The sequence below is a fragment of the Sporosarcina sp. BP05 genome (assembly GCF_014282005.1).
Taxonomy (GTDB): domain Bacteria; phylum Bacillota; class Bacilli; order Bacillales_A; family Planococcaceae; genus Sporosarcina.
Genome location: NZ_JACFTD010000015.1, coordinates 1 through 57,671 on the forward strand (window position 1 = coordinate 1; position 57,671 = coordinate 57,671).

Below are 57,671 nucleotides of genomic sequence, written 5' to 3' on the forward strand. Positions count from 1 at the left end.
TAAGATTCTTGTGTGTGTTTCTTTTCAACCAACCGAAGCTGACTTAGTTAGAAACGTTTTGCTCAAGTGCGTTAGCACTCTCGCTGTATTTCATTGATGTTTTGCTGTTCAGTTTTCAAGGTTCATTTGGTTGCTGTTGTTTCAGCAGCAACTCTTATATCATACCAAGTTACATTCTTCATGTCAACAACTAATTTCAATTTCTTTTTCGTCGTTTTAACAATGTTTGAAGTGCAACGTTATCTAATATAACACATCTTCCAGAACGAGTCAACATTTTATTTCAACTTCTTTTTGCTGTTGTTTCTCGCTCCCTGAGGACATGTATTAATATACTACAGAACGTTATAAGAAATCAAGCCTTTTTTGAAAAGAATTTCCCCCGCAACTTTTTAACGTCAATTACAAAGAGCAAAATCCCCGCTATCACAACCATTCCACCGACTATCTGGGATATGGTTAAGGTTTCATTAAAGACATAGAACGCCAAGATTGCTGCTCCGACCGGCTCAAATAGTATACCGATGGATATGACATTTGTACTTACCCACTTAATGGCCCAGTTGAAAAGTGTATGCCCTAACAGATTCGGAATCAGTGCGAGCATTATAAACCAGAACCAATCAGACCCTGGATAAGGGCCAAATGACTCCCCTTTGATGAGAACATAAAAGAACAATGTGATTGTGCTTATCGAATAAACAACAAACGTGTATGTAATTAGCGAAAGACGTTTACGCACATCTTGTCCAAATAGAAGATAGGTTGTGATAAGTGCGCAAGCGATCAACGCGAGCATATCTCCATAAAAAGCAGTACCACTCAGCTTGAAGTCTCCCCAGCTAATGATTACACTCCCCGTTACAGCAATCAAAGCGGATAAAATTGTTTTAAACGATAACTTCTCTTTAAAGAAGAAGTATGTTCCTACAAAAGCAAATATGGGTTGTAAGGTAACAAGCACCGTTGAACTGGCAACCGATGTGTAATTTAACGACTCAAACCATAGAATGAAGTGAAAGGCTAAAAATACTCCCGCAATGGCTGAAAAGATCCAGTCTTTTTTACTGAGCGTCAATACTTCCTTCCTATACTTCATCAGGAAGAGAGGTAACATAATTAGAACAGAGAAGAACATTCTATAAAATGCAATCACACCAGCATCTGCTGTGGCGAGTTTTACAAAAATCGCAGAAAGCGCTACTGATATAACTCCTATGATAATTGGTATATACGGATGAATTCGTGGTTTTTCCATTTCTAACACATCTCTTTCAAAAAGAATTAGGTTACATCTCTATCTATATAAGTAAAAGATAATTGTAAGTATAACATGGTTATTAAGAGAGAACATTACAAGGGGGACACAATAATGACTTGGATTGCAAATGAAGCTATGTATCCCGAAGTATTAATTAAAATCACGCTCGCTTTAGTTTTAAGTTTAGTTATTGGTGTAGAGAGGGAAATAAAGAAGAAACCGATTGGATTAAAGACGAGTGCAGTTATTGCCACTTTCAGTTGTCTCCTAACTGTCGTCTCTATAGAAGCAGCTTATCTCGTTCCCGCACGTAATGACATTAATGTTACGATGGATCCGCTTCGCCTTGCCGCGCAAATTGTCAGTGGCATCGGTTTCCTCGGAGCAGGGGCCATACTACGACGTGATAATAATAACATTTCTGGATTAACAACAGCAGCGATGATTTGGGGAGCTGCGAGTATTGGGATCGCCGTTGGAGCCGGCTTTTATATTGAGGCAACGTTTGCTGTATTACTCGTAATGTTTGTTATTGAAGTCATCGCGCCCACGCTCGGTAAATTTGGTCCCAAAAGATTGCGTACAAAGGAAGTTTCTTTCATTGCTGTTTTATCCAACAAATCAAAGATTGAGGATTTGCTTGCTTATCTAAAGGCAGAGAACATGGAAATCAAAAACTTGCGGATACGACAAATCGATTCATTTAATCATCAAGTGCTTCATCAGCTCAACTTTCGCCTTTCGACACTCCCCGATAAACCTTTGTCTAGTTTGTATATCGAGTTAACGACGCTACCCTATATCGTATCAGTTGAAATCGAAATATTTCTATAACGGAGGAATATTGTGAGAGACATACTAAAACTTTTAAAAGAAGGCAACAAGCCCTCGCTACTCGCAGCAATTGTTAACACAGTAATCGCTTGTTTAAAAGCCATAGCATTCTTCTTCACCGGAAATGTTGCCATGTTTGCGGAAATGATGCACTCATTTGGTGATGCAGCGAACCAGTTTTTTGTTTTCGTTGGTTCTGCTCTTTCGAAAAAAGCACCCACTCCGAAATATCCTAATGGATTCGGCCGTGTCGTTAACTTAGTTTGTCTGGGCGCTGTCATTATTGTTGGAATCATGTCTTATGAGGCTATCATAGGCGGGTGGCATCATATCCTGAATCCATCTGAGTCAGGTGGAATGAGAAATTTAATTATCAACCTCTCTGTTCTCGGTATAGGTATTATTCTTGAATGCATTGTACTTTATAAGGCGGGTAAAGAGATACTTCATGAAGCAGGTATTGATAAAGGCGGGATAGCCCCCATTACATTAGGTTTTCAAAACCTAAAACGCGCTAAACCGGCGACAAAACTCGTGTTCATGGAGGATTTCGTCGCAACTCTAGGCGGTCTCCTCGCATTTGTCGCTGTCCTGCTGGCTCATTTCCTTGGGTTACTTGTAGCGGAAGGCATTGCGTCCATTATGATTGGTATGATGATGTTCTATGTGGTTGGTAAAGTATTTCTCGAAAACGCACGTGGTGCAATCGGGGAAACCGATGAGGAAATGCTCAATCATATTTCCCATATCGTTGCAGCGGATTCCGACGTTATTGATATTCAACGGATTGAAGTTATTAAAGAAGGGGAATTCTTACACGTCGAGATTGTCGCAGAAGTCGATCCATCTCATACGCTTGCTTATTTAGATGACGTGCGGGACCGTCTCATGGACATTATTTTAAATCAAAAAGGAGTGCAAGACGTTCTTATTTCTTTCGATGAAGATGACGGCGTATCGACATGGAAGAGGTCCAATACCTTTGATGCTACTAAGCAATTTAATTCAAAGTTACCTGAATAACAAAAAACGTCACGCATGGAGAATGCCTCCCGCGTGACGTTTTTCAGTTCTCTTATAATGAAGCTTGTAAAATCGACAGTACGTCCTCTTTATTCAGATTACTGAAGTTCCCGAGTGGTCCGTTAACTGTTGCTTTTTCTGCCATCAATTCAAGTTTCGAATCGTCTATGTCATAATAGGCAAGCGTTTCGGGCGCTCCAATAGATGTCCAAAATGCTCTTAGAGAAGCAATTCCTTCCACCGCAATCTCATCTGGTGTCTTACCTTCTGGTGCAACACCAAATACGTTGACAGCGAGCTTGGCAAATCGTGCAGGATTGACGTTAACATTATGATTCATCCAGTGTGGGAAAAGAATCGCAAGTCCTCCCGCGTGCGGGATATCATAAACTGCAGACACTGCATGTTCAATATCATGTGATGCCCAGTCCCCTTGATAGCCCATTTGAAGGAAGCCATTCAACCCTATAGTACCTGCGAATAAAATCGTCTCACGTAAATCATAATTCCCCAAGTCTTCGACGAGTTTTGGTGCACTATCCATTATCGCACGTAGCACCCCTTCACACATCTCATCTTGGACAGGCGTATTCTTTGCATTATTAAAGTATTGTTCAAAAATATGGGACATCATATCAACAATCCCATAAATCGTCTGGTCTTTGGGAACAGATAATGTATAGGTTGGGTCGAGAATAGAGAATTTCGGATAATTGAATGGACCGCCCCATCCATACTTCTCTTCCGTTTCTTCATTAGTAATAACAGATCCAGCATTCATTTCTGAACCTGTTGCTGCAAGCGTCAAAACTGTACCGAATGGAAGTGCATCTTTTGCAAATGCTTTCCTTGTTACAAGATCCCACGCGTCGCCGTCATATTTCGCAGCCGATGCAATGAGTTTTACACAGTCGATAACTGATCCTCCGCCAACTGCTAAGATAACGTCGATGTCTTTTTCCTTACAGATCTCCGCACCTTTTCGCGCAGTTGATACACGAGGATTTGGCTCAACGCCTGAAAGTTCATGCACTTCCATATCATTCTCTTTTAATATTGTCATTACTTCATCGTATAGGCCATTTCTCTTGATACTGCCGCCCCCATAAACAACAAGCACTTTTTTACCGTAACTCGTCAGCTCTTGTGATAATTTCTGAAGTTGACCTTTTCCAAAAATAAGCTTTACTGGATTGTGGAATACAAATTCATTCATTCTATATTGCCTCCCTTTATTCTTTTCATTATCCGAAACAATAAGCCATTTTGCAAAAATAAAGGTGCAAGTATGAAAATTAACCTTCTGGGCATAGTAATTTAAGGAGGTGTTGCTAAATGGGTAAAGTGCATAAATTAGCTCTAGCACTCACAATTATCGGTGCTCTCAATTGGGGAGTGGCAGGAATATTCCGTTTCGATGTAGTGGCACAATTCGCCGGTGGCTCCGCGGAACCGCTCGCACGATTTATTTATCTAATCATAGGAGTTTCGGGTCTATTCAATCTTGGCTTGTTATTCGACCATATTAGAGACCGTGACCAGGTAATTGTTACTGTTCCTGAAAAAGTGTAAAAGGCATCTCCCGTTTAAACCGGGAGATGCCTTTTATTGTTTATATTATAGGAAGAATAAGTTTCCACTAAAAATAGTGTCCAAACTTCAGGTACCAGACGCTCGTGTCATAAGTCGCGTCTTAACGGCATCTTCCGCTCGTCTTATTATGCCCAACCACGGAAACGTGATGCTTCCGCCGTTTTACGTACACCAATCATATATGCTGCTAGACGCATGTCGATATTACGAGTTTCTGCAGTTGTATAGACGTTCTCAAATGCATCAACCATTTTTTTCGTCATTTTTTCACGTACTTCTTCTTCAGTCCAGTAGTAGCCCATATTGTTTTGGACCCACTCGAAGTAAGAAACCGTTACGCCGCCTGCACTTGCAAGAACATCGGGAACAAGAAGAATTCCACGTTCTTTAAGGATTCTAGTTCCTTCAGTTGTTGTCGGCCCATTAGCTGCTTCAACAACAATTGTTGCTTTGATATTATGTGCATTTTTTTCAGTAATCTGATTAGAGATTGCTGCTGGCACAAGAATATCGCAATCAAGTTCAAGTAATTCTTGGTTCGAAATCGTGTTATCGAAAAGTGTAGTTACTGTTCCGAAGCTATCTCGACGGTCTAGTAAGTAATCGATATCAAGGCCCTCTGGATCATGAAGCGCGCCGTAAGCGTCGGAAATTCCGATTACTTTCGCACCAGCATCATGAAGGAACTTAGATAAGAAGCTACCCGCGTTTCCGAAACCTTGAATTACAATACGTGCACCTTTCATATCAATTCCACGACGTTTAGCCGCTTCTTCGATGATGATTGTTACACCTTCAGCAGTTGCACGGTCACGACCTTGCGATCCACCAAGAACAATTGGTTTACCTGTAATGAAACCAGGTGAGTTGAATTCATCAATACGGCTATATTCATCCATCATCCATGCCATGATTTGCGCATTTGTGAAGACGTCTGGAGCTGGGATGTCTTTGTTAGGTCCCATTACTTGGCTTAAAGCACGGACATAACCGCGGCTTAGTCGTTCAAGTTCGCCCATAGACATTTCACGTGGATCACAAACGATTGCACCTTTACCGCCGCCATAAGGAAGGTCGACGATTCCAGCTTTTAATGTCATCCACATTGAAAGTGCTTTTACTTCTTCTAACGTTACTTGCGGGTGATATCGTACGCCACCTTTTGTCGGTCCAACGGCATCGTTATGCTGTCCACGGTAACCCGTGAAGACTTTAACTTTGCCATCGTCCATTTTTATAGGAATACGTACTTCTATCATACGAAGTGGTTCTTTTAGAAGTTCATACATTCCTTCATCGTAGCCTAGTTTATCAAGTGCATCTTTAAAAAGACCTTGTGTAGACGTAAACAGATTCAGGTTTTCAGTCATTTAATGATTCGCCTCTTTGATTCATAATGTTTTCTATGCATACATTGTAACATATCGGACAACTAGATTGTTAAGTATTTTAATTCACGAAAACTTTTTTAATTTTCTCAATTGCCCAGTCCAACTCTTCTTTTGTGATAATAAGTGGTGGAGCAAAGCGAATCACTGTGTCATGTGTTTCTTTACATAGCAATCCAAGCTCTTTCAACTCTTCACAATATGGACGAGCAGCTTCCGTTAACTCAACACCGATGAACAATCCGCGTCCGCGTACTTCTTTAATCGACGGATGGTCAATTTTCTTTAACTCTTCCATAAAGTAATTTCCGAGTTCAAGAGATTTTTTCGCTAATTCTTCTTCTTCCAGCACTTCTAAAGACGCGATTGATACTGCACACGCCATTGGATTTCCGCCAAAAGTTGAACCATGTGATCCTGGATTGAATACACCAAGAACAGATTTATCAGCAAGTACACAAGATATTGGGAATACGCCGCCACCTAGTGCTTTACCTAAGATATACATATCCGGATCCATGTCTTCCCATTCACATGCAAACATTTTTCCAGTACGGCAAAGGCCAGCTTGAATTTCATCTGCAATGAATAGTACGTTATTCTTTTTACAAAGTTCACGTGCTGCTTTCATATAACCTGCCGGCGGAATGATAATACCCGCTTCACCTTGAATCGGTTCGATAAGGAATGCAGCCGTATTTGGTGTAATTGCTGCTTCAAGCGCTTTAATGTCGCCGTAAGGAATAAGATCAATACCTGGAAGCATTGGACCGAATCCGCGTTTGTATTCAGCATCTGATGATAAAGATACAGCTGTCATTGTACGACCATGGAAGTTTCCTTCACACGCAATGATTTCTGCTTGATTTTCAGCTACCCCTTTAACGTCATAAGCCCAGCGGCGTGCTGCTTTAATAGCTGTTTCAACAGCTTCAGCTCCTGTGTTCATAGGAAGTGCCATTTCTTTGCCAGACAGTTCACAAATCTTTTCGTACCATGGACCAAGTTGGTCATTGTGGAAAGCACGGGAAGTAAGTGTTACTTTATCAGCTTGGTCTTTCAATGCCTGAATAATTTTCGGATGACGATGCCCCTGGTTTACTGCTGAATATGCGGAAAGCATATCCATGAATTTATTGCCTTCTGGATCTTTTACCCAAACCCCTTGTGCCTCAGAAATAACGATTGGCAGTGGATGATAGTTGTTTGCCCCAAATTTCTCTGTTTGTACAATTACTTTTTCTGATACCGTCATACATTTCCCTCCCCTTTTATATGTAGAGACAGACCCACCCTATAGATGGGTCTGGAAATCAATGTCTAACTCAAGCGCCAGACGCCCGGAGCTTTTCTTAAATTAAAAAGTTTCTGATGTTGTTTTACCTTGCATATGAAGTTGTAGGTAATCCGGTCCGCCAGCTTTTGAATCTGTACCTGACATGTTGAATCCACCAAATGGTTGGTAACCAACGATTGCGCCTGTGCAATTGCGGTTGAAATACAAGTTTCCAACATGGAAATCTTCACGTGCTTGTTCAATGTGGTCACGGTTAGTTGTAATAACCGCACCAGTTAGACCGTAGTCCGTGTTGTTTGCAAATTCGATTGCTTCAGTGAAGCTCTTCGCTTTCGACAAACCAACAACTGGGCCAAAGATTTCTTCTTGCATAACGCGTGCTTTTGGATCAAGATCCGCAATAACCGTTGGTGCAACGAAGAATCCTTTCGAACTGTCGCCTGTTCCTCCTGCGATTAAACGGCCTTCTGTTTTACCGATTTCGATGTAGCTCATAACTTTGTCGAATGACGCTTGATCGATTACCGGGCCAGTGAAGTTAGATAGTTCTGCTGGATCGCCGTATGTCAATTCTTTCGTCAATACGCCAACACGTGCTACAACTTCGTCGTAAACGTCTTCATGGATAATCGCACGTGAACATGCTGAACATTTCTGACCGCTGAATCCAAATGCAGATTTAACGATTGATTGTGCAGCAAGTTCTAGATCTGCCTCGTTATCAACAACGATTGTATCTTTACCGCCCATTTCAGCGATAACGCGTTTCAACCAAATTTGGCCTTCATTTACTTTAGCTGCACGTTCGAAAATGCGTGTTCCAATTTCGCGTGAACCAGTGAATGATACAAAACGTGTTCTTGGGTGATCAACTAGATAGTCGCCTACTTCAGCACCAGAACCTGGGATGTAGTTGACAACGCCTGCTGGCATTCCCGCTTCTTCAAGAACTTCGATGAATTTGTATGCAACAACTGGTGTTGTCGATGCTGGTTTAAGAAGTACTGTATTTCCTGTTACTAGAGCAGCAACTGTTGTTCCCGCCATGATTGCAAATGCAAAGTTCCAAGGAGAGATGATAACGCCTACTCCAAGAGGAATGTAGTCGAAGCGGTTGAATTCGCCCGGACGACTTTCAACAGGGATACCATTTTTAAGTTCAAGCATCTTGCGCGCATAGAACTCTAGGAAATCGATTGCTTCAGCTGTATCAGCATCTGCTTCATTCCAAGGCTTCCCTGCTTCTCTAGTCAGTAATGCTGAGAATTCGTGTTTACGACGACGAATAATTGCAGCAGCTTTGAATAGTACATCTGCACGGAATTCAGGTTTAACTTTTTTCCATGTGTTGAATGTTTCGTCAGCAACTGTCATCGCTTTTTCAGCAAGTTCTCTGCTCGCTTTAGATACAGCACCAATTACTTGTTCTTTGTTTGCAGGGTTTGTTGAAACAAGTTTTTCTTCAGTCATGATTCGTTCTCCACCGATGATAAGTGGATAATCTTGACCAAGGTAACCATCGACTAGTTTTAAAGCCTCAAGGAAAGCTTGTTTGTTCTCTTCTACTGTAAAATCTGTGAATGGTTCGTGTTTATATGGGATCATATTATTCCTCCTCTTCAATTGTGAAACGCAAAGATTATTTGCACTTAGTAATAGATTACATATATAATAATGCAAAAGATTGTTGCAGATATCAAGCATTATTCATTAATTTCGCAAAAATATTATTTGGAAGGTGATTTTTTTGAAGAATATAGACGATTCACTCTTCCCTTTTTATGAGTTTGCAGCGCGTCATGCCGCGGTTGGTATACACGCCGTTGACAAAAATGGCCGAACTGTCATCTATAATGAAAAGATGAAAGAAATTGAAGGACTCGCACTTGAAGACGTCGCTGACCGTTCAATTTTGGAACTGTTCAATTTTGAACAAGAAGAAAGTACACTGTTAAAAGTTTTGCAAAGCGGCAAAGAACAACTAAATGTAAAACAAACGTACTGGAACCGAAATGGTACAGAAATTACGTCTATTAATGACACATACCCAATTTTCAACAACCAAACGCTTATCGGAGCAGTTGAATTAGCCCGTGACGTAACGGCTCTTGAGAAATTCGTTCTTCAGCCATTTCGAAAAAATAGTGATCCCGTTACATTCAATCAAATAATTGCTTCCTCCCCGCCTATGAAAGTGGTTATTGCGACTGCAAAAAAAGCAGCAAAAGCAAAATTACCGGTATTGTTAATCGGTGAAACTGGTACAGGTAAAGATCTTATCGCTGAAAGCATACATAATGAATTATCGCCTTCCAGCACTGTACTCTATACCCTGTTCTGCCATAGTTCAGACCCAATACTTATAGGTCGCTTAGATAAAGATTTAAATGTGGTGGAGCCACTTACATTATTCTGTGAAAGAATCGATTTATTATCCATTCCCTTACAGCAAAAACTGCTATCAATCCTTTTAAAATCACCTAACAGTAACAAGCAATTCATCGCGAGCATCGGGGATGACCCTGTGGAATTAATCGCTTCGGGCACATTATTAAAAGACTTATATTATTTCTTTGCATCATTCACAATCCGAATACCGCCCCTGCGAAAACGGAAAAAGGATATTTTGCCATTCATTTCCGCTTATTTGGAACGGCGTAGCGAACGCTACGGTTCAGCACTTAAAGATATTACGCCCGAAGTTGAGAATCTTTTCCTTGGGTATGAATGGCCAGGAAATATGCGCGAACTCGAATTTCTTCTCGACGAAATCTCTTCCCTTGCGATGAATGAAACAGCCATTACGTATGATCTGCTCCCTCTTCATTTTAGGATGAAGAGCGCGGATATCACCGACGAACCAACGCAGGCTGCCGATTTTTTAGTTCAGCCAGGTAAAGAATTGTTGCCGCTTGACCAGTTTTTGCGTGAGGCAGAAGCTTATTACTTACAAAAAGCGATGCAACTCAATGATAAAAACGTCACGAAAACTGCAAATGCGCTCGGTATGAGCAGGCAAAATTTGCAGTACCGGTTACGGAAATTAAAAAAATGAGGAAAAAGGCAGTTTTGCCTTTTTCCTCATTTTTTATTGTCTAGCTTGGGCCCACAGGATGTGGGTCATGCAGCCATTGCGACAGGACGTCGCGTACTTAGGCTGCGTTCCTCTTATGTCCAGACTTCAGCGGCCAAACGCTCGGGTCATAAGCAGCCCAGCTACACGGCAAAGTACGCCGTTTCGCAGGTCCGCTTATACCTGTCGCGTCTGTGCGGCCGCTTACGCTTTTCTTTATTGTCCAGACTTCTCGATCCAGTCTTGAAGTTTGTCTTTCAATGAATTGAATCCTTCTGCATCACTTTCGTCGACACGCGCTTGCAGTGACTTACGCGGATGGTCTTCTTTTCGTGTTGCGACCGGTGCTTCTTGCAGAGCACGGATTGATAGACTAATCTTACCAGCAGCTTCGTCGACTTCTAGCACTTTCACTTGTACTTCTTGCCCTACAGTCAGAAAGTCATTTATGTCTTTCACAAATCCGTACGTTATTTCGGAAATGTGGACAAGTCCTTGTGTTTCACCATCAAGTGCAACAAATGCACCATACGGCTGGATACCTGTCACTTTGCCCGAAAACTCTTCGCCTACTTCATATTTTCGCGCCATTTCAAACAACTCCCAATCTATTTTGGTATCGATTCTGCCCTTAAGGCCACTTAAAATTATACCATGTTTATAGAGTGTGAGCAAAAATTCGGCAATTTTACCCCGTGTATAAAATATAACTCTTTTACACAGTTCTACCCTTTTATTCAAAAAACATTGGATCTAAAATAATACGCTCGATTTCCCATACGAAATCTTCATTCAAAGCCATCTTCGTACTAACAGAAAGAGAATTTCCACGCTGAAATCCGATTGAATCCTCCCTTTCTTCGCTACCACCAAATTGCAGACTGTCGAGACTATAAATATCTACATCCAATTGACTCCATCCATTGACGTATTCTTCAAGTTTGACTACATTTTTTGTTTTACTATAAAGATGCCACATCGTCTCTGGATCTGCTTGATCATTCGCGTAAAAATACACACCAATAATAACCAGGGGACTTACTTCTTTTAATATAGCTAGATCATGATTCAAGGAGAATGATCGATATGTCTCTTGAACTTTGTTCTCAAAGTCAGAATTGGGAAACGTCACAACTTCCATACCCGCTTCAGGTTGCATAATCCCACTTATACCAAAGGTTTCAAGTTCTCCCGCTTTAGCAAGCTTCAGTGCTTGATCAACATCATATGTTTCTAAACGATTGAGGCTTTTTGACCCAGTCCAATCTGTTGCTTCCATTTCGGAGATGACAATTTGCATAATAAAAGCTGTTGGAGAACCTTCATCGGCGGAAGCGATCCTTTCCCATGCTGCTTGATACTCTTTTTTCACCTTGCCATTCGTTCCAAATATGCGATTAGGTTCCATCCCTCCAACGATTACATAGAAGAGTTCGTTGTATATCCAACTAAGCATCTCAGTCTTTTCATTACCCAAAGTTGTCGCCAACAATGTTTTTTCCATTTCCATTAAAAAATTAACCGAATCCTCTAGGGAATGTACGAGTCCTGGATACGAGACGAAAGGTGCAGATTCCAACATTGTAAAAAAACCACCAAAGTCTTCATGGATTGAAGATCGGATATTAGCGTTGAAATCATTCTTACCGTAACTTGGAATTATTGATCCCCATTCTTTTATATAGGTCGGGTAGATGTTTTGTTTAATCATGCCGTCCAATGCGTTTTTCAGGTCTTTAGGATATGAATCTCTCTCCTTCATAAACTTTTCGACATCTCCTCCTTCATTATCGATTGCATCCCTAATAAGTTGTTCATGTTTGAAAAATATCATGTAATACGATTGTTGGAGGATGTCATACTGCTCCAAATAGCCCTTCATGAATTCCTCACTGTTCACCCTATCGTTTGTAAGTGGATTTTTAACTAATCGCTCGGCCATTTCAGATGGTAACTCTACTGTTTTTATTATTTTTTTGTACTCTTCACTAACCTTCTTTTTATTCAAAATTCCCGTTTCAGTAATAACACGTTCATATCTGGTTGTCATCGCCTCAAAATCTACACGCGCTTTGTTTCCATACAACATCATATTAAATTCTATCTCATCCTTTTCGGTCGATTCTGTCAGGCCCAATTCGATATGGCGGCTGTCGATTTCATTCTCAAACGATGACTTTAACCGCTCAATGTATTTTTCGGCTGAAGCTTTTTTGAACTCTTCTCCGGTAACTACAGGAACGATTAGAAGCGACAGGAGGACGAGGATTCCCGCAACCCATGAAATCATGGTCTTTTTTGATATCGATTGCTTTACCTTTTCTGTCGCTCTCAACTCTTTTTGCGGCTTTGCAAAAACCTGCTCTTTTCTAAATGAAGATTTCATTCGTCTATATGACTTATTGAGGAATTCCAGCCTCTTTTCCAATTGCGCATCTTCCAGTTGACTGGATACTGCCGTAATAGCCTGCCGAACTTCTTCTAATGAAGTATCCATAATCGCAGCTATCTCTAAATCATCTAGCATGTGGAAATGCGAAAGAATGAATGGTACTTTTTTTACCGTTTCAATTTTCACAATCCTATCATGTAGTTCCTGATCCTCTTCAAAAGGAAATAGTGTTTCATTCTGCGATTCAGTTTGTTGAACATATGCAAGACTTTTTAAAGCGTATTTATATAATATGCAAACAAGCGACTCTTCATTGGCGATGGAATCTAACTGATTATGTAACTTTCTAAACGTTTCCTCCGCTACATCCCCCACCTGCTTAGACGCACAGCCATACTGAATGGCGAAACGCTCAATGTCTCCGGAATAAATGTCCATCCATTTTTCAAAAGCATCCTTCTCTCCAGCTTTCACCTTTTGCATCCACTCAAATTCTGTCACAAGCAATCCTCTCCTCCATTAAAGGTGTCTAATTATTTCAATTATAACAAAGATAGATTGACGGCGTAATTTGATACAAAATACCATGGTATTCGATTTGAGTTAGTGTACAATTAATAAATCTGTATCCTAATGAAATGAGTGAATATCTTATGAAACAACGTGATCAATGGTCGTCAAAAATCGGTTTTGTTCTTGCTGCCGCGGGCAGTGCGATCGGACTCGGTGCAATATGGAAATTCCCTTATATGGCTGGGATGAACGGAGGAAGTGTTTTCCTTCTACTCTTCATCATATGTACAATTGCAATTGGACTTCCGATTTTACTCGCAGAGTTTGTCATCGGACGTATGGGACAAGCTGATGCAGTTACATCACTAAAACGACTTGCTCCAGGCAAAAAGTGGCCTTTGGTTGGCTGGATAGGGCTTGCAGCTTCATTCATTCTCCTGTCATTTTACAGCGTGGTTGGCGGTTGGATACTTTCCTATTTAACACGTGCTATTTTCTTCAAACTCGATGCCACGACAGATCACGGAGATCTTTTTAATACAATCATCGCCAATCCAGTAGAAGTTCTAGTGGCCCAAGCCGTGTTCATGGGGCTGACGATTTGGATTGTACAAGGTGGTATTAAGGCAGGAATTGAGCGGGCAAGTAGATGGATGATGCCAATGTTGTTCATTTTCTTCATTATCTTAGCCATTCGTTCATTAACATTGGATGGTGCAATGGAAGGCGTTCGATTCCTATTTGTACCTGATTGGTCCCACCTAACAGGTTCGACGTTTCTAGTAGCACTCGGCCAGGCTTTTTTCTCATTAAGCGTCGGAGTAACAGCAATGATGACATATGCTTCTTATTTACCGAAAGAAGAAAAATTAGGACCATCGGCAGTGAATGTGGTGCTTTTGAATATCACAATATCAATTTTAGCTGGTCTTGTTATATTTCCCGCGGTATTCGCTCTCGGCCACTCACCGGCTGAAGGACCAGGACTGATATTCGTCATTTTGCCGGCTATTTTCAGTCAGATCCCGTTCGGCAATTTGTTTATGATTATCTTCTTCATCTTGATGCTTTTTGCGACACTTACTTCATCGATTGCGATGCTTGAAATTGTCGTGTCGACGGGTATCCGAGAGAAACACAACCGCCGAAGACGTGCTGCATGGGTATTCGGAATACTAATCTTTGTCGTCGGTATTCCTAGCGCATTGTCATTCGGAATTCTTTCAGATGTACAAATCTTCGGCGGAACAATCTTTGACTTTGCTGACACACTGACGAGCAAAATAGCGATGCCACTTGGTGCATTGCTCGTTTCGATATTTGCAGGCTATGTATTGACGAAATCGCAAACCGACGACGAGCTTCGCATGCACCCTGCGATGAGCAGCCTTTGGAAATTCCTCGTCCGATATATAGCACCTACTGCTATCATCGTCATTTTCATCGTATGGATTATCGAGCTCTGAGAAAAGCGTAAGGCGCCGTTTAGCCCCGAAAAGCGCTAGAAGGCTTGATGATAAAGGCGATCTTTGCCTTTTCAGCAAGCCTGAAGCGACTCGAGGGGCTGGCGCCTGGAGCCTAGACACTCTGAGAAAAGCGTAAGGTGCCGTTTAGCCCCGAAAAGCGCTGGAAGGCTTGATGATAAAGGCGATCTTTGCCTTTTCAGCAAGCCTGAAGCGACTCGAGGGGCTGGCGCCTGGAGCCTAGACACTATATAAGGCATAATAAAATACCCACAAACCCAGTAACTGGATTTGTGGGTATTTTTACGTCTGTTGATTAACCATTTATCTGCATAAAATACTGGTGAGAAGGGCTTGATGACCTTCATTTTCACTGGATCATTTCCGTTACGCTTTCGGCGACTATTCATGACGGATTTACTGAGGGGTCCTAGTGTGGCTAGAAGTGACTCCGTCACTTCTAGCCACACTTTTTTTCAGTAATCCTGTTGCGAATAGTTGCCTGTCGCGTTCCTACAATGTTCAAGTGAAAAATGCAGTTGTTTTGGGAGAAAGAATAGATGACATTCTATAAAGAGTGTAAGTGCCCGAAGATGCAATTTCGGGCACTCTTGTACATTGTACAATGCGTTCCTTGCTTACTCTTAGTAAAGATTATGCATGTATTCATGTGATACCTTATTGATAGTGACACTTCTTTAATAAAAAAAGAAAAAAACATATAGAAAGCATCAGCCCACGTGTGAGGCCAATAAAAATGTTCTTTTTTATAGTAAAAACTAGTTGATTGTAGTGGAGAGCGGCGACTCCAGCGGGAACAGCGCGAGCTGAAGACCCCGCAGGAACGCAGTGACGAGGAGGCTGAAGCCGTGCCCGCGGAAAGCGTCCGCTCGGAACGGAAATCAACGGGATTGAAGGAATTAGGACTTTTTCAGTGCCCTCCTAAGTGTACTTATGCACCTGGAGCGCGACGGATGAAGGACCACCATATGAATACTGAAAAAGTATGTAGGGATGCGACAAAGCTGCATCCCTACATATCCAGACCTCTCGATAATGGTATAGAATTCATTCAATCCAGAGCAATCCAAAATCGACTATACACGTAGCGCCCAGTTGGTGATCATGTTATTCAATGGTTACTTTTGGTTAATCAACAGGTTTGGTGTTTTATTGTATAAAAAAACTGTACCCGCATTAAAGTGGGTACAGCCACACAAAAATTAGACGATACATTTCGCCTCGTATTTAATCGCTAATAGCTTATAAGAAATTTGCACACATTTCTCGATTGGTATCCACAATTTGTAAGAATGTTCATAAATCTCCCGAATTCGCTTTGCAAGGTCGGTTGGATGATCAAGACGATGTAAGTCCGCTACGACATCAACAATTTCGAGTGCATACGCTTTTGGTCCCGCTTCAAATGGATCCCATTGTTCAAGAAGCGCTACTGCCTTTTTATTCATCCCTTTAGTTTGCACGCTGAGTCACCTTATTTTTCTCAATAGTTTAGATTATGATAACATAGTAAAGAAAAAAGGAAAGAGGAGATTTCCATGAATAACTTTGAAACTGTAATTGAACGTCGTAAATCGCGTTCTGTAAAATGGGACCGAATGGAAATGATATATGGAATGGAAGATGCATCCGATATTTTACCAATGTGGATTGCAGATATGGACTTTGCTGCTCCAGAAGTAGTTGTCAACGCGATGAAAGAACGTCTGGATCATCCAGTATTCGGCTACTCCTATATTTGTGAAGGCTGTAAAGACGCAGTAAGTATATGGCTTGCTGAACGTCATGCATGGGAAACAAAGAACGAATGGATGTTATTCCACCATGGCGTGGTTCCCGCAATCGCTTCGGTCGTTGAAACGTTTACGAATCCGGGTGACGGCATTCTTGTCACTTCTCCCGTCTATCCTCCCTTTTTCCAAATTCCCGAACGTCAGGGACGAAATATGGTCGAATGTATTATGAAAGAACAAGACGGTGTGTATTCCATTGACTTTGAAGATTTCGAGAAATGCCTGCAGCAAAATGTAAAGCTATTCATTTTATGCAATCCGCATAATCCCGGTGGAATTGTCTGGACAGCAAACGAATTGAAAGAAATGTTGCGACTTTGCACAAAATATGATGTCTTGATTTTATCGGATGAAATCCATGCCGATCTAGTCTTCTCAGGGCATAAGCATATTCCGCTTGCAACACTTGCAGGTGAAGAATCGGGACGTATAATTACATGTGTTGCTCCTACAAAATCATTTAACCTCGCAGGAATCCAAGCAGCGTTAATGATTGCGACAGATGAAGGTGTAAGGGAGAAGCTTACGTTGAATGCACTGTCACATGGTCAAATGGATTTGAGCTCTTTTGCAGCCGCGGCTTTGACTGCCGCCTATAAAGATGGAGGTCCTTGGCTAGCTGAATTACTTGAAATAGTTTCTAACAATATGGACTATGCAATTCGTGAACTAACAGCTGCAATTCCTGCTTTGAAAATTGCTAAGCCGCATGGTACATACCTTCTTTGGATTGACTATCGTGGTACTGGATTTACCGAGTTGGAAATAATGGACAAGCTTTTGACTAAAGGAAAACTTGCCCTTGATCCTGGTTCGAAATACGGTGAAGCAGGACGCGGCTTCCTTCGCATGAACGTGGCAACACCTTTGTCAGTTGTTCAAGACGGCGTTAACCGATTTATCACTGCGATGAGTGAGTGATTTAGCGCAGTTGACATTACGATCATTTAAAAAGAAAAACAGCATCCTCAATTTTGAGGATGCTGTTTTTCTTTTTGTTCACGGCGTTCACGTAAAATGCGTTCTTCAAGTTCTTTCGTTTCTAATTCCTGTTTCTTCGAATTACGTCGAATCCACATGAATGTAAGTACCAAAAGAATCGCAAAGAAAACCATTGAAATACCCGCCGATATATATTCTGTTTTATCTTCAGGAAAGTAAAGGAACGGCATTAATAGTGCGTTCACTTACATCCACTTCCTCACATTGTAAATTTCTATAAGATCAAAATTACTTTTGAAGGATTTCGATTGATTCAATAGAAATTTCTTCAACAGGCTTGTCTTGACGGCCTTTTTTCACTTTTGCAATTTTGTCGATAACATCCATGCCTTCAATAACTTGGCCGAATACTGTATGTTTTTGGTCTAAGTGAGGAGTTCCGCCCATTTTGCCATATGCTTCAGCAATTTCTGCTGGATATCCGCCTTTTTTCAGTTGATCAACTGAAGCTGGAACTTCTGAAGCTTGAACGATGAAGAACTGGCTGCCATTTGTTCCTGGACCAGCGTTCGCCATTGAAAGAGCTCCTTTTAAGTTAAATAGATCCATAGTGAATTCGTCTTCAAATGTATCGCCGTAAATACTTGTTCCGCCCATACCAGTTCCTGTTGGGTCGCCACCTTGAATCATGAAGTCTTCAATAACACGGTGGAAGATAATGCCGTCATAATAACCGTTTTCTGCATGTGTTAAGAAGTTTTCAACTGTTTTTGGTGCTTGTTCAGGGAAAAGCTTGATTTTGATTGGTCCCATAGTTGTGTTCATAATAACTAGTGCTTCGTTTGCTGCTACTTCTGTCGATAATTGTGGATACATTGTTGTTGCCTCCTCTGAGTTCTTCGTGCTATTTTCTTCCGTTGGCGCTTTGCCAGCAGACACTACTTCTTCTGATTTCTTGTTCTCAGACGCACTATTTCCGCAAGCGGCAAGTAAGACGAGACCAATGATTGTCAGAAGGGAGAAATACATTTTCCTCATTAACATTCACCCTGGACTAGTTTATCATATTGGACAATCTATTTCGACGAATAAGCATGATACTTCCTTCGTTTTCCGAATTGTTTTATACTGATTGTAAAGCACCACATGGAAAGAAGGTTTTCTAAATGGACGTGCATAAACGGAATTTCATCATCATTTGGATTTCCAACGTCCTCGTTGCGGGGACAATGACAATGATCATGCCCTTCTTATCCCTTTATATCGAAACATTTGGCGACCATTCCGAAGCTTATGTTCAAAAATGGTCTGGCCTGATTTTTGGCGCTTCATTTGTCACGGCTTTTATTATGTCACCGATTTGGGGACGAGTCGCCGATAAATACGGCTTCAAGCCCATCCTTCTCATAAATGGCTTCGGGATTGCAACATCCGTTTTCCTTATGGGATTTGTGGATTCCGTCGAGATGTTCTTCCTGCTCCGGCTGTTAAATGGTGTTGTCACAGGTTTCATTCCAACATCACTCGCGTTTATCTCTTCACAGACTGCGAAGAAGGAAGCCGGAAAAATGCTTGGGACTTTACAGATGGGCAGTGTGACGGGCACGTTATTCGGACCTGTATTTGGAGGGTTACTGGCTGATTCATTCGGTTTCAAATATACCTTTGTTATCACATCCATCTCTGTGATTGTCGCTGCACTTATCGTTCTCTTCGGCATCCAGGAACAAAAACGGGTAAAAAATCCAAGAGCTATCCAGTATTCCCGTAAAGCCATTATCAGCGGACTGCTCCATCACCGGCTCATGTTGAACGTAATGATTGTTACGGCACTTATCCAAGTCGGAAACTTCAGTATCCAGCCACTTCTGTCGCTCTACGTGTCCCATTTAACTGAAGCAAAAGACGTTGCTTTCCTAGCAGGGATTACATTCAGTGCAGCTGGGGTCGGCAATCTTTTATTCGCGCGCCGCTGGGGCAAACTCGGTGACGACATTGGCTACGAAAAGGTGTTGTCAATCCTACTACTCCTGTCATTTATCTTTATCATCCCACAAGCATTTGTGACGCAGCTGTGGCAACTTATTTTTTGGCGGCTGCTGTTCGGTATTGCGCTCGGTGGAATGATCCCCATAACGACTGCACTAGTTAGACGTGAAGCACCCATCGATATTCAAGGAGAAGTCATGGGTTATAATACCAGCTTCCGTTTTCTCGGGAATATTATAGGTCCAATGTTCGGCGGGATTGTCAGTGGCTATATCGGTATTTCGTCTGTCTTCATCGTTACTGGTGTTTTGTTCCTTGTCGGGTTCGCATTTCTCTATTATGCCAAACGAAAACCCGTACAGGACTTTGAGGACTTTCTCGCTGCTGAAGAGAAACGGACACATAGTTGAGAAAAGCGTAAGGCGCCGTTTAGCCCCGACAAGCGCTGGAAGGCTTGAAGATAAAGGCGTCCTTTGCCTTTTCATCAAGACTCAAGCGACTCGAGGGGCTGGCGCCTGAAGCCTAGACAGCGACCTAGGTTAAAATCAGCACACTTCGCTAGTTGGAGTGTGCTATATTTTTGTTACTGAAGGATTTCTTGAACGGAGTGCTAAAACATTGAAACAATTTGTTGGTTTCATCTTTATTCTATTATCCATCCCAATTCTCTTTGTTGTCCAAGAAGCCATTGCTGTCGAATTGAAGAGCGCTGGATCCTTCAATGATCAAATGTATGACTCCATCGAACTGTCGTCCCCAGAAATCAATATCCCCGTAACGTTGAAAGATGGCAATGGTCTCATTTTTGCAGAAGAGTACATAGAGTGGCGCAATCCGCTTCCACTTTCGTCCATCCCGTTATTCGCACGCCAGCTGTTTCTAGAAAGTGAAGACACAGGTTTCTTCGAGCATAAAGGCTATGATATAGCCGCAATCGTGCGTGCATTTGCTGTCAATACAGCAACAGACGATGTCAGACAAGGTGCCTCTACCATTACGCAGCAAGTTGTGCGGATGCGTTTTTTATCGACCGAAAAGACGTATGAACGTAAATTGACTGAACTTTTTTACGCAACTGAACTTGAAAAACAATCGACAAAAGATGAGATTTTGGAAATGTATATGAATGAAATGTATTTTGGCCATCAAGTGTACGGCATTGGCGCTGCGGCGACCTATTACTTCAGCAAACCATTAGATGAGCTGAATGAGGCGGAGATGGCCTTCCTTGCGGCGATTCCAAACAATCCCTCTTTATATGACCCACTAAAACATTTCGATCGGACAAAAGGTCGACAGGAGCGCCTTTTGTCTGTACTGACAAAAAACAGGGTTCTGACTACCGAGGAAGCCGAAATACATAAAAACACAACAATCCAGTTAAACCTGAAGGAAAAAGCGAATAATTTTCCTGCTTACACTACATATGCACTTGCCGAACTTACTGATCTCATAGCGCAGTCCGAAGGCTTATCTGAAAAAATGACAAATACGAAAGATAATGCGGAAAAAATAGCACTTGAAGCGATTATTCAACAGCGGATAGCTGAAGTGTTGTCCAAAGGATTGATTATCGAAACGGCACTTAACCCTGGAAAGCAACAGCGAGATGAACAAACAATCTCCTCCCTTTTAGAACCTACAGGTGTGCAAGCAGGTGCAGCCGTTATTGACAATGAAACCCGTGAAATCATCAGCCTATTCGCCGGTAAAAACTACAAAAAAGCTGATTTCCACCGCGCATTCCAGGCTGTTCGACAACCTGGTTCCGCTCTTAAACCGCTTTTGGTCTATGCCCCACTGTTTGAAAGTGGATCCTATACAGAAAACATGCCCATTAACAGCGGTACTATTTGCATCGGTTCGTACTGCCCGACAAATATCGGCGGTTACGTTTATGGCAATGTCACAGTAAAAGAAGCATTTCGACACAGCCATAATACAGCAGCTGTTAGGTTACTTCAGATGATTGGCATTGAAGAGGCATTCAACTATATCAAGCCATTCGGATTCAAATCAGTTACGCAAGAGGATATGACCTATGCAGCTGCTCTCGGTGGGTTTTCAAAAGGGATGACGCCGATTGAACTTGCGGGGGCTTATTCAAGTTTCATCGATGGGAAATATACCCCTGCCCATGCAATTCGTGCTGTGAAGGATAGAGAGGGGACTATTTTATACGAATGGCCAGATGACAAAGAGGATGTTTGGTCAGCTACTACAGTATCCAAAATTCGCGGCATGATGTCAGATGTCGTATTGAACGGGACTGGCCGCGGTATCCCCTATACAACTTCGTATACAGGAGCAAAAACGGGCACCACAGATCATTATAAAGATTTATGGGTTGGCGGATTGAACGACAACTATACAACCGCCGTCTGGGTCGGCTATGATAGACCGCAATCTATAAAGCTTTTGAGTGATCAGAAACTTCATTTACGTATATTTTCCACACTCCTCCAGGACTAGCCCTTCATTCAAAAGGCTAGTCCGTTTTACTGCCAATGAAAGGCAAACTCGCAATGACGCCATTATAAAGCTTCAACAGAATATAGATGATGGTTGAAACCAGTAACGTCCAAACCATAATTTCAAAAACGAGGAGCCCGATCGTACTGAAGATTGTCATGAATTTACTTAATTTGAATACGACATAGACAAAGTAGATGAACGTTGTCAGCAAAAATATAGCTGTTAATAGGTTAATCGAATTGATGCCACCTGCTGATGCAAGCGCGCCAAAAAAGTAAATGACATTGCCTCCGCGTGCCTCGCTATACGATTTCCCCTCCACATCCTTCGAAAAGAATAACATCGCGGTTTCGTGAATCGTTTCCGCAATCAATTTTAACGCTGAAAAAACCATGAAAAATAACAATGCATAAATAACTAGCAGAAAAATACGTAATTGTATATCCGTTAAAAATTCGCGCATACCAGCATATAAACCAATTCCTTTGAACAGTTCAACTGACACACCTACTGTGTAAACACCGAACGTTAAACTGAATAAGACAATTGTGACAAACGGCAAATAACCAAATATGTACGGATTTTTCAATTTCAGCACCTCAAAAGCAATTTATTTCTTCGTTTCTATAATATAAGAAGAGAGACTGAATAAGCAACAAAGGCAGAAAGTGTTTCATGCAAAAGCGCTCTCTTTACGCTATACTTTAAAACAATGCAAAGAATAATGTTTCATTCATTAGGAAGGAGGATTTTTTTGAATTTCGTATTACTGATTTTCCTGCCAATTATGGCAGCACTATTCGTTCCCCTGCTATTCAGGAAACTGAAAGACATACATACTGGGTGGTTCGTTTTACTCGTCCCTGTCTCCCTCTTCATTTATTACATAGGATTCATTAAAACAACAATGGACGGCGGACATGCTCTATCAGAACTGCAATGGATTCCGTCTCTTGGTATTTCGTTCGTGTCGTACATTGATGGTCTCAGCCTGCTGTTCACCTTACTTATAACTGGTATCGGTGCACTCGTTGTTCTCTACTCCATCTTTTATCTCGATAAACGTAAAGAAAAGTTGAATCACTTTTACGTCTATCTGTTGATTTTCATGAGTGCCATGTTAGGCGTTGTGCAATCGGATAACGTTATTTCCCTTTATTTATTCTGGGAGCTAACATCCATTTCGTCATTCCTGCTTATTGGCTATTGGAGTACACGTGATGGTTCACGATTTGGTGCATTGAAATCGATGATGATCACTGTATTTGGTGGACTAATGATGCTTGGGGGATTCGTTCTGCTAGGAATTATGGGAGATACGTTTTCCATCCGCGAACTTATCGCTAGCTCCCCCACTTTTGTAGGGCATGAATTCTTTACACTCGCACTCGTTCTCGTGTTGCTAGGTGCATTTACGAAATCAGCACAATTCCCGTTCCATATTTGGCTTCCTGATGCAATGGAAGCGCCTACACCGGTCAGTGCCTATCTGCACTCCGCAACGATGGTAAAGGCTGGGCTGTACCTTGTCGCACGATTCACCCCTATTTTCGCAGTTTCGGAAGTTTGGATTTGGCTCGTAGCCGGTATCGGACTACTGACGCTGTTCTGGGGCTCTTTCTTTGCGGTGAAACAGACCGACTTGAAAGCGATTCTTGCTTTCTCGACAATCAGTCAGCTTGGACTTATCATGTCCCTACTCGGGGCGGGTGCGCTTGCTTATCACTCGGATGATCCGATTTTCAAATTCGCAACGTTCGCAGCAATCTTCCATTTGATCAACCACGCAACCTTTAAAGGTAGTTTGTTCATGATCGCAGGTATTGTTGACCACGAAACCGGTACGCGAGATATCCGGAAACTCGGTGGATTGATGAGTATTATGCCAGTTAGTTTCACGGTAGCTTTCATCGGATCTATGTCAATGGCAGGTCTTCCGCCATTCAATGGCTTCCTAAGTAAGGAGATGTTCCTTCAATCCATGTTGGCCATCCGACATTTTGAACTGTTCAACTTTGCAACATGGGGAATACTCTTCCCTGTTATTGCTTGGATTGCCAGCGTCTTTACACTCGTCTATAGCTTTTACTTTGTATTCAAGACGTTCGCAGGACAACAAAAGAGTGAACCTCTTCCTATTAAGCCGCATGAGGCGCCTGTCGGGATGCTTGTTTCTCCCGTCATTCTTGCTACGCTCGTTGTTGGTATCTTCTTCATTCCGAACTTGATTGGAAAATGGTTGGTGAAACCAGCCGTGATGGCTGTTCAGCCTGATTTATACAATCATCCTTCTGAAGTCGATGTTGACGTTGCAGCTTGGCACGGCTTTGATGCTCCTGAATTATGGATGACAGTTTCGCTTGTTGGTGTTGGTCTCGTTCTATTTTTGACATTGGCAAGATGGCAAAAAATGTACGATATCCAACCAGAGTACTTGTCGTTAAATGCATTGTATGATTCCGCCATGATGTTTGGTGAGGGTGGGATGAACAAACTTTCTCGCTTCTATATGACTGGTTTAATCCGCACGTATCTGATTTATATGTTTGCGTTTATTGCTTCAATTACAGCTGCGACGTTATTCATCAAAGAAGCTTTCGTTGTTGATATGGATAGTTTTTCTCCCATCAACTTGTATGGCGTTCTGACTGCTATTGTTTTGGTCGTCGCAGTTTGTATGGTTCTTCTTGCGAAGACAAGGCTGTCGGCAATTATTGCATTAGGTGCCGTTGGCTATTCGGTTGCTTTATTCTTTGTCATTTTCAAAGCACCCGATTTGGCGCTTACCCAGCTCGTTATTGAAACGATATCGGTTGCCTTATTCTTATTAGCCTTTAAACATCTACCGTCACTTAATAATCACGGTCAAACAAAACGCAACAAGATTGGCAATTTGATTATTGCTGCCGGTGTCGGAATCACGGTAACTTTGATTGCTTTATCAGCCCATTCACAAAAACTGATTCCATCTATTTCGCAGTATTACAAAGACACAGTTGCAACAGAAGCCGGGGGCGGTAACATCGTCAACGTCATCCTTGTAGACTACCGTGGATTTGATACATTATTTGAAATCGCCGTTCTGTCAATTGCAGGAATCGCTGTCATTGCCATGATTCGTCTGAAGTTGTCAAGAAAGGAGGAGAGTACGGATGAAAACCAATGATGTCATTTTACAAACGACAACAAAGTTCGTATTCTTTATCATTTTCCTTTTTTCAATCCATATTTTCTTTGCGGGACACTATACACCAGGGGGCGGATTCGTTGGAGGACTGCTAACAGCAGGGGCAATTGTGCTGCTGTTGTTAGCCTTTGATTTAAAAACCGTCCAAAAAGCATTGCCTTTTAACTTTACAATTGTGACGGCTATCGGCTTACTGCTGTCGTTCGGAACAGCTGCAGGTTCAATCTTTTTCAACGTTCCGTTCTTTACACACGCTTTCGATTATTTTACTTTGCCTTTGTTCGGAAAAACATCCTTACATACAGCGATGATCTTCGATGCCGGTGTCTATCTTGTTGTTGTAGGTGCCGCCGTTACAATGATTCAAACGATTGGGGGAGATGAATAATGGAATTTCTAATGGCTATCGTCATCGGAATCCTTTTCATGGCCGCTGTTTACCTGATACTCTCTAGAAGCATCCTTAAAATCATACTTGGAACAGGCCTGTTGAGTCACGGTGCCCATCTGCTACTCCTGACAATGGGCGGCCTTGGTGGCACTTCCCCGCCTGTCTTGGCAGAAGGGGTAGCCGATTACGCAGATCCATTGCCGCAAGCGCTAATATTGACGGCAATTGTCATCAGTTTCGGTGTGACAGCGTTCATCCTTGTTCTTGCTTACAGGTCGTATGCTGAACATAAGACAGACAATATGAATCTCATGAGAGGAAATGACGAACATGATTAATTTACTTCTATTCCCAATCATCTTGCCATTCCTTTTCGCCATTATTCTTCTGTTCTTCAAGGAGAATATCAAGGTACAGCGATTGTTGACTTGTATCGGGCTGTTAATCAGCCTGGTTGCCGCACTTTTCCTTGTTGCAAAAGTGAAAGCTGATGGCGTTCAGGCAATTACTCTCGGAAGCTGGCCGGCACCGTTCGGAATTTCAATGGTTTCCGATATGCTGTCTGCATTACTTGTGACGACAACAATCTTGATCACTCTCTTTGTTGTGCTATACAGTTTCACAGCTATTGGTGAAGAGCGAGAGCGCTACTTCTATTATCCCGCTATCCTGTTCATGATTACAGGCATCAATGGCGCATTTACAACAGGTGATATTTTCAATATGTTCGTATTCTTTGAAGTTCTGCTCATCGCCTCTTACCTGTTAATCGTTCTAGGCGGCGAGAAAAAGCAGCTTCGCGAATCAATCAAGTACATACTCGTCAATGTCATTTCATCTGCATTATTCGTTATTACAGTTGCTTACCTCTACTCTGTTGTTGGTACATTAAATATGGCCGATATTTCAGTGAAGATTGCAGAGATTGGACAACCTGGTATCATAACGGTCATTGCAGTGCTCTTTTTAATCGTGTTTGGCGTAAAAGGATCCTTGTTCCCTCTTTACTTTTGGCTACCAGGATCTTATGCAGCACCTCCAATACCGGTGCTTGCACTATTCGGTGCATTGCTAACTAAAGTCGGCATTTATGCAATCATCCGAACGTATACGCTGTTTTTTGTTCATGATGTTGGATTTACACATGGCTTATTATCCGCACTGGCATTACTCACAATCGTTGCCGGCTGCATTGGTGCCCTTGCCTATTTCGATGTAAAACATATTATTATTTACAATATCGTCATTGCAGTGGGTGTTATCTTATTCGGAGCTGCACAAATGAACGAGGCTGGTTTAACAGGTGCCGTATTCTATTTGATCCACGACATGCTCATTAAAGGGGCTTTGTTCCTTCTGATTGGCATCATCGTTTACGTAACCGGTACCTCAAACTTACGTAAGATGGGTGGGCTAATGAAAACCCATGCGCCACTTGGCTGGATGTATCTAATCGCAGCATTTGGACTAGCGGGCATTCCGCCATTAAGCGGATTCGTCGGCAAGCTTCTTATTGTAAAAGGTGCGTTCGAGGCGGGTCACGTCTTGGGGAGTATTATCATCCTTGCATCGAGCCTTGTGGTCCTGTTGTCTGTCATCCGGATTTTCATCTATGCATTCTGGGGAGATCCCACAACTGTAGAGTTGCCGACAACAAACCGTCGGACTTACCGCAAGATGATGATGCCGGCTGTTGCATTAGTCATTCTGTCCGTGCTGTACGGTGTTGGGTCTGAATGGCTCATTCCCTATATGACGGACGCGACAGACGTATTACTACAACCATCCATCTATATTGATGCGGTGTTAAAGGAGTAGATGACAATGGCATTTCAACTATTATTGAACTTTTTCATCGCTCTTGTTTGGATGTTCATGAGCACCTCATTCACCGCTTCAACGTTCGTAATCGGGCTCTTGATTGGTCTACTCTTGATCATAATAACGAGACGATTTTTCACAGAAAGGCTGTATATTTGGCGGCTTTGGGCAGCATTTAAATTGGCACTGCTCTTCTTCAAGGAGCTAACTCTGTCTAATATTTCAGTGCTGAAACTCATCTTACGTCCGAAGATGAATATTCAACCCATGATTTTCGCTTTGCCGACTGATCTTGAGCATGATTGGGAGATTACATTATTATCAAGCCTAATTACGTTGACACCTGGAACAATTGTGTTGTACGTTTCCGATGATCAACGGACGCTTTATATCCATGCCATTGACGTCGATGATGTCGATGACGCAATTGATTCAATCAAAAATTCATTCGAAAAAGCCATTAAGGAGGTAAGCCGACCATGACGACATTCATCTGGGTTTGCCTAATCCTTGTACTGCTGTCGATTGCCGGTCTGCTGTACCGTGTATTCCGCGGTCCATCTATTCCGGATAGACTCGTCGCACTTGACTCGATTGGCGTCATGCTGATTTCAGCAATCGCTCTGTTATCAGTCATCTTCGATACCGGATTTTTCATGGAAGTCATCTTGCTGATTGCGATTATGTCATTCATTGGAACCGTATCATTCTCTAAATTCATTGAGAAAGGAGAGATAATCGAGCGTGATCGTACTAGCTAACATCCTCATTGTCATTACAATCGTCGTTGGCATCATTTTCACTACCGTGACTGTCATTGGTATCATTCGTTTACCGGACGTCTATACGAGGGCGCATGCAGCTTCTAAGAGTGCAACGTTGGGAGTACTTAGTATTCTGGTTGGCGTATTTCTTCACTTCTGGTTGAAGGAAGGACATTTTAGTATTCAACTTCTACTCGCAATTGCATTCCTGTTCATTACCTCTCCGATTGGCGGACATCTTATGAGCCGTGCCGCTTATATCTCTGGTGTAAAACCGACAGAACTAACTGTTGGTGATGATCTTGCAGAAGTTATTAAACAAGCTAAATTAAAGAATCCGCCGACTCATCAGAAGGAAGACTAAGAAAAGCGGCTGGCGCCTGGAGCTAGACACTATTCCAAGTCAAAAAAAACTTATGCTTTCTTATCTTTAAAAAAATACCTGCCAGCCGAAAACTCGGTTGACAGGTATTTTTCTCTTTTTAGTATGGCCCGTTATACCCGAATTGTTGATATGAAGACGGCGGGAACTGCTGAAATTGTTGAGTTTGCGGAAACTGTTGGAATTGCTGGAATTGCTGATTCTGTGGGAACTGTTGGAACAGTTGAACCTGTTGAATTGGATAGCCGCCGTATCCACCACCGTATCCACCGCCATATCCACCACCATATCCGTACCCTGGGAATAATGCACTGCCTAATAAACTACCGGTAAGTCCTCCGAGAAAAGGTCCGCCAAATCCTCCGAATCCTCCAAAACCGAAGCCGCCGCGACCAAAGCCGCCTCGACCAAAACCTCCACCACCATGAAAACCTCTGGACATAATCATTCCCCTCTCCCACTCATTCTATTCAAATAAAGCTAATAGGAAAGAGGCAATCGCCTATTGTACTTCTATATCGTCATCGGCAAGCCGTTCAACAAGCGTCGCTAGTGTTCTCGACTTGCATAATCGCCCTGGGTAGTATTATGACCGCCATGAATGACTTTATAACCGTCATACCCATTTCCTTGACACCAAAAAATACCTATCAGCCGATAACTCAGTTGACAGGTATTTTCATCTTTTTAGTATGGCCCGTAATAGCCGTATGGTTGATATGGATAGGGTGGATATGGATACGGTGAGTATGGATAGACTGGGTATCCCCCGTATCCGCCGCCATATCCGTATCCCGGGTACAATGCACTACCTAATAAACTACCAGCAAATCCGCCAATAAAAGGTCCGCCAAAATCACCAAAACCCCCACCTCGACCGAAGCCGCCGCGACCAATTCCACCACGGCCAAAACCTCCACCTCGACCAAAGCCGCCGCCGCCGCCACCACCGTGAAAACCTCTAGTCATAGTCATTCCCCTTTCCTACTTATCCTATTCGAATAAGACTAAAGGGAAAAAGGCTATCGCCTATTCAGCTTCTATATCAGTGTCGGCTAACCGCTCAACAAGTGTCGCCAGCGTTCGTACCATGACACCCGTTGCACCTTTCGGCCCTAAATCATGTGCGGAAATTGCATCAGATGTCCCTGCAATATCAAGGTGTATCCAAGGTGTGTCACCAACAAATTCCCCTACAAATCCGCCACCAAAAATCATATGTCCATCTCTGCCTGGTGAATTATTCAAATCTGCTACTTCACTTTTACGAAGTCTTTTCTTATCATTTTCCGTCAACGGAAGTCTCCAGACGAATTCATCCGTTTCCATGGATGCCTGCATGAACTCTTCAAAGAATTCTTCATCATTCGTAAGCGCCCCTGTCTTGTCCATACCAAGCGCGACGATGACTCCGCCTGTTAGTGTCGCAACGTCAATCAGACAGTCTGCACCGGCCTGCTTAGCGTATGTAACCGCATCTGCCAGAACAAGTCGTCCTTCTGCATCTGTATTGAGCACTTCAATCGTCTTGCCACTTAGTGATGTAATTACATCATCTGGTTTGAAAGCATCTCCAGAAACCATATTGTCCGTTGATGCGATAACAGCAATGACGTTTTTCGCGGGGCGTAGCTCTCCTATAATTGTCATAGCTCCAAGAACTGCAGCCGCACCGCCCATATCACCTTTCATACCAACCATTCCGTCTTTCGTTTTCAAAGAATAGCCGCCGGTATCATAGGTAATTCCTTTGCCGACAAGGCCGATAACATCTTCCCATTTGTCAGCTGCAACATACTTCATGACGATTAACTTAGGCTCTTCCACTGAACCTTTGTTGACCGCAAGAATTGCACCCATACCGAGCTCTTCCATTTCTTTCTTACCAAGTACCTCAATTTCGAAATCATATTTTTCAGCGACTTCACGTGCATAGTCAGCCATTTTAGTTGCTGTTAATAGATTAGGCGGCATATTAACAAGATTACGTGCCTCATTAACCGCATATGCATGTACTTTTCCTACTTCGAAAGCCGCTTTCAGTTCATCTTCATCAAATGAAGATAAGAACGATAGCGTTTCAAGTGCAACATCGCGTTCGTTTGAATCCGTACGGTATCCTTCAAACTTGTACATGCCAAGCCCAATACCCTCCGTCGCCGCAAAAACAACATCTTCACACGTCAACTTGTCATTCGTGAATGGTGCCGTCCAAATGGCAGCAGAAGCTACTTTCATGCTTGCAAGCTCTTTTCCGACCGCTGCAAATACCTGACGCAACCGATCCACCGTCAATTTCGTATGCAAGCCAAGTCCGATAAAGAGTACACGCTTGTAGCCACCGACTTCTACGGATGGCATTTTAACAATACTTTTGAATTCAGTTTTAACATCTCCGGATTTAACCCATTCTGGTAAACGGGTACTGAAAGAACTGACAAAGTCGTCCCAACCTGTTATATTTTCCGGATGTTCGGGTACACCAATTACAAGTACATCGGCTTCTACATTATCAAAAATTGGTTTCATAATTATTGTTTTCATTTGACAACCTCCAGTTTTACCTACATTCTTTAGTATAGCCTAAATTTTCAGCCGTTTGTAGCAATTCATTCGGTATCCGTACTACCTTGTTTTTTTGTAGCACATCATTATGGTATACTGAATATATAATTTCCGTACTTTATAGAGGAGTCGAACTTAATGGCCTTATTACAAAATACCCCGCTTCTAGCGGCATTATTCGGGATTGTCTTTGCTCAATTCGTTAAAATTCCGATTCATTATCTTCTGGAAGGTAAACTTGACTGGAAACTAATGACTTCGACAGGCGGGATGCCCAGCTCCCATTCGGCTGCAGTTACATCGTTAACGACTGCAATTGCTTACGAACAGGGATTAGACTCAGCTATGTTTGCGGTTTCTGCCATCTTTGCCGTCATCGTCATGTTTGATGCAACAGGTATTCGTTACCAGGCAGGACAACAAGCACTGATTATCAATCAAATGCGAGTAGACTTCCAGACGTTTGTTCAAGAAGCAAAAGGCTGGCAGCAGAAAGATGGACAGCAAAAGATTCTAGAATTAAAAACGTTATTAGGTCATAAACCAAATGAAGTGTTTGCAGGTGCTGTAACCGGGATTCTAATCTCAGTTATTATCTATTCGTTCATTGTTTAAAAACAAAAAAGGGTGTGTTCAAGCATAATCGCTTGAACACACCCTTTTTTAAAACATCTGGTAACCTTGTTTTCTTAATAGCTTAATAACGAAACCTGAAATAATCGCTCCGACAAGCCCGCTTGCCAAGATAAGGACATCTGCTGTATGGAGTGCAATTATCTTATCACCCAGAAGCTGGAACGCGTATTTCGGTTTCGTGACGTATTCATATACACGTACTTCATCAATAATTAGTATGACGACAATCGGATAAATGATAGCCATCAACCATGTCATGCGAAGAAGCATATTTAATAGGAATCCTATTCCAAAAAACATAACTATGAAAATCATTATAGATAAAACGACGTGCGTTATTGAAATCGTTCCCAATGTGACTACCTCCGTTTTCCATTCATTATTTTACAGGAACGGCTGAACGCTTTCAACATTACACGACTTGTTCAATAATTTGTCGATTTTAATCTTTTCAATAAAGGTCACTTTTTGAAAAAAAGTTTATAAGAAGTATAACCGAATTGATCGCCCGGGTTGATATTTCCGATTTCATCAAACCCTGATGAAATCACCTTTTCAGCAATTTCATGAATCATCACTGAGACGTCCTGATCTGCTTTTAATTCGACTGGGCTCTTCCACGCCACTTCTGAAATCTCTTTTAATTCCGGGATTAATAACTGCCCTTCAGTTGTAGGCGTCAACATAAATATGGCCATGTTGTCGCTCACTTCCCCATTCAATACACCTGTACGGAACCCAATCATGCCTTCGAGCTGACAAACGACTCCTGTTTCTTCCTTTACTTCACGAATTGCTGCGCAATCTGCCGTTTCATCGCCATCAACAAATCCCGCCGGTATGGACCATAAACCTTTTAAACCACCGTAGTTTTTCCTAACAACAAGCCACTGTCCTTGGCCATTCACAACAAGTCCAGCCGCGCCAAGCCATACATTCCCTCGCATTTTCCGCGACATTTAGGATCCCCTTTCAAAAAAAAGCACCCGCCGTCAATGACAGGCGAATGCTTTATATATGTTTTATTTAAGTAAGTTAAATTTACCTTTTTTCAGTGTCAGTCCCAGACCACCGATCATGAAGAGCGCACGGTTATCAATCATTTTCTTCATGAATGAAGCTTTAGTACCCGTCACTTTTTTACCGAATACGACACCAATTGCATCGCTGTCGCCAAGTGAACAAACGCTACCTTTTAAATCAGGTGTAAAGTCAGAAGTAGGTTCACCTTTCATAAGTGCGATGATGTTATTCGCACACATGTCACCTTGTTGCATAGCAATTTGTGCAGTAGGTGGGAATGGACGGTTCACTGCTTCGTTGATCATTAGTGCGCAGTCTCCAACGATGAATACATCGGAATAACCTGGTGCACGAAGATCCTTGTCTACTTTGACACGAGCACGCATATTTTCGATACCCGTTTCTTCGATTAGACGGTTACCACGGACACCTGCTGCCCAAACGACTGTGCCAGCTTTGACGAATTCAAATACATCTTCGCCTTTTTTAATGTTAACGCCTTCAGGAGTTGCTTCTACAACTGGCGTACCAATCGAGAATTCGATTCCTTTAGAGTTCAAATGTCTTACTGCATAATCGACAAGTTCAGGGTCAAATCCTGGAAGAACCATCGGAGCTGCTTCTACGCAAAGTACGCGTACTTTTTCTTGTGGAACGTCGAACTCTTTACAAAGTTCAGGTACACGGTTACCAAGTTCACCAAGGAACTCGATGCCTGTGAAGCCCGCTCCTCCAACGACGATTGTCAGACGGCTATCGTCTTTAACTTCTTCAGTTGACCAAGTCGCGAATTGATATTCGATATGTTCGCGGATTTGACGTGCTGCTTTAACGTTGGCCATAGAAAGTGCATATTTATCAAGACCTGGAATACCAAATGTTTCGCCTTCAAAACCAAGTGAGATAACAAGGTAATCGTATGTATGTGTACCGACATTTGTCGTTACGACTTTCCCAGTAACGTCGATTGCTTGAACTTCAGCTTGGACGAATTTTACTTTATTACTGTTAATAACATCTTTGATATCATAACGCACTGACTCAGGAGACATTGTTCCTGCAGCAGCTTCATGAAGCCATGTCGATTCATAGTGATACTCATTTTTGTTTATAAGAACGATATTTGCATCGTCTGCTCCAAGAGATTTTTGCAAGTTAACGACTGTTGTTAAACCGCCATAACCCGCGCCTAATACTAAAATTGTCGGTCTTTTCACGAAGATCGAAACCACCTTTGATTTTTTTATGTGCCCGGCCCACGTGAAATCGGTACACCGACGATTTACACAGTCCCGGCCTTTGTCATTTTTTCGACAAACTTCTATCTCTTATAGTAGCCCTTTTGATACGGCTTTTCAATAGTATATTTGAAATAGCAAATATTTGAAAATACTGATTAATAAAACATCATCAAAATACAACAAAAAAACCCTCCTAAGTATGATTTAGGAGAGTAAAAAAAGAGTCAGCAGTCTGCTGGAGTTCCTTCTTTTTTAGCTGTTCTGAATGATGTCCCACAACCGCAAGAAGCAATTGCGTTCGGGTTATTTATTGTAAATCCGCCCCCCATAAGGGACTCTTTATAATCGACTTGTGTGCCTTCAAGAACTCCTGCATCTTCACTAGAAACGAGAATTTGTAAACCATGCTGTTCAAGCAGAAGATCATCCGGTGACTTTTCAGTTTCAAAACCCATTCCGTATGTCAAACCACTACATCCTCCGCCGTTCACAGCGACACGCAGGAATGATCCTTCTTCCTCATTATGACGCATCATTTCTTTCACATGAATTGCCGCTGCTTTTGTAACTTCAACAACTTGTGTCATCCGTGTTCACCTTCCCTTTGTTTTCTTCCTTCTATCATAGCAATTAAATCGAGCATAACGCAATCATATTAACTCCAGTCTTGAAGGATTTACGCTATAATGAATTAACTAGTACGAAAGGAAGGTTTATATGGAAATCAGCCCGTTTTATGATAAAAAAGTTGCATGCCTTTATTGTAAGTATAATTTCACTACTATAAGAGTTCGCTCACGATTCGTTCGGGTTGCATCCCACGAAAATGACTTCAAACCTGTCTATTCAGATCCTGAAGTAAATCCAATCTTTTATAACGTTGCCGTCTGCCCTCATTGCGGCTTCTCTTTTACCGATGATTTCTCCCCTTACTTTGCTCCAGGCACGGAAGAAGACATAGCCGAACGGATAACATCTAAGTGGAATGGCCGATCATTCAGTTCAGAACGCGATGTCGATGAAGCGATTAAAACGTATAAGCTTGCCTATTTAAGCGCTATGTTCAAAAAGGAAAAAGTTCTTACACTGGCAGGACTTACCTTACGAATTGCTTGGTTATATCGTGATAAAGGCGCGGAGGTAGAAGAACAACGTTTTCTAACAATCGCACGAAATTTCTATAACGCTTCGTTTTCAGAAGGCGATTTCGCTGGAACACAAATGTCTGAAACGAGGGTTTTGTATCTGATTGCAGAACTATCATGGAAAATCGGAGATAAAGATGAAGCAATAAAAAGCTTTTCACGCGTTCTAGAAGGCCAGCGCATGTCCAGTGATCCGAAGATTATCAAAATGGCAAAAGAACGGTGGCAGGATATCCGAGCTATCAAATAGAAAAGCGGACCAAACTTCGGCCCGCTCAGCTTTTAAATTAGAAGACTTGCTCTACCTCAACGACGCCTGGAACTTCTTCCAAAAGTGCGCGTTCAATCCCTGCTTTTAGTGTAATTGTCGAACTTGGGCATGTACCGCAAGCACCAAGTAGGCGGAGTTTAACGATGCCGTCCTCGATATCAACAAGTTCACAGTCTCCTCCATCACGTAGGAGAAATGGACGTAATTTATTCAATACTTCTTGTACTGGTTCAGTTAGCGCTGTATCTGTCATTGTTTTTTAACTCTCCTTTCCTTATACTTATTATAAACTGGAAAGAAGAAAAAATCCAACAATCAATCGGGAGGGGACAATTACTATGAGTACAACTACTACAATCATTGAAATTTATGGCGCGGATATCATCTGTGCAAGCTGTGTTAATTCACCTTCATCCAAAGATACATACGAATGGCTTCAAGCTGCTATCGACAGAAAGTACCCAAATCAGCCATACAGTATCACATACATTGATATCGAATCAGCTGTTTCTGACGACAAACACAAAAAAATCGTCCAGCAAATACAGGACGATGAGTTCTTCTATCCGTTGGTCATGATCAATGACGAAATGATTGGTGAAGGTTATATCCAATTAAAACCGGTGTTTGCTGCACTTGAAAAGAACGGCTATATAGCTGAATCTTGAAGTGATAAAGAGTTAACTTAAATGAGAAGAAAAAATCCCTTTCGCGACAATGCGAGTAAGGGATTTTTTATAGCTTAGGAAACTATAAAATCTCGCGCTGTGGATAAGTTGCAACATAGAGATTACACATCCAGACTTCAGCGCCTATGGGCGACAGGCGCTTGCGCTTTTGCTCTGTCAGCCATTATGCCATTTATACATCCAAAGCACACCTGATTTCAACAATCGCGCAATACGGCCTGTTACAGTGCGGTCAGCAAGATATGCAAATCCTTGCTTCTTACCTAGGGAACCGAGGAACCCTTTCAGCTTAATTTCCGGCATAGTTTCCGGAAGCGGTTCGTTGTTCCAAACGTTACGCAATATACGTACAATCTGTTCCGCCTGTTCTTCTGCAACTTGTGCACTCGGAGCATAAGGAAGTGCTGCACAGTCTCCTACGACGTAGACATCGTTAAATTCAGGCAACTGGTGATACATGTTCAGTACAACACGACCTGATCCGTCTTTTTCCGTGTCAATGTTTTCCACAGATGCCACTGGACGAATCCCAGCTGTCCAGACAACTGCATCAACCGGTATAGTTTCTTCATGGTTATATAGAATTGTTGGTTCCACTTTCGTGATATTAGAATTTGGAACAACGTCTACATTATGTTCGTCGAACCATCCTTTAACATAATTACTAAGTCTCTCAGGGAAATCCCTCAAAATTCGCGGACCACGATCGAACAGCTTAATGTTCAAATCTGGTCTACTTTCTCGAAGCTCGCTGGCAAGTTCTATTCCGCTTAAGCCGGCGCCAACAATACCAATCGTCGCTCCACTACCAAAACCAAGAAGTTTTTCGTACGTAACCCTAGACTTACCAATCGTTTGAATGCTATATGTGTATTCCGCAGCACCCGGTACATTGTGATAGTTGTCTTCGCAACCAAGCCCTATTACCAGTTCGTCATACATGATTTGCACGCCATCATCGAGATAAACACACTTCTCATCCGGCCTGATCTCAATGATTTCTCCACTTACAACTTTCAACCTATCATGTTCTGGTAGCGGAACACGCACAACTGAATCCGATACAGTTCCAGATGCCAGCGCATAAAATTCCGTTTTCAAACTATGGAACGGAGTCCGATCGACAAGCGTTATTTCGATATCATTCGGCAATTCTTTCGTCAATAAACGCAGTAAAATACGCATATTTCCATATCCGGCACCTAATAAGACAAGTTTTCTCATAATTTTTTCTCCTTCGTAATCCATTAATCCGTTGTTTTCCCAATTACGATTATATCAGTTTGTGACATGCTTCACAATGATTCACGGGAAAGTGAAGTTTTATTCAACGTCGGTAGTTTCTTTATCGAATCTGTGTTGTAAAAAATTCCATTGAATTCGCTTCGGCACTAGCGGATGCCTACGCTCATTTTGTGCATGTATTCATATGTTCAACCACATCTGTTGATTTACCACTTATTCGCATAAAATACTGTTGTGAAGGCTTGATATCCTTCATTTTCACTGGATTATTTTGGCCCGCTTACGGCTAACTATTCATGACAGATTTATAGAAGTCATTCATTCCAATGCGATCCAAAAGCGCAACTATACAAGTAGCGGCCTGGGGGTAATCAAGTTAGTTACTGGTTACTTTTCTTGATCAGCAGACGAGATGTTCAACAAATTTAATTAGTTGTAAACTAGGCGAATTTAGTCTATCCGGTAATGCGGGATTGTTGACGTGCGAAGAAAAAAAGAGTAGGATTCCAAATAGGTGAGGTGATCATCATGAATCCGATTGTCGAATTTTGCATAAGTAATATCGCAAACTATTCACAGGAAACATTTGAAAAGTTGGAAAAAGATCCAAATCTTGACGTTCTTGAGTATGGTTGCCTGAGTTACTGTACAAAATGTTCAGATACGCTCTATGCCATCGTCAATGGTGATATCGTCGAGGCTGATACAAATGACGAACTGACTGAGCGCATCTATCAATATATAGAAGACAATCCGCTCTTTTGAGCATTATGGCTAACCGCCCTTTTCAGGCGGCTGGCCTTTTTATATTATCCAATCAAGCAGTGTCCGATATGAATAAGTCGGTTGCTGCGATTTCAAAAGTACTTCTTCTGGTGAAGTAACTCCCCCTGCAACATGTATCGTATCAATGCCAAAACGAATTCCCGCTTGTATATCCGTATCGTAGTTATCACCAATCAGGATCATCTCTTCTTTTCGATAGCCGTTTTCTACTTGAATGAATTCAAGCATATGGGGCTCAGGTTTCCCGACAAATACCGGCAATACTCCTGTTGCATTCTCCATTAATTTCACAAATGATCCATTCCCCGGAACGAGTCCCCTCTCCGTCGGAAATGCTTTGTCACTGTTCGTTGCTATGAAATGCGCGCCTGCACGTAATGCTAGACAAGCATCCGCCAATTTTGCATACGTTATACTTCGGTCAATGCCCATGATAACAACATCGGGATTCGTTGCTGTGATTGCTATCCCTTCAGATGCTAACGCTTCTTCCAACCCTTTTTCACCAATCATCATAACAGATGCGCCATAATAGTTTTCTTTGCAGTACTTTGCGGCGGCAATTGCAGAGGTCATGATGCGGTCAGAATCTGCTTTTATTCCGAATGAAGCTAGTTTCTCCCGTAGCTTCGCGCGAGTCATCGAAGAATTATTCGTGATGAAATAAGGATCAATTCCATTTTGTTGCGTATTTTCAATGAAAGAGACCGCCTCTGAAATCGGATCAATCCCACGGTAAACCGTTCCATCTAGATCAAGACAGATTGCTTTGTATTTATCCATGGTCATTAATCTTCCGGTAAGAAGGCAGAAACAGGGCCAAGTTCATTTTCAAGATAATGACGCACTTTGTTTGGGAACTCGAGAAGTTCGTCCATTGAAGCGTTCAATACTTCGATTATCGTCCCAACATCCACTTTCGTAAATTCGCGGACAATCATCTTTCTAAGTTCGATTACCTGCTTTAATGGACCTGCCATTTCCGAAGTGATAACACGTTCGTCTTCCATAATGTCAATAATATCTTCATAGCTCCCTGGATCACGCATGATAAAACCATCAATCATCGAATTTCCGACGTCGATAACCGATTCGATGAGTACATTCGTTATCCGTTCAAGCGCAAGTGAGTGAATGATATCTTGCTGCCATCCATTTTCATTTCTGTACAATTCAAGCAAAACTTCCATATGATTTAGCGATTCGCTTATTTGGTTTCGGTCAACAAAATACATGGACTTTCCCTCCTGGTTGTTCAACTTTCTTCAACTTATGATACCATATTTCCGATTTTAAATATGGTGAGATAAAGAATCTCATCGAATTCGCTACTTGTATAGTTGCGCTTTTGAAACGCTTTGGATTGAATAGCTTCTACACGATTACCGGGATGTCTGGATGTGTAGGGATGCGACTTTGTCGCATCCCTACACACTTTTTCCGTTAATCGTATGGTCGTCCTTCATCCGTCGCTTTTCAAAAACACAGATACACGAAGTGCTAAAGCTTTTTGGGACGAAAGAATAGCTGACTTCCTATTTGGAGAAAAGCCGCCAAAGATGCAATTTTGGCGGCTGATGCTTTCTCTATGGTTTTTTCTTCTCTAATTTAAAGAGGTATCACTTTCTATAAGGCATCACACGATTAGATGCATACTCTTTGTTAAAAGTAAGCAAGAAGCACATTGTACAAAGTACCAGAGTGCCCGAAATTGCATCTTCGGGCACTTACACTTTCTATAGGATGTCATCTACTCTTTTCTTCCGAAACAACTGCATTTTTCATTTGAACATTGTAGGTACGCGACAGGCAACTATTCGCAACAGGATTACTGGAAAGAGTGTGCCTAGAAGTAAATCTGTCATGAATAGTTCGCCAAAAGCGAACCAGAAATGGTCCAGTGAAAATAAAGGATAGCAAGCTCTCCTTACCCGTACTTTATACAAATAAATGGTCGATCAACAGACGTGCTAGTTGTTCAATATATAGAGACAAAAAAAGACTCGCGGGCAGATTTAATATCCACGCGCAAGCCCAGTTATTCAGATACTTCAGGAGTCTCAGGAGTTTCAGAGGTTTCAGCAGCTTCAACTTCTAGTTTAACCCGCCCCGATTTTTTCAAAACGAAATAAGCACAGCCAAAATTACAGTATTCGTATAGATAATCCTGTAATGTGCTGATTTTAGTTTCATACGTTGCTTTCTGGTTTGTGTCATCAAAAAACCCTTTTAAACGGAGTTGTCCGTATCCCCAGTCCCCAAGTATGTAATCGTATTTGAGGAGAACATCACTGTATCTTGCAAGCAAAGCCTCTTCATTAAATCCCTCACGGTAGTCTGTTAGTATATCAAACTGCCAGTTTTCTAAAATTATCATTCAACTTTCACCGCCAATTTAGCTTTGCAGTGTTGTTTCCAGTTGTTCATCACCTTGACGCTGCCTTTCTTTTGCAGCCGCGTTCACCTGTTCATCAGCATGGTAACTCGAGCGTACGAGCGGACCTGCCTGACAGTGTGAGAACCCTTTGGACATTGCAATTTTTCTCAACTCGCCAAATTCTTGTGGCGAATAATACTTTTGTACTTTTAAATGTTTTTTACTAGGCTGTAAATACTGGCCTATTGTCATTATATCAACTTTATGCGCAATAAGGTCATCCATTGTCTCGAGAATTTCTTCATGCGTTTCACCAAGGCCAAGCATCAAAGAAGATTTTGTAGGGATATCAGGTTGCATTTCTTTCGCACGTAGCAAAAGTTCAAGTGAACGGTCATATGTTGCACGCGCACGAACCCTTGGTGTCAGTCGACGTACCGTTTCGATATTGTGATTCAAGATATCCGGTTTAGCATCCATAAGCCGCTCTAGATTCTCATAAACGCCACCCATATCTGATGGAAGAACCTCCACTGTCGTGAATGGATTTTTTCTGCGAATAGCACGGATTGTTTCCGCAAATACCGCAGATCCTCCGTCTTTCTGATCATCACGCGCTACTGCTGTTACCACTGTATGCTTTAAATTCATAAGGGCAACAGAATCCGCAACGCGTTCTGGTTCTGCAAGATCTAGTTCTGTCGGTAAGCCTGTTTTAACAGCACAAAAACGGCATGCACGTGTACAAACTGCACCAAGTATCATAAATGTAGCCGTACGACGCTCTCCCCAACATTCATGAATATTAGGACAACGCGCTTCTTCACATACGGTATTTAAATTATTCTCACGCATAATTTTTTTAAGACCTGTATAGTTATCATTCGTATTTAGCTTAATTTTTAACCAATCGGGTTTTCTAACATGTTCAGCTCTGTTTCCCTGTTCCGGTTTGCATGACACGACGACCGACTCCATTCCTACTAACTTTTAAAGTGTTTTCACTACTGTTGCCAATGTATCATATATTCAGACTTCAAACAACCACCTCTAGACGCTTATTCCATTACTGTCACAAAAAAGAGACAGTGCCGGTTTTACCAAGCACTATCTCTTTTCAATTAATGGCCACCCAGGTAAGCATTTTTGATTTCTTCACTGGCTTGCAATTCTTTAGCAGTCCCAGAAAGAATGACACGACCTGTTTCAATAACGTACGCCCGGTCAGCAATTGATAAGGCCATATTGGCATTTTGCTCTACGAGAAGAATCGTCGTTCCTTCTTGATTAATATCCTTGACGACTTGAAAAATCGTCTTAACCATTAATGGTGCTAGTCCCATTGAAGGCTCATCTAACAACAACAGTTTCGGCCTTGCCAGGATAGCCCTGCCCATTGCTAGCATCTGCTGCTCACCGCCAGACAGCGTTCCAGCAGTTTGTTTGCGACGCTCATGCAAGCGTGGAAAAATCTCATAGACTTTTTGAAAATCTTGTTGAATACCTGCTTTATCTTTTCTTAAAAAAGCACCTAATTCAATATTCTCTTCAACGCTCATCTCCGCAAACACTCGTCTTCCTTCAGGTACATGCGAGATTCCTGATTTTACAATTGCTTGAGCTTGTTTACCCGCTATTGAATCATTCAAATACTTTATAGTGCCTTCTTTAGGTTTTAATAAACCTGATAATGTTTTCAACAACGTACTCTTCCCAGCACCATTCGCGCCAATCAATGTCACAATTTCACCTTGATCTACATGTAGTGAAACACCTTTAAGCGCATGGATACTGCCATAATAGACGTTTAGGTTGTCAACTTTTAACATACTCATTCGTCAACTTCCTCCCCTAAATAAGCCTCGATTACTTTCGGATTATTACGGATTTCTTCAGGAGTTCCTTCAGCAAGAAGTACACCATGATCCAACACGTAAATACGTTCACAAATCCCCATTACCAAATTCATATCATGCTCAATTAATAAAATGGTTAGATTGAATTTCTTACGGACAAATGCGATTAACTCCATAAGCTCTTTCGTTTCCTGCGGGTTCATCCCAGCAGCGGGTTCATCAAGCAGTAACAACTCTGGACCCGCGGCTAATGCGCGTGCAATTTCAAGCCTACGCTGCTTCCCATATGCCAGGTTTTTCGCATCTTCATCTTTATATTTATCCAATTCAAAAATCTTGAGGAATTCCATTGCTTTTTCTTCCATTTCCTTCTCCCCAGAAAAATGGGATGGAAGGCGTAGCATAGAACTTAGAACTGAATGCTTCGCTAACGAGTGATAAGCAACTTTAACGTTATCCAAAACGGAAAGTTCATTAAACAGACGTATATTTTGGAATGTCCGGCTCATTCCCCTGCGCGTTACCTGATAAGGAGCCATTCCATTAATGCGTTCTCCTTTAAACAAAATGTCGCCTTCCGTAGGCTTATAAACACCAGTCAATAAGTTGAAACTCGTTGTCTTACCCGCTCCATTTGGACCAATAAGCCCAATCAGTTCACCTTGATTGATTTCCATATTGAAATTCGAAACTGCCTTCAGCCCGCCAAACTGTATACCTACATCTTTCACTCTCAGTAACGGTTCACTTGTCATGCTGGCTGCCTCCTTTCGAACCTCTCCACAATTTGAAGTAATCCGTTATTTCCATTGTGCCCATTAAACCTTTTGGACGATAAAGCATAACAATGATAAGTACAAGACTATAGATGATCATGCGTGTTTCAGGATAACTTTGCAAGAATGTGGAAACAATAGTTAATAAAATTGTTGCAACAATTGCTCCTGACAAACTTCCTAAACCACCCAATACAACATAGATCAAGATATCGATGGATTTTAAGAATCCAAAGTTTGAAGGCTGAATGATATAAAAGTTATGTGCATACAAAGCGCCTGCGACGCCCGCAAAGAAAGCACCAATTGCAAACGCTAACACTTTGTAATACGTTGTATTAATACCCATGGCATCTGACGCAATCTCATTTTCTCGAACTGAGATACACGCGCGGCCATGTCTTGATTTTGTAAAATTGACGATGACGACTATCGTAACGAAAAGGCAGATAAACGCAGAGGTCCATGTAGTTAAATGCGTCACTTGCATCCCTGCCGCTCCACCTACATATTCAATATTCAAGAACACAATACGAATGATTTCTGCAAATCCAAGCGTAGCAATTGCTAGATAATCACCGCGCAGTCGTAAACTTGGAATCCCTATGACTAATCCTGCAACCGTAGCCATCACTCCTGCCGCTACTATTGCAATCGGAAATGGCAGTTGTAATTTCATTGTAACGATTGCCGAAATATAGGCACCCACCGCTAAGAATCCTGCATGACCAAGTGAAAACTGTCCTGTAACACCAATTACTAAGTGTAAACTGACGGCCAACATAATATTAATTGCCATAAAGATTAATGTATTAGAATGGAAATCATTCAATATACCTACACTGATAAGTACTTGAATAACTGTATAAACGATTAGAGATGAAGCAACAAAAGACCAAAACTGTTTTGACTTTTTCATGACTTTTTTTCACCTACACTTTCTCACGTGTATTTTTACCAAAGAGTCCAGACGGTTTGAAGATGAGTATCAAAATCAAAATGACGAATGCCGCAGCATCCCTCCATAGAGAGAAACCAAGCGCACTGACAAAAGTTTCAACTACTCCAAGCACAAGTCCTCCAGCCATTGCTCCCGGAATAATTCCTATTCCACCAAGAACAGCGGCAACGAATGCTTTCAAACCAGGAATAATACCCATTAGTGGGTCAATCTTTGTATAATAAATACCGAAAATAACGCCCGCTGCACCAGCTAGGGCTGATCCAATCGCAAACGTAGCCGAGATTGTGTTGTCGACATTAATCCCCATCAGCTTAGCTGCTTCAGCATCATAGGAAACAGCTCGCATCGCTTTTCCGATTTTTGTTTTATGTACGACAAATTGAAGAATAATCATCAATGTCACAGAAACAGATAGAATTAAGATTGATTGACTGCTGATTTGAGCACCGAAAAAATCAAATGATTTATTGCGAAGTACTTCTGGATACGCATTGGGTTGTGCCCCACGCATATAAATGACACCATTTTGAATTAGTAGTGATACACCAATTGCAGTGATCAAAGCCGCGATTCTTGTCGCATTACGTAATCTTTTGTAGGCTATCCGTTCGATAAGAACACCAATAACTGCACAGGAAGCCATCGATAATAGTAAAGCGGGGAAGAATCCAAGACCCCAACCTGCAATGGAGTAATACCCAATAAACGCACCAATCATAAAAATTTCACCGTGTGCGAAGTTTATGAGTTTTATGATTCCATAAACCATTGTATAACCTAATGCAATTAGCGCATAAATGCTGCCGAGTGAAATACCGTTTATTAGCTGTTGTAACCATTCCATTAACTTTTCACTCCTTTTCCAGCTTTAAAGTAAGGATAAACAAAAGCGAAAGCGCCTGGTCAAGGGCGACAGGCATAAGACAGACCGGCGAAGAGGCGTTCTTTGCCTCACAGCGGGGTTGGCTTATGACCCGAGCCCTTAGGCGCTGGAGTCTAGACGTGAAATATCACCTTTCGTAGGTTATCCACAGTACGAGACTTTATAATTTCCCTGAGATTAAAAAAGGAATGAAGGGAGGACATCCTCCCCCATTCCTACAGTTTTAACTTCATTCAGCAGAAGTCTACCACTTCTATTAGTGGCTAGATAAATGCGAACGAAATCTACAATGCAGTGGGGTTCAAACCCCGCCTGAATAAAGTTAAAGCCTCCGGCGGATGTCACAGATTCTGAATGGAGTTAATTGAGCAAGCTCAATTCAAAATCTGGACGCAATCACACCGAGGCGTGATTGATTTAAGGATTAACTTTTGTATTGAAGACTTGTTTGCCGTCTTTGTATTCAAGAATAGTAGCTGATTTGACTGGGTGATGGTTTTCATCAACCGAATACAATCCAGTTACAAGCTCAAGGTCTTTTGTTTCAGCTAGAGCATCTTTAATCTTCACAGAGTCTGGACCACCTGCACGTTTAATAGCATCAGCTAAAAGATAAACTGTGTCATAACCAAGTGCGTTAAATGCATCAGGTGATTTACTGTATTTGTCATTGAACTTTTTGTTGAAGTCTTGAATGATGCCGTCTGGATCTTCAGATGAATAGTGATTTGTTGTAAACGTGTTATTCAATGCTTCTGCACCAGCAAGTTCAAGCAAGATTGGAGAATCCCAACCATCTGCTCCCATAAGTGGAACAGTGATACCCATTTCACGAGCCTGTTTAACAATCAATCCTACTTCTTCATAGTATCCAGGGATGAAAATGAATTCAGGATTTGCCGCTTTAATACGTGTAAGTGTTGAACGGAAATCAGTATCCTTACCTACGTAAGATTCTTCTCTAACAATTGTACCGCCTGCAGCTTCAAAATCTTTTTTGAATGATGATGCTAGCCCTTTTGAATAATCACTCGAGTTATCTGAGTAAATGGCTACGTTTTTAACGCCAAGGTCGTTCGCTGCAAAGTTTGCTGCAACCGTTCCTTGGAATGGGTCAATGAATGACGTACGGAATACGAATTCATTAACGTCTCCGTTGTCTTTAACTGTTACATTCGGGCTTGTACCAGATGGACTGATCAGTGGCGTTTTATTGCTATTCGCAATTTCAGCCTGTGCAACAGTAGCACCACTTGTAGCTGCTCCGATGATTGCAATTACTTTATCCTGAGTGATCAATTTAAGCGCTGCACTTGTTGCTTCGGCAGGCTCAGACTTATTATCAACTTTTACAAGTTCGAGATTCTTACCGTCAACTCCACCTGCTGCGTTAATTTCTTCAACTGCAAGTTCAATTCCCGATAGTTCTGAAGTACCATAAGAGGCAACAGCACCTGATAATTCAAGGTTGACTCCGATTTTAATCGTATCGCCACCCTTAGTTCCACCTGTGCTTCCTTCTTCAGCTTTGTTCCCCGCACCACAGCCTGCCAACAATCCGACTGCTAAAGCCGAAGCAGCAAATACACTTACAAAATTTTTCAATTTCATATAAAATCCCCCTTTTGATTGATACTTCCGACAATTTAAATCGTACGAGTAATGACAAACGATTTAGCTTTCCGGAAGATATCATTTTGTTTCCTCTTACATGCCTATTGTAAAACAAACTCCCTATTCAGTCTATAGAGACTTTTCTAACTCCTTATTTCACAGTTGAATTCCTTCAAATAAGTCTTTCAATTGACAGGAAAATCGGTTATTCGCAATCATCCTTTCTGAATTCTTTTAATTAACCATTGAGTGGAAGTTCACCATTTTCTGATTATATTAGTATTAACACCTAGTATATATACCTATCTGACTATTGTCAAAACTTTTTTGTCGAAATACTATTTTAGACATAATAAAGAAGCGGCAAAAAAACTCGCCGCTTCCAATCATTTACTATTATAAAGACTGCTGTCCTACGTTTTTTCTAGCTTTCATCGTCCACACAGAAAACAATACTACAAGAATAACAATGACACCAACTAGACCAATCCATATGGACCCCGTAATACCCAGTATGATATAGCCCAATGTAGCTACTACAGCACAAATCAGCGCATACGGAAACTGTGTCGAAACATGATCAATATGGTTACATCCTGCACCTGTAGATGATAGAATCGTCGTGTCAGAAATCGGTGAAGAGTGATCACCGAAAACCGCTCCTGCAAGAACTGCTGCAAGCGCAGGTAGTAACATTTCTGGTGCCGCGTCAATCATTATGGTTCCTGCAATCGGCATAAGAATACCAAACGATCCCCATGAGCTTCCTGTCGAGAAGGCCATAATACCAGCAAGGATAAACATGATGACTGGCAGGAATGAAACCGGTATATTTGATTTCAGTACAAGCTCTGATAAATATAGGCCTGTTTCCAGTTTTCCAATCAAGAAAGATAATGACCACGCAAAAATAAGAATCAGTACAGGTGGCATCATTGCTTTCAATCCATTTGTAAAGGCACTGCCAATAAGAGAATAGCTTGCCGTTTCATTATTTTTCATCTGTTGCATATATAATACTACCGCTATCAGCGTGGCGAAAATTCCACCCGACAGTAATGCAAGAGAGACATTCGTATTTTCAAAAATCGATAAAACGTTCATTGATCCGCCCGCTTTATAGCCTGTCCAAACCATCACCGCAAATGTCACTGCAACTAGTGTGACGATTGGTGCTACCAAATCTCGAACGCGACCATGTGCATGTACAGGGAATTCCTCTTTCAGCTGACCTGGAATGACTTTATCAGGATCAAACAATTGACCTGTTTCTGTCGCACGCTGTTCATGTTTTTTCATTTCGAATAGATCGAAATTCGTCCATGCAAGGAAAAATACCATTGCAAGTGTTGCGATAACGTAAAAATTCATAGGCGCCATCATAACAAAGGCAGATAGTGGCGAATAGCTAATTGCTGCAGCGCCACCAAATATCAGTGCAAGCTGTCCTATTAGAAAGGCACCCCAGCTTGAAATTGGTGATACGACACAAATCGGTGCTGACGTGGAGTCAATTAAATAAGCCAATTTCGCTCTGGAAACGCGATGCTGATCTGTAATCGGCCGAGCAATTTGCCCCACTGCCAATGCATTAAAATAATCATCCACGAAAATAGCAATACCGAGAAACACCGTAAGTAATTTTGCACCGCGTTTTGTTTTGATATGACGCACTGCCCATTCTGCAAATGCCCGGCTTCCCCCTGACAAACTAACAAATGCAGTGATAACTCCTAATAGAAGAATGAAAAGGATAATATAAATATTTCCTGTATTAAGTCCACCATCCCAAAATGTAGCCTTGACCGATTCCCATAAGTTCTTCAGCGATTCGACAGGTCCGAATGACGCCGTGAGTAATGCGCCTGAGACTATTCCTGTTCCGAGCGACAACAGCACTCGCTTAGTTGCAAACACCATAATAATTGCGATTAGTGGTGGTAAAATTGATACCCATGTTCCTATCATCTACTATTCCTCCATTTTGTCGGGTTGAGGCCCTATATAGGGGGAATAAAAATACGGCTACTAACTACACTCAGCAGAGTGCATCAGGAGCCGGCTTTATCTACGTTTCGTTTGTTGGATAACTAATACTGCTTATCTAACTCACGACTTGTAGCTCATCATACATGTTCAAAGATGTATGACAGTGTTATCCCTATTCGGAATAACCCCAGTTTGATAGATCCTGACAATCCTACCAAACTTCGGCAAAGCTTCCTTTTACACACGGTCATCGGTGTCAATCTCGCGTGTGTGACTAATAAGCAATGCAGCCTCTACCCAATCGATATTTCAATCCTTTACTAGCCTATCAGTTATCCACAGCATTTTCAAGTCCCTTGTCATTCCTCTTTCACGGGAGGGGCAGGAACTTCAACTGATGGCGGATTCCCACTACCAGTCGTATAGATTTGTGGCACAGTTGATTGAATAAGACCCATAGCTACTGGTATTCTTTGTGTCACTACACTTTGCTTTGTTGCAAGCGGGACAATGATTTGGACATTTACTGTCAATAGTATATTCACTTCAACAAGAGCATTGTTAATACCAAATTCACTTATTTTTGTATCTATTGTCGACTGAACTTGACCTATGACATGGAAACGAATCGGTATTTTCGGCCCCAAGTTCCCTAGTAATGGAATATTTGCCGCTTGAGCAAGAGGGACAAAAAAGACAACTCCCTCGCCACTTTCCATCGCTTGCGGGTCAAATTCGATCTCTTCTGTTGGTAATATTGCTAGATTTCCCGATTCAGCCTGTTGAAGGTGGGCCTCGACAAGACCATGTATCTCTGCTGATGCTCTGTTAATTATTTCGGTGTTGAATTTAACCATTCCCTTAGAATCATTCGGGACATTTACGATAATATCATTGACGTCAAGGACATTGACAGTCCTTGAATTGATGGCTTTGTTGATTACATGAGATGCGATTCTTTGTGTTTGTACCTCTGCATAGTCAACATAAATCGGAGTAAGCCTCGCATTGATAAAATATATAAAAAGGGCAATCGCGATAATAAACGCAGGAATAAGAAGGGGTAACAGTTTACGTTTCTTTTTCCTAGACTTTCTAGTGACCTGGCCATTAAATCTCAAAACGACTCCCTCCTGCTATACATTATGCAAGGAGGAAGTCGTTCATTCTTTGAATAGTATAGTTCCGTACCAACCAACAACATCCCTGATTAACTCGGGCATAAAGTACTCAATTTCTGCATGTTTAAGCGATGGGAAGAAAAAACCGAATGTGAACATATCCAGTGTTGCAAGTGTGTACTTTCCACCTGCTATAACTTCCCTATTCCCAGCAAAAAGCTGACCATATCTATTTTTATACAGTCTTTCGTGAATCATCGCACCCATTATAGTTCCTCGGAAACCAAGCCCTTTGATTTCAATTTGCGGCCACTCTTTCGTTAATGACAGCTCATAAACATCTTTTAATGCTGATCCATCCAGTGTAATAAGACATAAATTGATTGGATGAGGTAGAAGTGAATGTAAATCCTCTTTTGTCACCCAGCCTTTATCCAGGCTACCTAAAAAGATCCCTGCGTTAAACATGGCACAATCCGCTTGCGAATATGCAATGAGGGCCCTGCCAAAGAAAGTGGACAGCGGACTACCATCAAATAGATTTTGAGATAAGTGAGAAGGATTATAAAAAACTTGTTCCTCCATCGCTTGTTTTCCCATTTGGATTAGCTTATTTACTTTTTCAATATCCTCTTCATTGCTTTTAACTGAATCTGCCCTGACAAGTTGTGCAGTCATTTGTAAAACTTCTTTTGTATCCCCGTTAAATTTCACGGTTACATGCCCCACATATTCGCCATATTTACCTGTTGCAGCCAAAAGGGTGTTGCCTATCAATTTGCCTTCATGAAAAAGATGATGCGTATGCGCACCGAAAATGATATCGATTTCGGGGCATTCTACTGCAAGCTTTTCATCTTCATGAATCCCCATATGTGATAGACAAACAATCATATCCGTTTCATCTGCAATGCTTTCAGCAACAAGTTTTAAATTTTCACGGGGTGGCGTTATTTGCCAACCTAACTTCGAATAGAAGGCTTTATATTCTGCCGTAGCCCCTATAACACCAATTCTCGTACCTAGCTCTGTGACATAGATTGTATAAGGCACTAACCATTTTGGTCGGCTACCATCTTCTTCGAATAAATTACTCAAGATAACATCAAACTTGGCATCCTCATAGAGAGCAGACAATGCCTCTTTTGACATTGTAATTCCTTCGTTGTTACCAATCGTAACAGCGTCATAGCCCGCTTCATTCAACAAACGGATATTCCCTTGACCTTTTGTCCCTTCCGTAAAAGGATGGGAACGATCAACATGATCACCCATGTCGAAGAGGTAGCAAGCATCACCTTCTATTGTATGCTTACGTTTTTCGTCAGAAAGAAATCGACTGATTTGCGGCCAACTTTCAAAATGACTATGAATATCATTCGTATGATAAAAATGAATTGTTTCAATCCCGTTATTCATATGTCACCCCATAAGTCCGTCAATAATTGATCGGATTCCTAGTAATAGTAAGATAACTCGCAGTGCAACAACAAGCGTCTCAGATTTCATCTTTTGATTTAGGTGAGCACCTATCTTTGCGCCAATATAGGCGGCTGGAATGACTGGAATCGTATAAAGCCACGGCACATTGCCAAGAGAGATATGCGTGATTGAGTTGACAAGAGCCGATAAGAATACCATGAACATGGATGTACCGACCGCAACATGCGGTGGAAATAAGAAAAGAAGGATCATCGCTGGTACGATTATCGAACCTCCGCCAATGCCGAAAAGACCCGATGAAAATCCGACGCCAAATGTCAGCAATAATGCGAACCAAATAGGGTAACCATAAATAAAAGTCTGATCTGTATTATCTGTGAAAGTTCTCTTTTTACCATGATTGACAAACCAGTTGACCGGTTTCAAATACTTACGAACCAGAAGAAGTGTCGATAATAGAATAAGTAAAATACCAAAATAGAGATTGAACGATGGCAGGTCGAGCCCTTTATTCACAAATGCACCAAGAAGAGTCCCGGGAGCACTTCCTAAGAAAAAGATCAACCCACTTCTAAAATCAATTGTTTTTGTCTTCATATAAGAGAGTGTCGATGCTAACCCCGTAAAAATCATCATGACAACAGAAAGCCCAACGACTGTTTGCGGTGTAATTCCATCGATTAAACCAAGATTGATGCCAACGAAAAGTGTCGCTGGTACCAGAATGATACCGCCACCTAATCCGACAAGCGCCCCGACAATTCCGGATGCTAGACCGATAACGGCCAATAAGATAAATTCCATTAAAATTCTCCTTCAAAAAAGTCGAGCTGCTTCGGCGTCAGACTTTCATAGTTGATGTTAAGCATTTTTTGAAAACGTTTTGCATTTTGCGCTGCATGTCCGCCGGAGTTATTGTTAAAAATGACGTAGACTTCATCAGTTTCATTTTTAAGTTTTTGGACCGCTGACTGAATCTCTTTCAGCTCAGTATCATTGTAGTTATACAGATATCTAACTTTACGCCATGCTTCACCATCACCCGTTGTGTTGCGCCACCCTGCTATATTACGACCGTGCAATCTAAGAAGCACCTTATCCGAACGAGTTGAATTAGCTACCAGTGGAATACTACCTTGTCCTGCTTGTGGTTGATCGCACACCGAGTGGATGACGTTTAGTTCTTTCAAAAAAGACAAGGTCCCTGGTTGAAATTCGGGTGTATACCATGACTGATGCCTAAATTCAATTGCAATATCGAATCCATCCAAATTAGCGCAGACGAAGCGAATTTCCGCAACATGCTTTTTTGTACAATCAAACCATGGAGGGAATTGGACAAGAATCATCGCAAGTTTGCCTGCTTCTTGAAGTGGTGTAATCGATAGCCGGAAAAGATTGTACATTTCATCCACAGATGCATATGGGAGTTCCCCCCGATGATGCCCGGTCATACCTTGGTATGCCTTGACGATAAATTTGAAGTTATCGGGCGTTTCTTCAATCCACTTGCGAATGTTGCGCTCCGACTGAATGGCATAAAAAGTAGCATCTAGTTCAACGATTGGAAAGTGTGCACTATAATTAATTAGTTTTTCTTTCTTTGAAGAGGAGGAGTCGTAGACATCCGGATGGTCGCCCCAACCAGTTAATCCAATTTGGATCATCCTTCCGCCACCTTTCAATTGAATCGATACTATCTATATTAACATATCTGGACAACAGATTTGGTACAGTTAGTCTTCAATTAGTCGGAGTCTTACTGCCCGTTAATGAGGGATAAACTCTACATCAGCCAGAATAAACTCTACAACCTCAAACTATTCTTTCTATTTAGTCGGCACTTAACAAATAGAATACTGGTGAGATGGGCTTGATGAACTTCATTTTCACTGGACTATTTTCGGCCCGCTTTCGGCTAACTATTCATTACAGATTTACTGAGGGGGCCTAATGTGGCTAGAAGTGACTCCGTCACTTCTAGCCACACTCTTGGGGAGGAATTGTAGTTCATTCCTCCTTAGTAATCCTGTTGCGAATAGTTGCCTTTCGCGTATCTACAATGTTCCAGTGAAAAATTCGGTTGCTTGGGAAGAAAAGAATAGATGGCAATCTATTGTGAGTGTAAGTGCCCGAAGATGCAATTTCGGGCACTCTTGCACGTTGTACAATGCGTTCCTTGCTTACTTTTAGCAAAGAGTATGCAGCTAATTATGTGATGCCTATTAGATAGTGACGCTTCTTTACTAGGAAAAAAGGAAAAACCATATAGAAAGTTTCAGCACTTCGTGTACCAATGCATTTGGAGCGCGACGGATGAAGAGCAACCATACGATTATCGAAAAAATTGTGTAGGGATGCGACAAAGTCTCATCCCTACACATCCAAACATCCCGGTAATCGTATAGAAGTCATTCAATCCAAAGCGACTTAAAGCAACTATACACGTAACGACTAAGCTATGGCCGACTAAATATGTAAAGACCAAAAAACCGGCACTGGTGGCCGGTTTTCCGATATAACTATTACCCGATTGAACCTTCCATCTCAAACTTGATAAGACGGTTCATTTCTACAGCATATTCCATCGGTAATTCTTTTGTGAATGGTTCGATGAAGCCCATAACGATCATTTCAGTTGCTTCAAGCTCAGGAACACCGCGGCTCATCAAGTAGAAAAGCTGCTCCTCTGATACTTTAGAAACTTTCGCTTCGTGTTCAAGTGAAATGTTATCATTTAGAATTTCATTATATGGAATCGTGTCAGATGTCGACAATTCATCCATAATAAGCGTGTCACACTCAATGTTTGCACGTGCGCCATCCGCTTTACGTCCGAAGTGAACGATTCCGCGATACGTTACTTTACCACCATGTTGTGAAATTGATTTCGACACGATTGTAGATGACGTATTTGGTGCAAGGTGATGCATTTTCGCTCCAGCATCCTGATGCTGACCTTTTCCTGCTAATGCAATAGAAAGTGTCATACCACGAGCGCCTTCGCCTTTAAGAATGATTGCAGGGTATTTCATCGTCAATTTAGAGCCGATGTTCCCGTCAATCCATTCCATTGTTGCGTTTGCGTCACAAACTGCACGCTTCGTAACAAGGTTATAAACGTTATTTGCCCAGTTCTGGATTGTTGTATAACGGCAATACGCATCTTTTTTAACAATGATTTCAACGACAGCACTGTGAAGTGAGTTCGTTGTATAAACAGGTGCAGTACATCCTTCAACGTAATGGACGCTTGCTCCTTCATCAACAATAATCATAGTACGCTCGAACTGACCCATGTTTTCCGAGTTGATACGGAAATAGGCCTGAAGCGGAGTCTCTACTTTAATGCCTGGTGGTACATAGATGAACGAACCGCCGGACCATACAGCCGAGTTCAATGCAGCAAACTTGTTATCCGAGTTCGGAATGATTGTTCCCCAATATTTTCTGAAAAGTTCCTCGTCTTCCCTAAGTGCTGAATCCGTGTCTTTAAACACAATTCCAAGGTCCACAAGTTCCTGTTTCATATTATGGTAAACAACTTCAGATTCGTATTGTGCAGAAACACCTGCAAGGTATTTTTGTTCAGCTTCAGGAATACCAAGTTTATCAAACGTACGCTTGATTTCTTCCGGTACTTCATCCCATGAGCGTTCCGCTCCTTCAGAAGGTTTAACATAGTAAGTAATCTCGTCAAATTTAAGGGAGTTTAGATCTCCACCCCATTGTGGCATTGGCATTTTGTAGAACATTTCCAATGATTTTAGGCGGTAGTCTAGCATCCATTGAGGTTCGTTCTTCATACCTGAGATTTCTTCAACGATTTCCTTTGTCAAACCACGTTCCGAACGGAAAATGGAAACGTCTTTATCAGCAAACCCATATTTGTAATCGCCGATATCCGGCATTATTTTAGCCATTACTATTCCTCCGTCCTTTTAGTTACTGTTCGGAGTCATTTCCGACTCCCTTTTCCATCGCCTTCCATGCCAATGTTGCACATTTAATGCGGGCAGGAAATTTCGATACTCCCGCAAGTGCTTCAATATCACCTAGGTCGATGGAGTCGTCAACATCTTTCCCGAGCATCATGTCTGAAAAAACAGAGGCAGCTTTTAATGCTTCATCCACTTTTTTCCCTTTAACAATCTGTGTCATCATCGACGCGGATGCCATTGAAATTGAACAGCCGTCGCCTTCGAATTTTGCATTTTGAACAATGCCATCATCTATTTGTAGTGTCAGATGGATCACATCTCCACATGTCGGATTATTCATATCGACAGTTATGCTACTTTCTTCGATGACGCCTTTGTTTCTAGGATTTTTATAATGGTCCATGATGACCGAGCGATATAGCTGATCTAATTTATTAGTAGACATCTGCAAAATACTCCTTTGCGATACGGAGTCCGTCCACTAAGCGGTCAACGTCAGCTTCTGTATTATAAATATAGAAGCTGGCACGTGCCGTGGATGATACATCGAGCCATTTCATAAGCGGCTGAGCACAGTGGTGACCTGCTCTGACGGCAATACCATGCATATCGAGCACGGTTGCAACGTCGTGTGGATGGACATCGTTCAGATTAAAAGTAACAAGCCCGGCACGTTTTTCAGGATCGAGTGGACCGTAAATGGATAGTCCGTCGATTTCCGACATCCGTTCCATTGCATATCCAGCAAGTTCGTGTTCATGCCGTTCAATGTTATCTAGTCCGATCTCCTCAAGAAAATCGATTGCAGCACCTAGACCAATCGCTCCTGCGATAATCGGTGTACCGCCTTCGAACTTCCAAGGAAGCTCTTTCCATGTCGATTCATACAAACCAACGAAATCAATCATTTCGCCACCGAACTCAATCGGCTCCATGTTGTTGAGTAACTCTTTTTTCCCGTAAAGGACGCCAATGCCGGTCGGACCGCACATCTTGTGTCCTGAAAAAGCGAAAAAGTCACAATCTAGTTTCTGTACATCGATTTTTAGATGTGGCGCAGCTTGCGCACCATCTACAACCATGACAGCTCCATGTGCATGTGCAATTTCAGCAATTTCTTTAATGGGGTTCATCGTACCAAGTACGTTCGATACGTACATGATTGACACGATTTTAGTCCGGTCTGTAATAACTTCTCGGACCTTTTCAAGTGATAGTGTGCCGTCTTCCTCAAGGTCAACGTACTTCAACACTGCCCCTTTTTCTTTTGCCAGCTGCTGCCATGGAATAATGTTTGAATGGTGTTCCATGTACGTGATGACGATTTCATCACCTTCACCGACATTCGCCCGTCCATAACTTTGCGCAACTGTATTTAAAGCCGTTGTCGTACCGCGCATGAATATGATTTCTTCCGTCGACTTCGCATTGATGAAGTTGCGCACTTTTTCGCGCGCCCCTTCATATCCTTCTGTCGCACGATTTCCAAGCGTATGCACGCCGCGGTGGACATTCGAGTTATCAAGGCCGTAATAGTTGCTGATTGCTTCTATTACTTGCCGCGGCTTTTGTGAAGTCGCGGCACTATCTAGATAAACAAGCGGATGCCCGTTTATTTCTTGGTCCAATATAGGGAAATGTTTGCGGATGTCTGTACTGAGCATTAGCGCACTTTCCTTTCGATAACCTCCGTCAATTGCTTCTTAACGCCTTCAATCGGCAATTTGCTGACAACTGGCGCAAGGAAACCATGAATGACAAGACGTTCTGCTTCCTGCTGTTTAATTCCACGGCTCATCAAATAGAACAGTTGCATTGGATCAACACGACCAACCGATGCCGCATGGCCTGCTGTTACATCGTCTTCATCGATAAGTAAAATTGGGTTTGCGTCGCCGCGTGCCCTTTCACTCAACATAAGGACGCGTGACTCTTGGACAGCGTTCGCTCTTGTTGCACCTTTTGCGATTCTTCCGATACCGTTAAAGATACATGTAGATTCTTCTTTCACAACACCGTGTTTCAAGATGAATCCTTCTGTATCCATACCCCAGTGCACGATTTCAGTTGTGAAGTTTTGGCGCTGTTTACCGCGTCCAACAACAACTGTCTTCATGTCACAATGAGATCCGTTACCAACAAGATGTGTAATATTTTCAGAAATCGTATCTCCGTCATTCATCAGTCCAAGTGCCCAATCAATACGGCTATCGCGTCCTGTAACTCCACGACGATTCACATAGGTTGTAAATCCTTTCGCAAGTACATCAACCGCACCGTAAGTAATTTGTGCATTATCACCTGTGAATACTTCAGAAACGATATTAGCTAATCCTATTGCTTCTTCTACAGTTGACAAATAGTTCTCGACATACGTCACTGAACTATTCGCTTCTGCCACAATAAGAACGTGGTTAAAGAGTGAAGCTTGTTCATCATCATGTAAAAACAACACTTGAATTGGCTCTTCGACAACAACATTTTTCGGAACATATACGAAAACG

The 57,671-nt window shown here is 41.9% G+C and carries 57 protein-coding genes and 1 riboswitch (1 of these 58 running past the window's edge); of the genes, 19 read left to right on the top strand and 38 right to left on the bottom strand.

The genetic code is table 11. The annotated features are described in order from the left end of the window. Positions 1-355 precede the first annotated feature (355 nt). Positions 356-1,258 (bottom strand): DMT family transporter, encoded by a 903-nt coding sequence (locus H2672_RS14615; RefSeq protein ID WP_186672583.1) that lies wholly within the window; start codon positions 1,256-1,258, stop codon positions 356-358. Positions 1,259-1,372: 114 nt separating this feature from the next. Between H2672_RS14615 and H2672_RS14620 the strand changes: the two genes are divergently transcribed. Both H2672_RS14620 and H2672_RS14625 read left to right on the top strand, forming a co-directional pair. Then, on the top strand, positions 1,373-2,095 hold the full coding sequence (locus tag H2672_RS14620; RefSeq protein WP_186672584.1) for an MgtC/SapB family protein: 723 nt from the start codon (positions 1,373-1,375) through the stop codon (positions 2,093-2,095). Positions 2,096-2,107: 12 nt separating this feature from the next. Beyond that, a complete protein-coding gene (locus H2672_RS14625) occupies positions 2,108-3,118 on the top strand; it encodes a cation diffusion facilitator family transporter (RefSeq protein WP_186672585.1) in 1,011 nt (336 codons plus the stop codon). Between the two features lie 52 nt (positions 3,119-3,170). Here the strand turns inward: H2672_RS14625 and H2672_RS14630 are convergent, their stop codons facing one another. After that, entirely contained in the window at positions 3,171-4,334 is a 1,164-nt protein-coding gene (locus H2672_RS14630) for an iron-containing alcohol dehydrogenase (RefSeq protein WP_186672586.1), read from the bottom strand. Positions 4,335-4,453: 119 nt separating this feature from the next. Here H2672_RS14630 and H2672_RS14635 point away from each other — a divergent pair, with 119 nt between their 5' ends. After that, positions 4,454-4,690, top strand: a complete 237-nt coding sequence (locus H2672_RS14635; RefSeq protein ID WP_186672587.1) for a DUF378 domain-containing protein — start codon at positions 4,454-4,456, stop codon at positions 4,688-4,690. Between the two features lie 146 nt (positions 4,691-4,836). Here H2672_RS14635 and H2672_RS14640 read toward each other — a convergent pair whose 3' ends face one another. From H2672_RS14640 to pruA, 3 genes are all read right to left on the bottom strand, one after another. After that, positions 4,837-6,081, bottom strand: coding sequence for a Glu/Leu/Phe/Val family dehydrogenase (locus tag H2672_RS14640; RefSeq protein WP_186672589.1), 1,245 nt, complete (start codon positions 6,079-6,081; stop codon positions 4,837-4,839). 79 nt (positions 6,082-6,160) lie between these two features. Continuing rightward, positions 6,161-7,354 carry an ornithine--oxo-acid transaminase gene (locus tag H2672_RS14645; protein WP_186672591.1) on the bottom strand — a complete coding sequence of 398 codons (1,194 nt, stop codon included), beginning with the start codon at positions 7,352-7,354 and terminating at the stop codon, positions 6,161-6,163. Between the two features lie 102 nt (positions 7,355-7,456). Then, positions 7,457-9,001 (bottom strand): L-glutamate gamma-semialdehyde dehydrogenase, encoded by a 1,545-nt coding sequence (gene pruA / locus H2672_RS14650; protein ID WP_186672594.1) that lies wholly within the window; start codon positions 8,999-9,001, stop codon positions 7,457-7,459. Positions 9,002-9,134: 133 nt separating this feature from the next. Here pruA and H2672_RS14655 point away from each other — a divergent pair, with 133 nt between their 5' ends. Next, a complete protein-coding gene (locus tag H2672_RS14655; protein WP_370569665.1) occupies positions 9,135-10,451 on the top strand; it encodes an AAA-type ATPase lid domain-containing protein in 1,317 nt (438 codons plus the stop codon). A gap of 234 nt (positions 10,452-10,685) precedes the next feature. On the opposite strand, the gene yugI is transcribed toward H2672_RS14655, so the two are convergent. Together yugI and H2672_RS14665 are read right to left on the bottom strand one after the other, a co-directional pair. Beyond that, positions 10,686-11,060 (bottom strand): S1 domain-containing post-transcriptional regulator GSP13, encoded by a 375-nt coding sequence (gene yugI, locus H2672_RS14660; protein WP_186672599.1) that lies wholly within the window; start codon positions 11,058-11,060, stop codon positions 10,686-10,688. Between the two features lie 142 nt (positions 11,061-11,202). Beyond that, positions 11,203-13,362: an RNA polymerase sigma factor gene (locus H2672_RS14665; protein ID WP_186672601.1), complete on the bottom strand. Its 2,160-nt coding sequence runs from the start codon at positions 13,360-13,362 to the stop codon at positions 11,203-11,205. Between the two features lie 152 nt (positions 13,363-13,514). Between H2672_RS14665 and H2672_RS14670 the strand changes: the two genes are divergently transcribed. Continuing rightward, entirely contained in the window at positions 13,515-14,840 is a 1,326-nt protein-coding gene (locus tag H2672_RS14670; RefSeq protein ID WP_186672603.1) for a sodium-dependent transporter, read from the top strand. A 1,220-nt stretch (positions 14,841-16,060) separates the two neighbouring features. Here H2672_RS14670 and H2672_RS14675 read toward each other — a convergent pair. After that, a complete protein-coding gene (locus tag H2672_RS14675) occupies positions 16,061-16,306 on the bottom strand; it encodes a DUF1871 family protein (protein WP_218624935.1) in 246 nt (81 codons plus the stop codon). A 90-nt stretch (positions 16,307-16,396) separates the two neighbouring features. On the opposite strand from H2672_RS14675, the gene H2672_RS14680 reads away from it, so the two are divergent. Continuing rightward, on the top strand, positions 16,397-17,572 hold the full coding sequence (locus tag H2672_RS14680) for a MalY/PatB family protein (RefSeq protein ID WP_186672607.1): 1,176 nt from the start codon (positions 16,397-16,399) through the stop codon (positions 17,570-17,572). Positions 17,573-17,619: 47 nt separating this feature from the next. Here H2672_RS14680 and H2672_RS14685 read toward each other — a convergent pair whose 3' ends face one another. Both H2672_RS14685 and H2672_RS14690 read right to left on the bottom strand, forming a co-directional pair. Beyond that, entirely contained in the window at positions 17,620-17,838 is a 219-nt protein-coding gene (locus H2672_RS14685) for a hypothetical protein (protein ID WP_346267721.1), read from the bottom strand. 43 nt (positions 17,839-17,881) lie between these two features. Beyond that, positions 17,882-18,631 (bottom strand): peptidylprolyl isomerase, encoded by a 750-nt coding sequence (locus H2672_RS14690; protein ID WP_255485838.1) that lies wholly within the window; start codon positions 18,629-18,631, stop codon positions 17,882-17,884. Between the two features lie 128 nt (positions 18,632-18,759). Here H2672_RS14690 and H2672_RS14695 point away from each other — a divergent pair, with 128 nt between their 5' ends. Next, complete coding sequence (locus tag H2672_RS14695; RefSeq protein ID WP_186672609.1) at positions 18,760-19,992, top strand: MFS transporter; 1,233 nt, start codon at positions 18,760-18,762, stop codon at positions 19,990-19,992. A 208-nt stretch (positions 19,993-20,200) separates the two neighbouring features. After that, a complete protein-coding gene (locus H2672_RS14700) occupies positions 20,201-22,054 on the top strand; it encodes a transglycosylase domain-containing protein (RefSeq protein WP_186672611.1) in 1,854 nt (617 codons plus the stop codon). A 16-nt stretch (positions 22,055-22,070) separates the two neighbouring features. On the opposite strand, the gene H2672_RS14705 is transcribed toward H2672_RS14700, so the two are convergent. After that, complete coding sequence (locus H2672_RS14705; protein ID WP_186672613.1) at positions 22,071-22,646, bottom strand: YufK family protein; 576 nt, start codon at positions 22,644-22,646, stop codon at positions 22,071-22,073. A gap of 165 nt (positions 22,647-22,811) precedes the next feature. Between H2672_RS14705 and H2672_RS14710 the strand changes: the two genes are divergently transcribed. From H2672_RS14710 to mnhG, 7 genes are read left to right on the top strand one after another with little or no spacing between them, the layout of a single operon-like run. Continuing rightward, a complete protein-coding gene (locus H2672_RS14710) occupies positions 22,812-25,223 on the top strand; it encodes a Na+/H+ antiporter subunit A (RefSeq protein ID WP_186672615.1) in 2,412 nt (803 codons plus the stop codon). Next, positions 25,210-25,632 carry a Na(+)/H(+) antiporter subunit B gene (locus tag H2672_RS14715; RefSeq protein ID WP_186672617.1) on the top strand — a complete coding sequence of 141 codons (423 nt, stop codon included), beginning with the start codon at positions 25,210-25,212 and terminating at the stop codon, positions 25,630-25,632. The genes H2672_RS14710 and H2672_RS14715 overlap by 14 nt, the downstream gene beginning before the upstream one ends. Continuing rightward, entirely contained in the window at positions 25,632-25,973 is a 342-nt protein-coding gene (locus H2672_RS14720) for a Na(+)/H(+) antiporter subunit C (protein WP_186672619.1), read from the top strand. Before H2672_RS14715 ends, H2672_RS14720 begins: the two co-directional genes overlap by 1 nt. Then, positions 25,966-27,453, top strand: a complete 1,488-nt coding sequence (locus H2672_RS14725) for a Na+/H+ antiporter subunit D (RefSeq protein WP_186672622.1) — start codon at positions 25,966-25,968, stop codon at positions 27,451-27,453. The genes H2672_RS14720 and H2672_RS14725 overlap by 8 nt, the downstream gene beginning before the upstream one ends. Positions 27,454-27,459: 6 nt before the next feature. After that, positions 27,460-27,939: a Na+/H+ antiporter subunit E gene (locus H2672_RS14730; RefSeq protein WP_186672623.1), complete on the top strand. Its 480-nt coding sequence runs from the start codon at positions 27,460-27,462 to the stop codon at positions 27,937-27,939. Beyond that, positions 27,936-28,217 carry a Na(+)/H(+) antiporter subunit F1 gene (locus H2672_RS14735; protein ID WP_186672625.1) on the top strand — a complete coding sequence of 94 codons (282 nt, stop codon included), beginning with the start codon at positions 27,936-27,938 and terminating at the stop codon, positions 28,215-28,217. The genes H2672_RS14730 and H2672_RS14735 overlap by 4 nt, the downstream gene beginning before the upstream one ends. Continuing rightward, positions 28,201-28,584 carry a monovalent cation/H(+) antiporter subunit G gene (gene mnhG / locus H2672_RS14740; RefSeq protein WP_186672627.1) on the top strand — a complete coding sequence of 128 codons (384 nt, stop codon included), beginning with the start codon at positions 28,201-28,203 and terminating at the stop codon, positions 28,582-28,584. Before H2672_RS14735 ends, mnhG begins: the two co-directional genes overlap by 17 nt. 118 nt (positions 28,585-28,702) lie before the next feature. Here the strand turns inward: mnhG and H2672_RS14745 are convergent, their stop codons facing one another. From H2672_RS14745 to H2672_RS14755, 3 genes are all read right to left on the bottom strand, one after another. Next, positions 28,703-29,050 (bottom strand): hypothetical protein, encoded by a 348-nt coding sequence (locus tag H2672_RS14745; protein ID WP_186672629.1) that lies wholly within the window; start codon positions 29,048-29,050, stop codon positions 28,703-28,705. Between the two features lie 239 nt (positions 29,051-29,289). Beyond that, entirely contained in the window at positions 29,290-29,571 is a 282-nt protein-coding gene (locus tag H2672_RS14750; protein WP_186672631.1) for a hypothetical protein, read from the bottom strand. A 60-nt stretch (positions 29,572-29,631) separates the two neighbouring features. Continuing rightward, positions 29,632-31,146: a leucyl aminopeptidase gene (locus tag H2672_RS14755; RefSeq protein WP_186672633.1), complete on the bottom strand. Its 1,515-nt coding sequence runs from the start codon at positions 31,144-31,146 to the stop codon at positions 29,632-29,634. A gap of 159 nt (positions 31,147-31,305) precedes the next feature. Here H2672_RS14755 and H2672_RS14760 point away from each other — a divergent pair, with 159 nt between their 5' ends. Beyond that, positions 31,306-31,782, top strand: coding sequence for a divergent PAP2 family protein (locus H2672_RS14760; RefSeq protein ID WP_186672635.1), 477 nt, complete (start codon positions 31,306-31,308; stop codon positions 31,780-31,782). A 48-nt stretch (positions 31,783-31,830) separates the two neighbouring features. On the opposite strand, the gene H2672_RS14765 is transcribed toward H2672_RS14760, so the two are convergent. The 4 genes from H2672_RS14765 to H2672_RS14780 all read right to left on the bottom strand — a co-directional run bounded on the left by H2672_RS14765 (position 31,831) and on the right by H2672_RS14780 (position 34,654). Then, positions 31,831-32,157: a YuiB family protein gene (locus tag H2672_RS14765; protein WP_255485839.1), complete on the bottom strand. Its 327-nt coding sequence runs from the start codon at positions 32,155-32,157 to the stop codon at positions 31,831-31,833. A 107-nt stretch (positions 32,158-32,264) separates the two neighbouring features. After that, entirely contained in the window at positions 32,265-32,762 is a 498-nt protein-coding gene (locus H2672_RS14770; RefSeq protein ID WP_186672637.1) for an NUDIX domain-containing protein, read from the bottom strand. 63 nt (positions 32,763-32,825) lie between these two features. Next, positions 32,826-34,043: an NAD(P)/FAD-dependent oxidoreductase gene (locus tag H2672_RS14775; protein ID WP_186672639.1), complete on the bottom strand. Its 1,218-nt coding sequence runs from the start codon at positions 34,041-34,043 to the stop codon at positions 32,826-32,828. Between the two features lie 248 nt (positions 34,044-34,291). Further along, on the bottom strand, positions 34,292-34,654 hold the full coding sequence (locus tag H2672_RS14780; protein WP_186672641.1) for a HesB/IscA family protein: 363 nt from the start codon (positions 34,652-34,654) through the stop codon (positions 34,292-34,294). 130 nt (positions 34,655-34,784) lie between these two features. Here H2672_RS14780 and H2672_RS14785 point away from each other — a divergent pair, with 130 nt between their 5' ends. Beyond that, positions 34,785-35,462 (top strand): DUF2225 domain-containing protein, encoded by a 678-nt coding sequence (locus H2672_RS14785; protein WP_186672642.1) that lies wholly within the window; start codon positions 34,785-34,787, stop codon positions 35,460-35,462. Positions 35,463-35,499: 37 nt separating this feature from the next. On the opposite strand, the gene H2672_RS14790 is transcribed toward H2672_RS14785, so the two are convergent. Then, the gene (locus H2672_RS14790) at positions 35,500-35,736 is read right to left on the bottom strand and encodes a NifU family protein (protein WP_186672644.1); all 237 of its coding nucleotides are present in this window, start codon (positions 35,734-35,736) and stop codon (positions 35,500-35,502) included. 85 nt (positions 35,737-35,821) lie between these two features. Here H2672_RS14790 and H2672_RS14795 point away from each other — a divergent pair, with 85 nt between their 5' ends. Further along, the gene (locus H2672_RS14795; protein ID WP_186672647.1) at positions 35,822-36,151 is read left to right on the top strand and encodes a YuzD family protein; all 330 of its coding nucleotides are present in this window, start codon (positions 35,822-35,824) and stop codon (positions 36,149-36,151) included. 177 nt (positions 36,152-36,328) lie between these two features. On the opposite strand, the gene H2672_RS14800 is transcribed toward H2672_RS14795, so the two are convergent. Further along, entirely contained in the window at positions 36,329-37,396 is a 1,068-nt protein-coding gene (locus tag H2672_RS14800) for an NAD(P)/FAD-dependent oxidoreductase (protein ID WP_186672649.1), read from the bottom strand. 549 nt (positions 37,397-37,945) lie between these two features. On the opposite strand from H2672_RS14800, the gene H2672_RS14805 reads away from it, so the two are divergent. Then, positions 37,946-38,182 (top strand): YuzB family protein, encoded by a 237-nt coding sequence (locus H2672_RS14805; protein WP_186672652.1) that lies wholly within the window; start codon positions 37,946-37,948, stop codon positions 38,180-38,182. Between the two features lie 39 nt (positions 38,183-38,221). Here H2672_RS14805 and H2672_RS14810 read toward each other — a convergent pair whose 3' ends face one another. From H2672_RS14810 to sufD, 18 genes are all read right to left on the bottom strand, one after another. Then, entirely contained in the window at positions 38,222-38,986 is a 765-nt protein-coding gene (locus H2672_RS14810; protein WP_186672654.1) for a TIGR01457 family HAD-type hydrolase, read from the bottom strand. Between the two features lie 5 nt (positions 38,987-38,991). After that, positions 38,992-39,438 carry a DUF86 domain-containing protein gene (locus H2672_RS14815; protein ID WP_186672657.1) on the bottom strand — a complete coding sequence of 149 codons (447 nt, stop codon included), beginning with the start codon at positions 39,436-39,438 and terminating at the stop codon, positions 38,992-38,994. An 803-nt stretch (positions 39,439-40,241) separates the two neighbouring features. After that, on the bottom strand, positions 40,242-40,580 hold the full coding sequence (locus H2672_RS14820; RefSeq protein ID WP_186672659.1) for a YutD family protein: 339 nt from the start codon (positions 40,578-40,580) through the stop codon (positions 40,242-40,244). A gap of 18 nt (positions 40,581-40,598) precedes the next feature. After that, positions 40,599-41,558: a lipoyl synthase gene (gene lipA / locus H2672_RS14825; RefSeq protein ID WP_186672660.1), complete on the bottom strand. Its 960-nt coding sequence runs from the start codon at positions 41,556-41,558 to the stop codon at positions 40,599-40,601. Between the two features lie 143 nt (positions 41,559-41,701). Beyond that, complete coding sequence (locus H2672_RS14830) at positions 41,702-42,409, bottom strand: ABC transporter ATP-binding protein (RefSeq protein WP_186672718.1); 708 nt, start codon at positions 42,407-42,409, stop codon at positions 41,702-41,704. A 2-nt stretch (positions 42,410-42,411) separates the two neighbouring features. After that, positions 42,412-43,191 (bottom strand): ABC transporter ATP-binding protein, encoded by a 780-nt coding sequence (locus tag H2672_RS14835; RefSeq protein ID WP_186672661.1) that lies wholly within the window; start codon positions 43,189-43,191, stop codon positions 42,412-42,414. Beyond that, positions 43,181-44,131 carry a branched-chain amino acid ABC transporter permease gene (locus H2672_RS14840; protein WP_186672662.1) on the bottom strand — a complete coding sequence of 317 codons (951 nt, stop codon included), beginning with the start codon at positions 44,129-44,131 and terminating at the stop codon, positions 43,181-43,183. Before H2672_RS14840 ends, H2672_RS14835 begins: the two co-directional genes overlap by 11 nt. Before the next feature lie 13 nt (positions 44,132-44,144). After that, positions 44,145-45,020 carry a branched-chain amino acid ABC transporter permease gene (locus H2672_RS14845; RefSeq protein ID WP_186672663.1) on the bottom strand — a complete coding sequence of 292 codons (876 nt, stop codon included), beginning with the start codon at positions 45,018-45,020 and terminating at the stop codon, positions 44,145-44,147. 456 nt (positions 45,021-45,476) lie between these two features. Further along, entirely contained in the window at positions 45,477-46,670 is a 1,194-nt protein-coding gene (locus H2672_RS14850) for an ABC transporter substrate-binding protein (RefSeq protein WP_186672664.1), read from the bottom strand. Positions 46,671-47,069: 399 nt separating this feature from the next. Continuing rightward, positions 47,070-48,641 carry a Na+/H+ antiporter NhaC family protein gene (locus H2672_RS14855; RefSeq protein ID WP_186672666.1) on the bottom strand — a complete coding sequence of 524 codons (1,572 nt, stop codon included), beginning with the start codon at positions 48,639-48,641 and terminating at the stop codon, positions 47,070-47,072. Positions 48,642-48,784: 143 nt separating this feature from the next. After that, positions 48,785-48,966: riboswitch (Lysine riboswitch) on the bottom strand. A 55-nt stretch (positions 48,967-49,021) separates the two neighbouring features. Then, the gene (gene yunB / locus H2672_RS14860) at positions 49,022-49,783 is read right to left on the bottom strand and encodes a sporulation protein YunB (protein WP_186672668.1); all 762 of its coding nucleotides are present in this window, start codon (positions 49,781-49,783) and stop codon (positions 49,022-49,024) included. 42 nt (positions 49,784-49,825) lie between these two features. Beyond that, positions 49,826-51,202, bottom strand: a complete 1,377-nt coding sequence (locus tag H2672_RS14865) for a bifunctional metallophosphatase/5'-nucleotidase (RefSeq protein WP_186672670.1) — start codon at positions 51,200-51,202, stop codon at positions 49,826-49,828. Between the two features lie 3 nt (positions 51,203-51,205). Continuing rightward, positions 51,206-52,030, bottom strand: a complete 825-nt coding sequence (locus H2672_RS14870; RefSeq protein WP_186672672.1) for a sulfite exporter TauE/SafE family protein — start codon at positions 52,028-52,030, stop codon at positions 51,206-51,208. Continuing rightward, on the bottom strand, positions 52,030-52,893 hold the full coding sequence (locus tag H2672_RS14875; RefSeq protein ID WP_186672674.1) for a DUF72 domain-containing protein: 864 nt from the start codon (positions 52,891-52,893) through the stop codon (positions 52,030-52,032). Before H2672_RS14875 ends, H2672_RS14870 begins: the two co-directional genes overlap by 1 nt. 858 nt (positions 52,894-53,751) lie before the next feature. Beyond that, positions 53,752-55,149: a Fe-S cluster assembly protein SufB gene (gene sufB / locus H2672_RS14880; RefSeq protein ID WP_186672676.1), complete on the bottom strand. Its 1,398-nt coding sequence runs from the start codon at positions 55,147-55,149 to the stop codon at positions 53,752-53,754. A 22-nt stretch (positions 55,150-55,171) separates the two neighbouring features. Continuing rightward, complete coding sequence (gene sufU / locus H2672_RS14885; RefSeq protein WP_186672677.1) at positions 55,172-55,612, bottom strand: Fe-S cluster assembly sulfur transfer protein SufU; 441 nt, start codon at positions 55,610-55,612, stop codon at positions 55,172-55,174. Then, entirely contained in the window at positions 55,602-56,831 is a 1,230-nt protein-coding gene (locus tag H2672_RS14890; RefSeq protein WP_186672678.1) for a cysteine desulfurase, read from the bottom strand. The genes sufU and H2672_RS14890 overlap by 11 nt, the downstream gene beginning before the upstream one ends. Then, positions 56,831-57,671: the 3' portion of a Fe-S cluster assembly protein SufD gene (gene sufD, locus H2672_RS14895; protein WP_186672679.1), read on the bottom strand. The gene runs 467 nt beyond the window's last position; 841 of the gene's 1,308 nt are visible here — the last part of the coding sequence; its start codon lies beyond the right edge, outside the window — the gene reads right to left on this strand; its stop codon occupies positions 56,831-56,833. The genes H2672_RS14890 and sufD overlap by 1 nt, the downstream gene beginning before the upstream one ends.

What these genes read in the sequence shown, in the direction of transcription:
- H2672_RS14615 (WP_186672583.1), bottom strand. Translation starts at nt 1,258, where the DNA reads ATGGAAAAACCACGAATTCATCCGTATATACCAATTATCATAGGAGTT.
- H2672_RS14620 (WP_186672584.1), top strand. Translation starts at nt 1,373, where the DNA reads ATGACTTGGATTGCAAATGAAGCTATGTATCCCGAAGTATTAATTAAA.
- H2672_RS14630 (WP_186672586.1), bottom strand. Translation starts at nt 4,334, where the DNA reads ATGAATGAATTTGTATTCCACAATCCAGTAAAGCTTATTTTTGGAAAA.
- H2672_RS14635 (WP_186672587.1), top strand. Translation starts at nt 4,454, where the DNA reads ATGGGTAAAGTGCATAAATTAGCTCTAGCACTCACAATTATCGGTGCT.
- H2672_RS14640 (WP_186672589.1), bottom strand. Translation starts at nt 6,081, where the DNA reads ATGACTGAAAACCTGAATCTGTTTACGTCTACACAAGGTCTTTTTAAA.
- H2672_RS14645 (WP_186672591.1), bottom strand. Translation starts at nt 7,354, where the DNA reads ATGACGGTATCAGAAAAAGTAATTGTACAAACAGAGAAATTTGGGGCA.
- pruA (WP_186672594.1), bottom strand. Translation starts at nt 9,001, where the DNA reads ATGATCCCATATAAACACGAACCATTCACAGATTTTACAGTAGAAGAG.
- yugI (WP_186672599.1), bottom strand. Translation starts at nt 11,060, where the DNA reads ATGGCGCGAAAATATGAAGTAGGCGAAGAGTTTTCGGGCAAAGTGACA.
- H2672_RS14670 (WP_186672603.1), top strand. Translation starts at nt 13,515, where the DNA reads ATGAAACAACGTGATCAATGGTCGTCAAAAATCGGTTTTGTTCTTGCT.
- H2672_RS14675 (WP_218624935.1), bottom strand. Translation starts at nt 16,306, where the DNA reads ATGAATAAAAAGGCAGTAGCGCTTCTTGAACAATGGGATCCATTTGAA.
- H2672_RS14680 (WP_186672607.1), top strand. Translation starts at nt 16,397, where the DNA reads ATGAATAACTTTGAAACTGTAATTGAACGTCGTAAATCGCGTTCTGTA.
- H2672_RS14690 (WP_255485838.1), bottom strand. Translation starts at nt 18,631, where the DNA reads ATGAGGAAAATGTATTTCTCCCTTCTGACAATCATTGGTCTCGTCTTA.
- H2672_RS14695 (WP_186672609.1), top strand. Translation starts at nt 18,760, where the DNA reads ATGGACGTGCATAAACGGAATTTCATCATCATTTGGATTTCCAACGTC.
- H2672_RS14715 (WP_186672617.1), top strand. Translation starts at nt 25,210, where the DNA reads ATGAAAACCAATGATGTCATTTTACAAACGACAACAAAGTTCGTATTC.
- H2672_RS14720 (WP_186672619.1), top strand. Translation starts at nt 25,632, where the DNA reads ATGGAATTTCTAATGGCTATCGTCATCGGAATCCTTTTCATGGCCGCT.
- H2672_RS14725 (WP_186672622.1), top strand. Translation starts at nt 25,966, where the DNA reads ATGATTAATTTACTTCTATTCCCAATCATCTTGCCATTCCTTTTCGCC.
- H2672_RS14730 (WP_186672623.1), top strand. Translation starts at nt 27,460, where the DNA reads ATGGCATTTCAACTATTATTGAACTTTTTCATCGCTCTTGTTTGGATG.
- H2672_RS14735 (WP_186672625.1), top strand. Translation starts at nt 27,936, where the DNA reads ATGACGACATTCATCTGGGTTTGCCTAATCCTTGTACTGCTGTCGATT.
- H2672_RS14745 (WP_186672629.1), bottom strand. Translation starts at nt 29,050, where the DNA reads ATGATTATGTCCAGAGGTTTTCATGGTGGTGGAGGTTTTGGTCGAGGC.
- H2672_RS14750 (WP_186672631.1), bottom strand. Translation starts at nt 29,571, where the DNA reads ATGACTAGAGGTTTTCACGGTGGTGGCGGCGGCGGCGGCTTTGGTCGA.
- H2672_RS14755 (WP_186672633.1), bottom strand. Translation starts at nt 31,146, where the DNA reads ATGAAAACAATAATTATGAAACCAATTTTTGATAATGTAGAAGCCGAT.
- H2672_RS14760 (WP_186672635.1), top strand. Translation starts at nt 31,306, where the DNA reads ATGGCCTTATTACAAAATACCCCGCTTCTAGCGGCATTATTCGGGATT.
- H2672_RS14770 (WP_186672637.1), bottom strand. Translation starts at nt 32,762, where the DNA reads ATGTCGCGGAAAATGCGAGGGAATGTATGGCTTGGCGCGGCTGGACTT.
- H2672_RS14780 (WP_186672641.1), bottom strand. Translation starts at nt 34,654, where the DNA reads ATGACACAAGTTGTTGAAGTTACAAAAGCAGCGGCAATTCATGTGAAA.
- H2672_RS14785 (WP_186672642.1), top strand. Translation starts at nt 34,785, where the DNA reads ATGGAAATCAGCCCGTTTTATGATAAAAAAGTTGCATGCCTTTATTGT.
- H2672_RS14790 (WP_186672644.1), bottom strand. Translation starts at nt 35,736, where the DNA reads ATGACAGATACAGCGCTAACTGAACCAGTACAAGAAGTATTGAATAAA.
- H2672_RS14795 (WP_186672647.1), top strand. Translation starts at nt 35,822, where the DNA reads ATGAGTACAACTACTACAATCATTGAAATTTATGGCGCGGATATCATC.
- H2672_RS14800 (WP_186672649.1), bottom strand. Translation starts at nt 37,396, where the DNA reads ATGAGAAAACTTGTCTTATTAGGTGCCGGATATGGAAATATGCGTATT.
- H2672_RS14805 (WP_186672652.1), top strand. Translation starts at nt 37,946, where the DNA reads ATGAATCCGATTGTCGAATTTTGCATAAGTAATATCGCAAACTATTCA.
- H2672_RS14810 (WP_186672654.1), bottom strand. Translation starts at nt 38,986, where the DNA reads ATGGATAAATACAAAGCAATCTGTCTTGATCTAGATGGAACGGTTTAC.
- H2672_RS14815 (WP_186672657.1), bottom strand. Translation starts at nt 39,438, where the DNA reads ATGTATTTTGTTGACCGAAACCAAATAAGCGAATCGCTAAATCATATG.
- H2672_RS14820 (WP_186672659.1), bottom strand. Translation starts at nt 40,580, where the DNA reads ATGATAATTTTAGAAAACTGGCAGTTTGATATACTAACAGACTACCGT.
- lipA (WP_186672660.1), bottom strand. Translation starts at nt 41,558, where the DNA reads ATGGAGTCGGTCGTCGTGTCATGCAAACCGGAACAGGGAAACAGAGCT.
- H2672_RS14830 (WP_186672718.1), bottom strand. Translation starts at nt 42,409, where the DNA reads ATGTTAAAAGTTGACAACCTAAACGTCTATTATGGCAGTATCCATGCG.
- H2672_RS14835 (WP_186672661.1), bottom strand. Translation starts at nt 43,191, where the DNA reads ATGACAAGTGAACCGTTACTGAGAGTGAAAGATGTAGGTATACAGTTT.
- H2672_RS14840 (WP_186672662.1), bottom strand. Translation starts at nt 44,131, where the DNA reads ATGAAAAAGTCAAAACAGTTTTGGTCTTTTGTTGCTTCATCTCTAATC.
- H2672_RS14845 (WP_186672663.1), bottom strand. Translation starts at nt 45,020, where the DNA reads ATGGAATGGTTACAACAGCTAATAAACGGTATTTCACTCGGCAGCATT.
- H2672_RS14850 (WP_186672664.1), bottom strand. Translation starts at nt 46,670, where the DNA reads ATGAAATTGAAAAATTTTGTAAGTGTATTTGCTGCTTCGGCTTTAGCA.
- H2672_RS14855 (WP_186672666.1), bottom strand. Translation starts at nt 48,641, where the DNA reads ATGATAGGAACATGGGTATCAATTTTACCACCACTAATCGCAATTATT.
- H2672_RS14865 (WP_186672670.1), bottom strand. Translation starts at nt 51,202, where the DNA reads ATGAATAACGGGATTGAAACAATTCATTTTTATCATACGAATGATATT.
- H2672_RS14870 (WP_186672672.1), bottom strand. Translation starts at nt 52,030, where the DNA reads ATGGAATTTATCTTATTGGCCGTTATCGGTCTAGCATCCGGAATTGTC.
- H2672_RS14875 (WP_186672674.1), bottom strand. Translation starts at nt 52,893, where the DNA reads ATGATCCAAATTGGATTAACTGGTTGGGGCGACCATCCGGATGTCTAC.
- sufB (WP_186672676.1), bottom strand. Translation starts at nt 55,149, where the DNA reads ATGGCTAAAATAATGCCGGATATCGGCGATTACAAATATGGGTTTGCT.
- sufU (WP_186672677.1), bottom strand. Translation starts at nt 55,612, where the DNA reads ATGTCTACTAATAAATTAGATCAGCTATATCGCTCGGTCATCATGGAC.
- H2672_RS14890 (WP_186672678.1), bottom strand. Translation starts at nt 56,831, where the DNA reads ATGCTCAGTACAGACATCCGCAAACATTTCCCTATATTGGACCAAGAA.